The following is a 55,933-nucleotide window of genomic DNA, read 5'->3' as shown; positions in this document are numbered from 1 at the left end:
TCGGCTGCAAGCGCACACCAGCGCCACCTAGCGCGCATCGACTACCGTGAAGCCCTGCCGACGATGAACGCCGCAAAACGTCTTGAAATCTTCCGCCGCCTGCACGAAGACAACCCCGAGCCCAAGACCGAGCTGGCCTACAGCACGCCGTTCGAACTGCTGATCGCGGTGATTCTGTCCGCCCAGGCCACCGACGTCGGGGTCAACAAGGCCACTGCCAGGCTCTACCCGGTCGCCAATACACCGCAAGCCATTCTGGCCCTGGGCGTCGAGGGCTTGAGCGAGTACATCAAGACCATCGGCCTGTACAACAGCAAGGCCAGAAACGTCATCGAGACCTGCCGCCTGCTCGTCGAGCAGCACGGCGGCCAGGTGCCGGACAACCGCGAGGCGCTGGAGGCGCTGCCGGGGGTCGGCCGCAAGACCGCCAACGTGGTGCTCAACACGGCCTTTCGTCAGTTGACCATGGCAGTCGATACGCACATTTTCCGGGTCAGCAACCGCACCGGTATCGCCCCGGGCAAGAACGTCGTGGAGGTGGAAAAGAAACTTCTCAAGTTCGTCCCCAGGGACTTTCTGCTCGATGCCCATCACTGGCTGATCCTGCATGGCCGGTATGTATGCCAGGCGCGCAAGCCACGCTGCGGCAGCTGCCGAATCGAAGACCTTTGCGAATACAAGGCCAAGACCTCGGACGATTGAGCGTTCATATACCGACTGTATCGACCGATTGAAAAAATCTTTTTTACTCGCTCCGCGTTTGCCCTTATAAGGTCGGCAAATGGCCCCTGTAGCCGGGAGTGAAGCGCATGAGCAACGGCAAAGAAGACCTGGTACTGGAAGACGACTTCGTCAGTGACGAAACGGACAACAGCGAAGCACCCGTGGAAGTGGCGAAGACCAACCTGACCAAGCGACGCATCATCGACAATTTTCTCGAGGAACGGCGCCTGCACAAACAACTGGCCGAATACGACTTCGACCTGTAAACCGCCCGTTCTGGCAGCACTTGATAAACGGATGCCCGTATCAATGGATACGGGCATCGTCGTTAGGGCACTGGCAACTGCTCAGCAGCAGGTCGCCGCTCACAGGCCATCCAGATAGCGCTCCACGTCGAGCGCTGCCATACAGCCCGCACCAGCGGAAGTGATGGCTTGACGATAAACGCTGTCCGCCACATCGCCTGCCGCGAAAACGCCAGGAACGCTGGTCGCCGTGACGTTGCCGTCACGCCCGCCGTTGACCAGCAGGTAACCGTCCCTGAGCGCCAACTGCCCCTCGAACAAGGCGGTGTTGGGCGTGTGCCCGATGGCCACGAACAGGCCGTCAACCTGCAGGTCACGGATGCCGCCCTGGTTCTCGCGCAACCGCACGCCGGTAACGCCCGAGTCATCGCCCAGGACCTCATCGACTTGCGCGTTCAAAGCCAGCACGATGCGGCCCTCGGCAACCCGAGCCTGCAGCTTGTCCTGGAGAATCTTTTCCGCGCGAAAGCTGTTGCGCCGATGGATCAGCGTCACCCGACTGGCGATGTTGGCCAGATACAGCGCCTCCTCCACCGCCGTGTTGCCGCCTCCGACCACCGCCACCTCACGGTTGCGGTAGAAGAAGCCATCGCAGGTGGCGCAGGCCGATACGCCCCTGCCCATGAACGCCTGTTCGCTGGGCAGCCCCAGGTAGCGGGCGCTTGCGCCGGTGGCGATGATCAGTGAGTCGCAGGTGTATGAAACGCTGTCACCCACCAGCGTGAACGGCCGCGCGGCGAGATCCACCGCCTGGATATGATCGAACAGGATCTCGGTCTCGAAGCGTTCGGCATGGGCCTGCATGCGCTGCATCAGCGCCGGCCCGGTCAGGTCGTGCGGGTCGCCGGGCCAGTTGTCCACCTCGGTGGTGGTGGTCAGCTGACCGCCGGCCTGCAGGCCGGTGATCAGCAGCGGCTTGAGGTTGGCACGGGCGGCATAGACCGCTGCGCTGTAACCGGCGGGGCCGGAACCGAGGATGATCAGCCGGGCGTGGCGTGGCGTAGACATCGCAAACTCCTCACGGCAGGTTGCCGAAGAAAGCGGAGCCGCCAGAGAACTCAAGGTCCGATAGGCGACGCCAAAAAGGGATGCGGCAAGGCTAGGGCACCCCCCTGCCCCGGTGGAAATGCGCTTTGCCAATTCGCCACATAGCCCGTGCCTATGAGCCGGACGCGTGCGCGGCCCTTTCACCACGGCAGCAAAGTGGGTAAGGTCGCGCGACGTTCACTTTCTGGAGACACCCTGCATGCGCGCCCCCGTGCTGTCCGGCCCGCAGTACCTCAGCCAAGGCCTGAAACTGGTCCTGAGCCCTGGCCTGCGCCTGTTCGTGCTGCTGCCCCTGGCGATCAACCTGATCCTGTTCAGCCTGATAATCGGCTTCGCGATTCAGCAGTTCAGCGGCTGGGTCGATACCTTCATGCCCAGCCTGCCGAGCTGGCTGAGCTTCCTGCAGTACATCCTCTGGCCGCTGTTCGTGGTGCTGGTGGTGCTGATGGTGTTCTTCACCTTCACCATGCTGGCCAATATCGTCGCTGCGCCGTTCAACGGTTTTCTCGCCGAGAAGGTCGAGGTGGTGGTGCGCGGTGAAGACAACTTCCCACCGTTCAGCTGGGCCGAGCTGATCGCCATGGTGCCCCGAACCCTCGGGCGCGAAGCGCGCAAGCTGGGCTATTTCCTGCCACGGGCGCTGGGCCTGCTGGTGCTGTCGTTCATTCCGGTGGTCAATCTGATCGCCGCACCGCTGTGGTTGCTATTCGGCGTGTGGATGATGGCCATCCAGTACATCGACTACCCCGCCGACAACAACAAGGTGAGCTGGCAGGACATGCTCGCCTGGCTGCGCGAGAAACGCTGGCAATCGCTGGGCTTTGGCGGCATCACCTATGCAGTCCTGCTGATTCCCTTCGTCAATATCCTGATGATGCCGGCAGCCGTCGCCGGCGCGACGCTGTTCTGGGTGCGCGAAGGTGGTATCAACGATGGCGCGAAGGCTGTCGCAAAAACGCCACACTGATGTCACAAACGCTACATGACGGCAGCCCAGACTGCTGTCATGAGCACTCCCCCGCTATTCATCGCCCTGGTCAGCGAGACCTTCAGCCCGGAAATCAACGGCGTCGCCAACACCCTCGGGCATCTGGTTAACGGCTTGCGTGCCCGCGGCCATCGCCTGCAACTGGTGCGCCCCCGGCAGGCCGTCGACGCTGGCGCGGCCAAGGACGATGATCTGCTACTCACCCGTGGCTGGCCGTTGCCCGGCTACCGCGGCCTGCAATGGGGCCAGTCGGCACGTCACAAGCTGCTGCGCCTGTGGCGCCGGCAACGCCCGGATGTACTCTATATCGCGACCGAAGGGCCTTTGGGGCTTTCTGCGCTGCGTGCCGCGCGTTGCCTGCGCATCCCGGTGATCAGCGGCTTTCACACCAACTTTCAGCAGTACACCGGCCATTACGGCATCACCCTGCTGACACGCCTGCTGACCAACTACCTGCGCTGGTTCCACAACGCCTCACGCATGACCCTGGTGCCCAGCCTCAGCCAGCGCTGCGAGCTGCAGCGCCGCGGGTTCGAGCGCCTGGAGTTGCTCGCCCGCGGCGTCGATGCGCGCCTGTTCAACCCGGCGCGGCGCAGCGACGACCTGCGCCGCAGCTGGGGCCTGGGCGAACACGACATCGCCGTGCTGCACGTCGGCCGCCTGGCACCGGAAAAGAACCTGGACCTGCTGGTCACCACGTTCAAGGCGCTGGAGCAACAGCGTGGGGAACAACGGCTCAGGCTGATCCTGGTCGGTGACGGCCCGCAGCGCGCAAGCCTGCAGCAGCAACTGCCCGACGCCATCTTCTGCGGTATTCAGCGTGGCGAAGCCCTGGCGGAACACTATGCCAGTGGCGACCTGTTCATCTTTCCAAGTCGCTCGGAGACCTTCGGCAACGTGCTGCTCGAAGCCATGGCCGCGGGGCTCGGTGTGGTCGCCTTCGATCAGGCGGCCGCCGCCCAGCACGTCGAGCACGGACACAGCGGCATGCTCGCCAGCCCGGACGACGAGCATGGCTTCATCGAGGCGGCGCGCTGGTTGCTCGAGGACCGCGAGCACCTACGCTGCGTGCGCCTGAACGCCCGCCAGCATGCTGCGCGGCAAAGCTGGGCGGTGATTGTCGAGCAGTTCGAGCGTCACCTGCACGGCGCCCTGCCTGGCAGTACCAGGCCGCTGGTTGAGCTGGCGCCGCCGCTGACGGTCGAAGCCAAGCAGGCACCTCGCGCGCGGGGATAAGCAGCGCGAGGGCGGCCGCCAGCCAGGCGGCCGTGGCGATCAGGCCAGGGCTTTCTCGATGGCCTGGATCAGCGCAGGATCATCCGGCGCGGTACGTGGCGAAAAACGCGCCAGCACGCGGCCATCCTGGCCGACCAGAAACTTTTCGAAGTTCCAGGTGATGTCGCCCGGAAACTCCGCGCCCTCGCCCGCGAGCAGACGATACAGTGGATGACGGGCGCTGCCGTTGACCTCCAGCTTGCTGCTCAGCGGAAAGCTCACGCCATAATTGAGGCTACAGAACTGGGCGATGGCCGCTTCGCTGTCAGGCTCCTGCCCGGCGAACTGGTTGCAGGGCACCCCAAGCACGCTGAAACCCTGTGCCGCATAAGCCTGCTGCAAGCGCTCCAGCCCTGCATATTGCGGCGTCAACCCGCATTTTGAAGCGACATTGACCACCAGCACGACCTTGCCCTTGAGCGGAGCCAGCGGCAGCTCCTCGCCGTCCAGTGCATGCAGTGTCAAGTCGTGAAAGGCGCTCATGGTGTGCTCCGGGCAACGCAGAAAACGGCTGAAAAGAGACAAGAAAGGCGCCTGAAAAGGCGCCCTTTCTGGTGACTGCAGCTTAGCAGCCAGGGGTGACCAGCGGCCAGCAGCGCAGGATCGGCTGCCGACATACGGATCAGTGGTGATGACCACCTTCGCCATGCACGTGACCGTGGGCAACTTCTTCGGCGCTGGCATCGCGCACGTCGACAACCTTGACCGCGAACGTCAGGCGCTGGCCGGCCAACGGGTGGTTGCCATCGACGATCACGTCGTCGCCTTCCAGCTCGCGGATGGTGACGATCTGCATGCCGCCGTCCGGACCGGAGGCATGAAACTGCATGCCGACTTCCAGCTCGTCGACGCCTTCGAACATCGAGCGGTTCAGGGTAGCGACCAGTTCGGCGCTGTATTCGCCGTAAGCTTCTTCCGGCTCGACCGATACGTTGACTTCGTCACCGGCCTGCTTGCCGACCAGCGCCTTCTCCAGACCGACGATGATATTGCCAGCGCCGTGCAGGTAAACCAGCGGCGCGCCGCCAGCGGAACTATCGATCACCTCACCGGCATCGTTGGTCAGGGTATAGTCGATGGAAACGGCCTTGTTGGCGGCGATCTGCATGGGGCGAACCTTTTGCTCGAGGAAAATGAACGTGAGAGTGTAACCAAGGGAGCCTGCGAAAGCGACCCAAGCCCTGACGGGCGGGCCGTACCGGGCGCTACGCTGGTCGCTTTTGAGCAAGATCATGACGGCCACTGGGTGGCTGTCTTATCTTGTGGTCATACTCAACACCTGCGCCACCAACCGCCCTGGCAGAATCGCGCCTGGGTGCTCGATGCCAGGCAGCGACACGCCCATATCGGCACCCGTTTCGCCTGCGGCTGGTGCACCGCCGCTCAATCCGAACAGCCTACCGACGCAAAGGACCTTTGAATGCCCGCACGCAATATTCTGGTGATCAACTGCGGCAGCTCATCCATCAAGTTCGCTCTGGTCGACCCTGACCAGAGCGAGTTCGCCATCAGCGGGCTGGCCGAGCGACTTGGCAGCGCAGACGCGGCCTTGATCTGGCAGCGAGACGGCATCAAGCACACCCAGGCGATCCCCGGGGATGGCCACCGCGCAGCGCTCGTTCACCTGCTGCAGCGGGTGCAGGAAACCACCGGTGGCCAGTTGCATGGCATCGGCCATCGGGTGGTGCATGGCGGCGAGCATTTCACCAGCGCTCAGCGCCTGGATGAGCTGGTGATCGCCGCGATTCGTGATGTTGCGCCCCTGGCGCCGCTGCACAACCCGGCGGGCCTGCTGGGCATCGAGGCAGCCCTGGCCTTGTACCCGCAGTTGCCCCAGGTGGCGGTCTTCGACACCGCCTTTCACCAGAGCCTGCCGGAACACGCCTTTCGCTATGCGGTGCCGGAAGCGCTATACCGCGATCACGGTGTGCGCCGCTATGGCTTCCATGGCACCAGCCACCGCTTCGTCAGTGCCCGTGCCGCGGCGCTTACCGACCTGCCGGTCGAGGCCAGCGCCTGGTTGATCGCCCACCTGGGCAACGGTTGCTCGACCTGCGCGGTGGTCGATGGCCAGAGCCGCGACACCAGCATGGGGCTGACGCCGCTGGAGGGCCTGGTGATGGGCACACGCAGTGGCGATGTCGACCCCAACCTGCACAGCCATCTGTCACGCACGTTGGGCTGGAGCCTGGAACAGATCGACCGCATGCTCAACCACGACAGCGGCCTACTCGGTCTCTCCGGCCTGTCCAACGACATGCGCAGCCTGGAGCAGGCGCGCAGCGAAGGCCATGCCGGCGCGACCCTGGCCATCGAGGTATTCTGCTACCGCCTGGCCAAATCCCTGGCGGCCATGAGCTGCGCCCTGCCACGCCTGGACGGGCTGATCTTCACGGGCGGCATCGGCGAAAACTCCCCGCTGATCCGCAGCAAGACGGTCGCTCACCTGGGCCTGCTCGGCCTCAAGCTCGACGAGACGGCCAACGCGCGCTGCCTGCGTGGCGTCAGCGGCCCGATCCACGCACAGCAGCATACGCGGGTGCTGGTGGTACCCACCAACGAGGAACGGCAGATCGCCCTCGACACCCTGGCGCTGCTCGACTGACACGGAGAACCCCATGCACACCTTCTTCATCTCGCCGACCGGCTTTGGCGTCGGCCTCACCTCTATAAGCCTGGGCCTGGTTGGCGCACTGGAGCGGGCAGGCCTCAAGGTCGGTTTCTTCAAGCCCATCGCGCAACCGCATCAGGGCGACGCGGGCCCCGAGCGCTCCAGCGAACTGGTCGCGCGCACCCATGGCCTGCACTCGCCCAAGCCACTGGCGCTCGCTCACGTCGAACGCCGCCTCGGCGACGGCGACCTGGACGAACTGCTCGAGGAAATCATCAGCCTCTACCAGGAGGCTGCCAAGGACAAGGACGTGGTGATCGTCGAAGGCATGGTGCCCACGCGCCAGGCCAGCTACGCCGCGCGGGTCAACTTTCACCTGGCCAAGAGCCTGGATGCCGACGTGATCCTGGTCTCCGCGCCAGAGCAGGAAAGCCTCGGCGAACTGTGCGACCGCGTGGAAATCCAGGCCCAGCAGTTCGGCGGCCCGAAGGACCCCAAGGTACTCGGGGTGATCCTCAACAAGATCCGCAACGACGACGGCCTCGACGCCTTCACCACCCGCCTGCGCGAACAGTCCTCGCTGCTGCGCCACCCGGAGTTCCGCCTGCTCGGCTGTATTCCCTGGCTCGATGAGCTGAACGCACCACGTACCCGCGACATTGCCGAACTGCTTGGCGCCCGCGTGCTCAACGCCGGCGATTACGAACAGCGGCGCATGCTCAAGATCGTGCTCTGTGCCCGCGCGGTGGCCAATACTGTGCAGCTGCTCAAACCCGGCACCCTGGTGGTGACGCCGGGCGACCGCGACGACATCATCCTTGCCGCCAGCCTGGCCGCCATGAACGGCATGCCGCTGGCCGGGCTGCTGCTGTGCAGCGACTTTGCGCCCGATCCGCGGATCATGGAACTGTGCCGGGGCGCGCTGCAAAGCGGCCTGCCGGTGATGACGGTCAGCACCGGCTCCTACGATACCGCCACCAACCTGAATCGCCTCAACAAGGAAATTCCGGTCGACGACAAGGAGCGCGCCGAGAAGGTCGCCGACTTCGTCGCCAGCCACCTCGACCACGACTGGCTTGCCGCACGTTGCGGCAGCCCGCGCGAGCTACGCCTGTCGCCGCCGGCGTTCCGCTATCAACTGGTGCAACAGGCCAAGGCCGCCAACAAGCGCATCGTGCTGCCCGAAGGCGCCGAGCCGCGCACCGTACAGGCGGCGGCGATCTGCCAGGCGCGCGGTATTGCGCGCTGCGTGTTGCTCGCCAAGCCCGACGAAGTGCGCGCCGTGGCTCAGGCCCAGGGCATCGAGCTACCGCCGGGCCTGGAGATTCTCGACCCGGACCTGATCCGTGAGCGCTATGTCGAACCGATGGTCGAGCTGCGCAAGGGCAAGGGTCTGAACGCCCCGATGGCCAGCGCCCAGCTCGAAGACACCGTGGTGCTGGGTACCATGATGCTGGCCCTGGACGAGGTCGACGGCCTGGTGTCCGGCGCCGTGCACACCACCGCCAATACCATCCGCCCGGCGCTGCAGCTAATCAAGACCGCACCTGGCTACAACCTGGTGTCTTCGGTGTTCTTCATGCTGCTGCCGGACCAGGTGCTGGTCTATGGCGACTGTGCGGTGAACCCGGACCCCAACGCCGAGCAATTGGCCGAGATTGCATTGCAGAGCGCCAGCTCGGCCCAGGCGTTCGGCATCCCGCCACGGGTGGCGATGCTGAGTTATTCGACCGGCGATTCCGGCAGCGGCGAAGAAGTGGAAAAGGTGCGTGAAGCCACGCGCCTGGCACGCCTGGCCAACCCGGAGTTGCTGCTCGACGGCCCGCTGCAGTACGACGCCGCCGCCATCGAAAGCGTTGGCCGGCAGAAGGCGCCGAACAGCCCGGTGGCGGGTCGTGCCACGGTGTTCATCTTCCCCGACCTGAACACCGGCAACACCACCTACAAGGCGGTACAACGCAGCGCCGACTGCATCAGCGTCGGCCCGATGCTGCAGGGCCTGCGTAAACCGGTGAACGATCTGTCGCGCGGGGCGCTGGTCGACGACATCGTCTTCACCATCGCCCTCACCGCCATCCAGGCCGCCAACATGAGCCACTGACGGCAAGCCGGCTCGTTCACGCAAGCCGGCTTGCAGTTCCATCGCCAATCGTTAACCTGTGCGCCATCTGCCCGGGTCCCCCAAGACTTCACACCTTGCATGAGGTTCGCACGTCCATGCTGCACTTTCTGCCTGCCCCACTGCTCGGCCTGCTGGGCAGCGCCCTGCTGGCCCTCAACACGCTGTTCTGGTGCTGGCCGCTGTTCGCGGTAACCCTGCTGCGCATCATCCTGCCGTTGCCACTGGTGCGCCGCTGCTGTGACCGGCTGATGACCTTCATCCACGAAGGCTGGATCAGTTGCAACAAAGTATGGATGCAACTGCTCGGCAACACTCGCTGGCACCTCGAAGGTGACCAGGGCTTCGACTATCAGCACTCCTACCTGGTGACCAGCAACCACCAGAGCTGGGTGGACATCCTGGTGCTGCAGTACCTGTTCAACCGACGCATTCGCCCGCTCAAGTTCTTCCTCAAGCAGGAACTGATCTGGGTGCCGGTGATCGGCCTGTGCTGGTGGGCGCTGGGTTTCCCATTCATGAAGCGTTACTCCAGGGAATACCTGGCCCGTCACCCGGAAAAGAAGGGCAAGGACCTGCACACTACCCGGCGTACCTGTGCCAAGTTCCGCGACAACCCGGTGGGTATCTTCAACTTCGTCGAAGGCACGCGCTTCACCCGCGCGAAACACCAGGAGCAGCAATCGCCCTATCGCTACCTGCTCAAGCCTAAAGCCGGCGGCCTGGCCTTCGTGCTCGATGCCATGGGCGAGCAGCTACACGGCATCATCAACGTCACGCTGCATTACCCTCAGGGCAGCCCCGGGTTCTGGGCGCTGCTCAGCGGCCAGCTGGAAGAGGTCGTGGTGGTCATCGAGCAGTTGCCGGTCCCCCCGGCGTTCATCGGCCGCGCTTACGATCAGGACGACAGCTATCGGCTGGCCTTCCAGCAGTGGATCAACGAATGCTGGCAAGCCAAGGACGAGCAACTGGCTCGTTTGCACGAGCAGCATCACTGATCAATTGAGTGGCTGCGTCTCGGCATCATAGAAGCGAAACTGTCGTCGCCCGCCCCGCTTGGCCGCGTACATCGCGGTGTCGGCGGCGCGCAGGACATCCTCGATCGTGCTGCCGTGGGCCGGCAGGCAGGCGATGCCGATGCTTACGCCCAACGTGAAGCGCATGCCCTCGGACTGCTGCTCGCCGGAAACCTGCTCGATCAACTTGTGCGCCACGGAGGCGGCGTCCGCAGTATCGGCAAGGCTGTCGAGAATCACCGTGAATTCGTCGCCGCCAATGCGCGCCAGGCGATCGTAGGGCCGCAGACAGGCCTTGAGCTGCAGGCTGACCCAGCGCAGCACCTGGTCGCCTGCATCGTGGCCCTGGCTATCGTTGATGTGTTTGAAGCCGTCCAGATCGAGAAACAGCAAGGCGGCCTGCTGGCCGGTGCGCTCGTGCCGCGAGAGGGCGGCCTGCAGCTCCTGCAGGAAGCCGCGCCGGTTGAGCAGCCCGGTCAGGGCGTCGGTGATCGCCAGCGACTCCAGTTGCCGGTGAAGATCGCGAACCACCGACATGTCCAGCGCCAGGAGGATCATCGCGTGCTGGTCAGCGGGCAGCGGCGAGCAGGACAACGCCACCGGCACGCTGCGCCCGTCCCGGGTACGCAAATTGGCATCGTGCAGCCGCAGCGTCTCGCCGCGCTGCCAGTGCTGGTGAAAGCTCGACGCCTGCCAGTGCTCTTCGCACGGGGTCTCGACCCAACCGAGCAATTCGCTGCAGGCGAGTTCGTCGCTGGTGCAGCCGAGCATGCGCGCGATCGCCGGGTTGGCGAAGCGGATGCAGCCGTCGGCGCCCACCACCATGATGCCTTCTGCTGTGTTGTCCAGGATCGAGGCGTTGAACGCGCGCTCACGCTCCAATTGCTGACTGAGGCGTAGCAGACTGCTGCGGTACTGCTCGTGCTCGAGCAGCGCGCGTACCTTGTGCAGCAGAATCGCGGGCTGCACCGGCTTGGCGATGAAATCCACCGCGCCGGCGCCGTAGCCCTGGCTCAGCACGTCATCGGTCTGGATCATCCCGGAAATGAAGATGATCGGCGTGAACCGCGTGCGGGGGTCGTCGCGCATGCGCCGCGCCACTTCGAAACCGTCCATACGCGGCATCTGCACGTCGAGCAACACCAGGCCCACCTGCGTTTGCGCGAGGAATTCGAGGGCCTTGGCACCGGAGTCGACACAGTGCACGGGGCGCTCGATCTCCTCCAGCAACTCCTGCATGTCTTCCAGGTTTTCCAGACGGTCATCGACCACCAGAATGCCCAGCGCCTGCTCCTGCTGTTGTCCCACACCTACCTCCTTGTTCATGACTGCGAGCGGGCAAGTATCGGTACGCCAGGGCCGATGGCGCCGCACTGGCTTGATCGCTTTCCATCCAGTCTAGCCACGCCAGGCGACATAGCCATGTCGCGCCGACGCAATCGAAGGCAAGAAAAACCCCGCCGAAGCGGGGTTGTGGACACGTGGCAGAATTACAGCGGGCGCAGATTGATTTCCACGCGGCGGTTCTGGGCGCGACCCGCTTCATTGGCATTGCTGGCGATTGGCTGATTGGGACCGGCGCCATAGGCGGAAATGCGTGACGCCGCGACGCCATTGGCCGACAGGTACGAGGCGACGCTCTGTGCCCGGCGAGTGGACAGGCTCTGGTTGAGATCGGCAGAGCCGGTGCTGTCGGTGTGCCCGACGATGTTCACGCCGTTCTTGTTGAATTCCTTGAAGGTCAGCACCAGGGAATTCAGCGTCGGGTAGAAGTTGCCGGCGATGTCCGCCGAGTTGCTGGCGAAGGTGATGTTGCCCGGCATGATCAGCGTCAGATCATTGCCGTTGCGCTGCACCTGAACGCCAGTACCCTGCAATTGCTGACGCAGCTTGGCTTCCTGGGTATCGACATAATAGCCATAGCCACCACCGGCCGCACCGCCGACGGCGGCACCGATCAATGCGCCCTTGGTGCGGTCCTTCTTGCTGGATGTTGCAGCACCGACTGCGGCGCCAGCAAGGGCCCCGACACCGCCATAGATGCCGGCCTTTCCCGCCTGGCTTTCACCGGTGTAGGGGTTGACCGTGCAACCGGACAGAATGGCGATCAGGCCGGTCGCGGCGACCAGGAAGCGGCACTTTTTCATGAAGAATTCCTTTGAGTTGTTGCGTGCGGTGACAGGCATTTGCCCGCGGCTTCGAGCCGCCAAACAGCGCCGAGTTCCCGGGCAAGCCTAACAACCATGCCAGGAAAAATCTGCAAGCGGTTGTTTTTCAAGCCCGAACGAACGGGTTGTCGCGCATCTCGTCCCCCAGCCGGGTGTCCGCGCCGTGGCCGGTTACCACGGTGGCATCCTCGTCCAGGCAATACAGCCGCTGCTTGATGGAGCGCTCGATGGTCGGGTAATCCCCGCCCCACAAATCGGTACGGCCGATGCCGCGGCGAAACAAGGTATCGCCTGCGATCAGCAGCTTCGCGTCAGGGAACCAGAAGCTCATCGAGCCCGGCGTATGGCCGGGCGTGTGCAGCGCCACCCCGCAACCGCAGGCCAGCGCCTCGTCGTCGGCCAGCCATTGATCCGGTGCCGGAACAGGCGTGTACGGCACCCCGAACATCTGGCACTGCATCTCCAGGTTGTCCCAGAGGAACTGGTCGTCCTTGTGCAGGTGCAGCGTCGCGCCGGTGAGCTCCTTCATCTGCCCGGAGGCAAGAAAATGATCGAGATGCGCGTGGGTGTGGATGATGCTCACCACCTTCAGCCCCAGCGCCTGCAAACGCGCCATGATCACATCCGGATTGCCACCCGGATCGACCACAATGGCCTTGCCGGTCAGCGAATCGCCAATGATTGTGCAGTTGCACTGCAAAGGCCCGACGGGGAAGGTTTCGCGGATCAGGGTGACGGGGGCGCGGGACATGCTGTGCTCCTGTAAACGGACGGCAGGGCACGGATCCTAGCCGCAAAACGGGCACCTCCGCAGCGTCAGGCCCACTCGGCGCTGCAGCCACTGAGCAATTCCAGTTGCGGCATGCGGTAGCCTGGCACCCTGAGCGCGCCATTGCGCTGCCGCACGCAGGTCTCGTGCGGCGCAGGCAGGTGTACGTGCATTCGCTGGGGTTGCGCGCGGCCCGCAAAGCTGATGCGACTGAACGCGCTGCATGAGCCAGCCGCGCGTTCGGCAGCCGCCAGACATCTGGGTAACTGCGCCTCTGGATCACTTGCAAAAAGGCATGAAAAAGCCGGCCCCGGGGCCGGCTTCGGTCATGCAACCGCTGTCAGCGAACGCCGGACTGGCGCAGCGCAGCTGGGGTGTAATCGCTTTCCTTGGCTGGATAGTCGAACTCGTAGGCCCGCTTTTCCTCGTTCTTCAGGCCCAGGGCCAGGTAACGACCGGAGAGCAGATCATGAATGACTTCCACGGCGTACCACGGCACCTGCTTGTCGTAGTAGTACTGGGCGTGGGCTTCGGCAACACGCCACAGGGTACCGCGACCGTCGTAATGGTCGATGGCAGAAGCCTGCCAGGTATCCTCGTCGAGGTAGAAGTCACGCTTGGCGTAGATGTGGCGCTCACCCTGCTTGAGGGTGGCGGTCACGTGCCACACACGGTGCAGCTCATAACGTGTCAGGTCCGGGTTCAAATGCCCGGCCTTGACGATGTCGGAGTACTTCAGCTTTGGCGAATCGATGCGGTAGCTGTTGTAGGGGATGTAGATTTCCTTCTTGCCCAGTAATTGCCAGTCGTACCGATCCGGTGAACCGTTGTACATGTCCAGGTTATCGGAGGTGCGCAGGCCATCGGCAGCGGTACCCGGGCCGTCATAGGACACTTGCGGAGCACGGCGCACGCGACGTTGCCCGGCGTTGTACAGCCACGCCATGCGCGGCTCCGCCACCTGGTCGATGGTTTCATGCACCAGCAGCACGTTGCCGGCCAGCCGCGACGGCGCCGTTACTCGTTGTTTGAAGTAGAACAGGATGTTGCTCGGCTTGCTGGTATCGACATCCTTCATCATCCCGCGGAAGGCGAACTCCTCTTCCAGGCTGACCGGGCTGAAGGAGCCGTTGGCCTGTGGCGTCACCTGTACGACATGACGCCGCACGCTGGCACCACGGTAGCGGGTGATATGGTTCCAGATCGCTTCCAGGCCGTCCTTGGGAATCGGGAACGGGTTGGCCAGCTGGAAATTCTCCAACCCTTCACCGCCCTGGATCAGTTTGGTATTGCTCGCGTTGTGCTTGGCCGCCGCAATGATGTTATCGGGCAGGTTGGCGGTACGGTGGGTCGGGAACACCGGCATCCGGTAGGTTTCCGGGTAGCGCTTGAACATCGCGTACTGCCCGGGAGTCAGCTTGTCCTTGTACTGCTCGACGTTCTGCGCGGTGATGGTGAACAGCGGCTTCTCGTTGGGGAACGGGTCCGCCAGGAAGCCGCCACCGTCGACGGCGCCGGCGTTGACCGGCAGCCCGCCGGTCCAAGCCGGGATGGTGCCATCGGCGTTGCCGGCCTTCTCCGCACCAATCGGCGTCAAGGTAGCACCCAGCTTGGCCGCCTCATCGGCGGACACCGCTGCCATCACGCTGCAGGCCAGCAGTGACAACGTCAGCGCGCCGGTCTGCAACAGTCTTTTCGTTGTTTTCATAAATGCGTTTTCCTATGAATACGGGCGCTTAGAAACTCATGCCAAAGCTGAGAGCCAGGAAGTCACGATCGACCAGCGTGTTGTAGCGGCCATCGAAGAAGTTGGTGTAGGCGAGGCTGGCGTTGTAGGTGTTCTGGTATTCGGCGTCGACGCCCAGGCTGGCAGCCTTGGCACCTTCGTTGAACAGGCCGTTGGGGCCGTAACCATCGACATCGTGGGAGAAGGCGACGTTGGGGCGCAGGTTCACACCGGCGAACACATCGCTGTAGTCCAGGATGCCGCGCATGCGATAACCCCAGGAGTTGGCGGTGGTGAAACCATGGTCGCCATAGCGGGCAATGGACGTTTCGTTAGGATCCACCGCGCTGCCGGTGATGCCGTAGACGGGGTCACGGCCATAGCGGTTCTGATCCTTGCCCTCCAGGCCACCCACGTGCGCGAAGCCGACCTCGCCCACCAGAGTCAGGCGGTCAGCGCCCAGCACCTGATCGAAAAAGTGCGTGAAGGTGGTCTGGATCTGGGTGACTTCCTTGCGGTCGTAGCCCTTCTGCACCGCTCCCGGAGCGGAGGTGCCAGCCGCCGCCCCAGCCAGGGCGAGGGTCAGCTGCTGAGTATTGATCTGTACCGGTGCATTCGGGCGATAGCTGACCTCGCCCTGCCAGGCCGTGCCGGTAGGCAGCGTGGTGGAGAAGCTCAGGCCATAAAGGCGGATGTCCTCGGGGTAGTCCATGAAGTAACTGCCGTTACCCACGGCCACCGCAGCTCCGGCAAGCGTGCGCGCCTGAGCGCCCAGAGGCCCTGCGAAACCGGCTGGTGGCGCGGCGCCGGTCCACGCATTGCCGGATCCCACCCACGCTGCAGGGCTGCCAGCTGCGCCAACCCCCAGGGTGTTGTAAATGCTGCGGGCCGCGGCCCCAATTCTCGCCAAGGCGGCGGCATCGGCGTTCTGCACGCTCAGGAACGGCGTGCGGCTGTGGTAATTCATGAAGTACGCGCCGTACTCGGTGTTATCACCCTGCCAACGCAGTGCCAACCCCCACTGCCCGTCATCGCGTGCAGTGTTGTCCTTGCCGCGCCGCACCACCATGCCTTCCTGGGTGTAATTCACACCGGCGCCCGATGCGCTGATCGGGGCCAGGCCCGGGGCTCCGGCTGCCAGGGCATCCACCCCACGCAACAACCCGACCAGGCTGCTGTTGAGGATGTTGTAGTTGTCGTTACAGCCGTTGGCCGCCACATCGGCGGTGGAGAAGAAGGTCCCGCAGTTATCGACGACCGTCTGTTTCCAGCTCAGCTGGTAGAAGCTTTCCATCGACAACCGATCAGTGATGCTCTGGGACACATAGAACATGTTGACCGGGATCAGACCTTCCTTGACCTCGCTGCCCGGGCGCCGGAAGGCGGAGACGTCAACCGGGTTGATCGAGTTGATGCTGTTCTGGATGAAGGTACTTTCACCCCAGCTCACCACCTGTTTGCCCAGGCGCACGGAGCCGGGCTGATCGCCGATGCTGTAGTTGTGATACACGAAGGTATCGAGCCATTCCGCACCGGCGGACTTGGCACCCGGCTTGCGGCCGTCGTCATCGATGTCCTTGAAGGGGCGCGACTCATCTTTGAGCTCGAAGTCGTACCAGTATTTGCCCCGCACGAACACACCGGTATCGCCGTACTTCAGCTCCAGGTCATGAATACCCTTGAAGATCTTGGAGAAGGTTTCGCCCCGCTTGAAGTTGAGACGACCGTCGTCGCCTGTCTGGGTGTAGCCAGTGCCGCCATTGGCTTCGCCGATGAAACGCTCGTCACGCTTGGCCGTAGACCAGCTCGCCCCCACGGACAAGGACGAATCGAATTGCCCTTCGATCTCCCCGATATTGAAATTCACGGCGAACGCCGGGCTGGCTAGAGTTGATGCGAGGCTGACGGCCAGCGGCAGTTTTGCCAGACGCCAGAACGGCCTTGTTGTGTTGGTCATCGACGCTACTCCGTTTATTTTTGTTATGGCTGATTGACTATCGCCGGCGAGCTTGTCGCTGCCCTCGTGCAGGAGGGATTGGCAGTGCCCGAGACACTCTGGCTCGCTGGTTTCGACGGATCAGTCCCATCCGTGACAAGCCAAGAATGGCTTGAAATTAGCAATTAGCAAGCCAAACGATTGTTTGACTGATCAGTCACATTTTTGCCATTGAAATTCGTGCCCTACAGCGTCGTCAAAAACTCACGACCGGTCTTTTGCCATTGCACCGCATCGGCACGAATGCGCTTTTTGTCCAGCTTGCCCACACTGGTCTTGGGAATTTCGGTAACAAGCGCGACCTGAGTGGGAATCGCCCACTTGTTGATGTGGCCCTGTTTAACGAATGGTTCAAGATGGTCTCTGATCCCCTCGGCGTCTGGCGCCTGCTGCCCTTCTCGTGCCACCACGAGCGCAAATGGCCGCTCACCCCATTGCGCATCCGCCAAGCCGACTACCGCCACCTCGCCAACGGCAGGGTGGCGACTGATCAGGTCTTCGAGCGCCAGCGAGGAAATCCACTCGCCGCCAGTCTTGATGACATCCTTGATACGGTCACGAATATCGATGAAGCCCATGCTGTCGAGCGTGGCCACATCACCCGTATGCATCCACCCCTGGCTCCAGAGTTCCTCGCCCTTGTCCGGTTCGCGGAAATACCCCTGGGTCAGCCAGGGCGCGCGCAGCACCAGTTCGCCCTGGCTCTCGCCATCGGCCGGCAAGCGGTTGCCGTCGGCATCCATGATCGCCGCCTCCACCAGGGGAACCGGAACCCCGGCCTTGATGCGGTAGGTGACGCGCTGGTCTTCGCTGCCGGCCAGTAACTCATCGTTGAGGTAGGCACAGGCGATCAGCGGACAGGTTTCCGACATGCCGTAAGCCGCGGTCAGTTGTATGCCACGCGCCTTGGCTGCGTCATACACGGCTCGATTGAGAGCGCTGCCGCCGATGATGATCTTCAACCCCTGGAAATCGTGCCCCCGTGCGCCTGGTGCGTTGAGCAACATTTGCAGGATGGTCGGCACGCAATGGGAGAACGTCACCTGCTCGTCCTGGATCAGCCGGCACAGCATGTCCGGCTCGTAGCGACCGGGATAAACCTGCTTGACCCCCAGCAAGGTGGCCACATAGGGCACGCCCCAGGCATGCACGTGGAACATCGGGGTGATGGGCATGTACACGTCGTCACTGCCCATCAGCCGGATGCTGTCGAGGCTGCCAAGGGTACAGGCCATGGACAGGGTATGCAGGACCAACTGCCGGTGGGTGAAATACACACCCTTGGGGTTGCCGGTAGTGCCGGTGGTGTAGAAGGTCGTGGCGACGGAGTTTTCGTCGAAATCCGCGAAGTCATAGGCAGGGCTGGCCGCCGCCAACAGGCTTTCGTACTCGCCCACCGACCCCGGCAGCTCGGCCTGGGCCTCACTGGCGTCGGTCAGCAGCAGCGTGCCGGTCACCGTGTCGAGCTGCCCGGCGATGCCCCGGTAAAGCGCCACGAAGTCACTGTTGACCAGCACGAAGCGGTCCTCGGCGTGGTTCATGGTGTAGAGAATCTGCTCCGGCGACAGGCGGATATTGATGGTGTGCAACACCGCCCCCAACATCGGCACTGCAAACATGCATTCCAGGTAGCGATGGCTGTCCCAGTCCATTACCGCCACCGTATCGCCGGCCTTCACTCCGGCTTGTTCCAGCACATTGGCCAGGCGCGCCACCCGCTCGCTGAAGGTGGCGTAGCTGTAGCGCAGCGTATCGCGGTAGACGATCTCCCGGTTTTTCTCGTAGCGGCTGCCGGATAACAGCAAATGCTTGATCAGCAACGGGAATTGATGGGCATTCGCGGCGGGAGGAATGACACGGGTCTGCAGCATGGGCTCACCTGTTATGGACTATTGTTGTGGGCGTCGCTCTGAAGCGAAATCGACTGCTCCCTGGCACCTTAGCCGACGGTACCGCGAGTGCGCGGCCGCTCAATGCGCCGAAAGGATGATTGAACGATGTGCCGGGACCGCTGCGGCGATTTCGCCCCCATCCAGAAGATTGAGGTAGCAACATGTCAGATATTGTCATCGTCAGCGGCGCGCGCACACCCATGGGTGGATTCCAGGGCAGCCTGTCGGCCGTCAGTGCCGTGGAGCTGGGCGCCACCGCCATTCGTGCAGCGCTGACCAAAGCCGGCGTTGCCCCGGCCGATGTGCAGGAAGTGATCATGGGCTGCGTGCTGCCCGCCGGGCTGAAACAGGGCCCGGCCCGCCAGGCAGCGCTGGCCGCCGGCCTGCCCAGTGCCACCGGTTGCACGACCATCAACAAGCTGTGTGGCTCGGGCATGAAGGCCGTGATGCTGGCCCATGACCTGATCAAGGCCGGCAGCAACGAGGTGATGATCGCCGGCGGCATGGAAAGCATGTCCAACGCGCCCTACCTGCTGCCCAAAGCCCGGGGCGGGCTGCGCATGGGCCACGGTGAACTGAAGGACCACATGTTCTTCGATGGCCTGGAGGATGCCCGCACCGGTCGCCTGATGGGCTCGTTCGCGCAGGAAACGGCTGACCGTTATGGCATCACCCGCGAAGCGATGGACGCCTACTCCATCGAATCGCTGCGCCGCGCGCAACATGCCATGAAAGCCGGCTTGCTGTCTGACGAGATCGTGCCGGTCACCCTCACGACTCGCCAGGGCGAGGTGCAGGTGAGCGAGGATGAACAGCCCCTGAGCGCCCGAATCGACCGTATTCCCGGCCTCAAGCCAGCCTTCAGCAAGGACGGCAGCATCACGGCGGCGAACGCCAGCTCCATTTCGGACGGCGCCAGCGCGCTGCTGCTGATGAGCGCCGAACAGGCGGAGGCCCGTGGCCTGCAACCACTGGCACGTATCGTTGCGCACGCCACCCAGAGCCAGGACCCTAGCGAGTTCACCCTGGCACCAATCGGCGCCATCAGTAACCTGCTGCGCAAGGTTGGCTGGCACAAGGACGAGGTCGACCTGTTCGAAATCAACGAAGCCTTCGCGATGGTCAGCATGCTGGCGATCCAGGAGCACGACCTCGATCACGCCAAGGTCAACATCTACGGCGGCGCCTGTGCTCAGGGACACCCGGTAGGTTCGACCGGGTCGCGGATCATCATCACGTTGATCAACGCACTGCGCCAGACCGGCGGCACGCGGGGTATCGCCTCGCTGTGCATTGGCGGCGGCGAGGCGACTGCCGTCGCCGTGGAGCGGCTGTAACCTTCAGCAGAGGGGCGCCAAGCGCTCCTCTACTTCAGTTCGGTGAAAGCCAGCTTGATACCCAGGCCGACCAGCACGGCGCCCATCAGACGATCGAACCAATGCCCCATGCGGGCGAAGCCATTGCGCACGCGCTGCTGGCTGAACAGCATCGCCACCAGGCAAAACCACAGCGCGGTGGCGAAAGCCAGGTAGACACCGTAACCACCCTGCACCAGCAAAGGTGTGTGCGGGTTGATCACCACGGTGAACAGCGACAGGAAGAACAGCGTGGCCTTGGGATTCAGGCCGTTTGTGACGAACCCGGCGACGAACGCCCCGCGAGCCGTACGCGCTATCGTCGGCACCTGGGTTTGCCGCGCATCAGCCGAAGCGGGCTTGGCACGCAGCGCCTTGAAGCCGATGTACAACAGGTAGGCCGCCGCCAGCCATTTCAAGGCATTGAACAGCACGATGGACTGGGAAACGATCAAGCCGATGCCCAGCAGCGAATACGCCACGTGCAGGAAAATCGCCGTGCCGACGCCCACTGCGCAGAACACGCCGATGCGGCGACCGTGCGCCACGCTTTCGCGCACCACAACGGCGAAATCCGGCCCCGGGCTGGCGACCGCGAGCAGGTGGATCAGGGCGACGGTGAAGAATTCCATCCAGTACATAGGCGCTCCGCATCGAACAAGTGCTTAAGGATACAACCTGAAAGGACCGACGCCGTGGCGTGTAAGCCAAGCTGCCGGTCGAGGGCAAACGGCTTCTGATAGGCTGCACTCTACTTTCCAACAAGACAGCCAGAAAGGTACAGCTGATGAGCAAAACCGGCCGCGCGGTATTTCTCGACTACCGCTCCCTCGATCTGGGCGACCTCGACATGACCCCACTGCGCGATCAGTTCGCGGAACTGGTGCTGCACGACCAGAGTTCGTCGCAACAGATCATCGAACGGCTGCGCGGCGCCAGCGTGGTCATCAGCAACAAGGCGGTGATCGATGCCACAGTGCTGGCCGCCTGCCCGGAACTCGAACTGGTGCTGGTCTCGGCCACCGGCACCAATAACGTCGATCTCGATGCCGCTCGGGCTCATGGCGTTGCCGTCTGTAATTGCCAGGGCTACGGCACGCCGTCGGTGGCGCAGCACACCCTGACGCTGCTGCTCGCCCTTGCCACCAGCCTGCCGGATTACCAGCGTGATATCCGTGCGGGTAAGTGGCAGCAATCGCCGATGTTCTGCCTGCTGGATCACCCGATCATAGAGCTCGAAGGCAAAACCCTGGGCCTGCTCGGCCATGGCGAACTGGGTGGCGCTGTAGCCCGTCTCGCTGAAGCCCTGGGCATGCGCGTGCTGTATGGGCAATTGCCAGGGCGGCCGCCGCGGGCGGATCGCCTGCCACTGGATGAACTGCTGCCGCAGGTCGATGCGCTGACCCTGCATTGCCCGCTGACCGAGCAGACCCGCAACCTGATCAGCACCCGTGAACTGGATCTGCTCAAGCCCGGCGCCTTCGTGATCAACACTGCCCGAGGTGGGCTGATCGACGAACAGGCGCTGGCCGACGCCTTGCGTGCCGGCAAGCTCGGCGGTGCGGCCACCGATGTGCTGACTCAAGAACCGCCCAGAGACGGCAACCCGCTGTTGGCCGAGGGCATTCCGCGGCTGATCATCACGCCCCACAGCGCCTGGGGCAGCCGCGAAGCACGCCAGCGGATCGTCGGACAACTGGCGGAAAATGCGGCGGGCTTTCTCTCTGGCCAACCAACGCGCCAGGTCAACTGACGACTCCCGGCTTCGCTTGTAGGCTTGCAGCCTGACGCTGAGGCCCCTACCCTTCGCGCTTTTGTCGGGGAGGTCTCATGGATCCGCGAAGTGAAGTGCTGCTGCGTCAGGCCGAGCTGTTCGGCGGCCGGGTGCTGCTTGCAGGCCTCCCGGCCGATGATCTGCTCGGGCAACTGCCCGAGGCGCTTGGCTGGAGCTGGCATGCGGGCGACCACGCCCGGCTCGAAGCACGCTTCGCTGAGCGCAACACCTTCGGGGTTACGCCACCGCAGTCTGCCTTTGATACCGCGGTCCTCTTTCTGCCCAAGTCCCGTGACTTGACCAGCTATCTGCTAGACGCCCTCGCCGCTCGCCTGCCTGGCGGCGTGGTCTATCTGGTGGGCGAAAAACGCGCAGGCGTCGAGCGTGCCGCCAAGCAAATGGAGGCCTACGGCGCGCCACGCAAACTCGACAGCGCACGTCACTGCCAGCTGTGGCAAGTACGTGTGGACCAAGCCCCCCATGCACCTGAGCTGTCCACCCTGGCGCAGCGCTACACGTTGCAACTCGCTGACGGCCCGCTGCAGGTGATCACCCTGCCCGGCGTATTCAGCCACGGCCGGCTGGATGTCGGCAGCGCGCTGCTACTGGAGCATCTCGACAAGCTGCCGAGCGGCCACCTGCTGGACTTCGGCTGCGGTGCCGGCGTGCTCGGCGCAGCGCTCAAACGCCGCTACCCGGACAGCCAGGTCACGCTGCTGGATGTCGATGCGTTTGCCGTCGCCAGCAGCACGCTGACGCTCGCCGAGAATGGCTTGGAGGCCAACGTCATCAGTGGCGATGGAATCACAGCGGCGCCCCTGGAGCTGAGCGCGATACTCAGCAACCCGCCCTTTCACCAGGGTGTACACACCCACTACCAGGCCAGCGAAGACCTGCTGCGCCAGGCGGCCAAACACCTGCGCAAGGGTGGGCAGATTCGCCTGGTGGCCAACCGCTTCCTCAAATACCCACCGCTGATAGAGCAGCACATTGGCACCTGCCACACCCTCGCCGACGCCCAAGGTTTTCGCATCTACAACGCCGTCAGCGGCTGAGCCGAGCGCCTGTGGCATAGCGGCGCGAGCCTTGCCCAAAGCGGCGCACTTGGGCAGAATGCGCGCGTCCTAGGGGAGTAGTCTCCCGCGAGCGCCTGCTCGCCCGGCATGCATCAACATACTTGGTCCACCGACCATGGTGCATGCGACCCAGGATCCGCCCAGACGGATCTGCGCCACTCGCCACAGCACGAGTGCCGCACGGGGTTTGACAAGACCTATGACACGAACACCTTACCCGGGGCGGGGAGGCTGTACGTGTCATAGCCGTGTCTACCCGCCCTTTTAGGAAACTTCATGCTGGAATCTTTGTTCATTCCCACCCTGATCGTTGCCCTGGCGGAAATCGGCGACAAGACGCAGCTGCTCGCGTTGCTGCTGGCGGCGCGCTTCCGGCGACCGTGGCCGATCATCTGGGGCATGGTGGTTGCGACCCTGGCCAATCACCTGGTGGCCGGTGCCGTGGGAAACTGGGTGGCCGGCGTGCTTTCACCTGCCGTGCTGAGCTGGATACTGGCTGCCTCGTTCATCGCCGTGGCGCTATGGACGCTGATTCCAGACAAACTCGACGATGACGAAAGCTCCAACCTGAAACGCTACGGGCCGTTCCTGACCACGCTGATCGCTTTCTTCCTAGCTGAAATGGGTGACAAGACCCAGGTGGCCACGGTGATGCTCGCCGCCCAGTACCCACACTTCCTCATGGTGGTGATCGGCACCACGCTGGGCATGCTGATTGCCAATGTCCCGGTGGTGCTGGCCGGCAATTTCGCTGCTGATCGGCTGCCGCTGACCCTGATCCGCCGCCTGGCCGCCACCGCCTTCGCGGCCCTGGCGCTGTATGCCGCCTACCAGGCGATGCTGCTCAGCGGATTGATCAGCGCCTGACCGGCGCCGGCCTGTGCCTGCTCACGCCAGGCGGTGCTGCAGATAGCCGTTGGCGGCGAACCACTGCAGGGTACGCTCCAGCGTGTCGTCCACCGACTGGCGGGCAACGAACCCCAACTCTTCGCGGGCCTTGCGGCCACACAGGAACTGGCTGCCGGACATCAGCGCAATGGCGGTTTCGTCCAGCCACGGCCATGCGCCGGTCAGGCGATGACGCACCCTGCCCCAGGCCGCCAGGCCGTTGGCCTTGTTCAACGACAGCTCGGCCGGCATGCCCACGCCGAGTCGCTCGGCGATGCGCCTGACCAGATCGGCCATCTGAATGTCGTCGCCGCAAATCAGGTAACGCTCGCCGACACGGCCGCGCTCAAGGGTCAGCAACAGCCCGCGGCCGGCCTCGCGGGCATCGATCAGGTTGCGCTCGCCCGCCACGTAGCCGCGCATTTCGCCGCTGTCCATGGCGGTGATCAGCCGCCCACTGCTTGGTTCGGTGTCCAGCTCGCCAAGGCACAGGCCGGGGATGCCGATGATCACCGGCAGGCCGGCGCGCGCCTGCTCCCGAGCCTGTTGATCGAGCGCCCATTTAGACAACAGGTAAGCGTTGCGCGAACGCGGCATCTCGTCATAGAACAGCCCTTCATGGCCGGCAAGCCCCTGCGGATGCCGTGGCAGCGCAATGGCCGACCCGACATACACGATGCGGCTCACCTGCGCCGCCTGGCAGGCGGTATAGAAGCCCTGGGTCTGGCCCAACGCGCTGGTCACCTCATCCTGCCAATGGCGAGGCCTAAGCGGGTAGTAGCCGGCGCAGAACACCACACCGTCGACGCCCTGCAATGCGCGGGTCATGGCGCGCGGGTCGAACAGCTCGGCCGACCGGCATTCGGCACCCAGGTAGGCAAGGCGCTCGATACGTGATGACAACCGGTGGATCAGCACCAGTTGATACCCGGCGGCCTTGACCGCACGAGCCGTATGGTGCCCCAACAGGCCAGTGGCTCCCACCACGGCAATTTTCACCGGAGGCTCCCAGGCAGCCAGGGCATTAGCGCACCCTCATCAGCTGCACGGGAGCGGTCATTTCTTCGCTTGCTGGTACAGCGGCATCACCTTCGGAATGGCCGCCTGCAATGACGAGATACGGCTGGACGACGAGGGGTGCGTGCTCATGAATTCCGGCGGCGCGCCCTCGCTGGCCTTGGCCATCTTTTCCCACAGGGAAACCGCGGCATTGGGGTTGAAGCCACCACGCGCAGCGAGCTCCAGGCCGATCAGGTCGGCCTCGTTCTCGTTGCTGCGGCTGTTGGGTAGCGTCATGCCGTAGTTCACCGCAGCGTCGGCGAGGGCCATCTTGTCCGGGGTCACGCCCAGCAGCGCAGCCGCACCCTGCTTGGCCAGGTTCACGCCATAGGCCTTGGACATCGCCTCGCGACCGTGCTCGCGCAAAGCGTGGGCGATCTCGTGCCCCATCACCGCGGCGATCTCGTCATCGGTGAGTTTCAGTTTATTGATGATGCCGGTATAGAAAATTATCTTGCCGCCGGGGCCGCAGTTGGCGTTCAGCTCGGGGCTGTCGATCAGGTTGACCTCCCACTGCCATTGGGCGGCATCGGGGCGGAACAGCGGTGCCTGCTTGATCAGGCGGTCGGCAATACGCTGCAGGCGCTTGGCATCCGCGCTGTTCTTCTCTAGCACGCCCTGAGAAGAGGCTTCGCTGAGCGTTTGCTGGTAGGACTGGGCATACATCTGGTTGACCTCATCGGTCGACAGCGCGCTGAACATGTACTGCTTGCGCTCGACACCTACCGAACCACCGCTGGTGGTATTGACGGCCTGGCATCCCGCCAGCAGCAATGCCGCAGCCAGAGTGGTGATGGTCAACGATTTCATGATGGATCTCCCTGAGAACTGAGCGGCGTATGGTGGTGCTCGCAAGCCAAGCGGTCAAGCGGGTGTCAGGCACTCCGGCCCGTCGAGCCTGGGATCATTGACCAGGTTGCTCAATACTCGTTCGCGCAGCACCGGCGGTGTGCCGACGAGCAGCGCACGCAGCTCTTCCAGTGGCGTGTCCGCGGCCAGCCAGCGCTGCTGGTCCTGCTCGCTCAACGGCAGCGGGCGACGCAGCGTGGCAGCCGCCTGGGTCACCAGGGCGGTGCTGAAATAAACATGCCCCTCGACCGGATAGGCTTCCCACAAGGCCGCGAAATAAAGCAACGGCTCCTGGCCGCTGAGCCAGTAGGGGCGTTTACGGGCAGCACCGCGCCACTCGTAGAACCCGTTGGCTGGTATCAGCCCGCGACGCAGGCGAAACGCTTCACGGAACATCGGCTGTTCGGCCAGGGTTTCGGCGCGGGCGTGGGCGGGTGTCTTCGACAGGTCGGTCAGCCAGGCCGGGGTCAGCCCCCAGCGCGCCCGCACCAGCGAACGCTGCTCGCCATCGGCACGCACCAGGAGCACCTGGGCGCCAGGCGCGAGATTCCAGTGCGGCTGCTGGTCAGCCGGAAAACCGGGCTGCGCGGCGAAGGCCGGTGTCCAGCGAAACAGGGCAAAGCGTCCACTCATGAAAGATCCGGTCAGACGGGGCAGAGGCGTCGCGGCATCAGCACAGCAACACACCCTGGAAATTATCCGGCTCGTCGCCGGGCAGCGGTTGCGCGCCATTGTACGCGGCGATCAACTGCCGGGCGCGCTCGGCGTCACCATCGTCGACCAGCATGCCGAGCAGGCCACAGGCCGGCAGTTCGCCCACCGCGCCCACCAGGTGGCCACCGACCAGATGGGATTCGATACCCTCGCTGGCGAGCACGCTCTTCAGCAACTCGCCCTCCATCAGGTCCTGCGGCTCGTAGACCCGCTTCATCAGTCGTTCTCCGCCTGCACATCCAATTGCCAGTCGCGACCATCGGTGCTGAGCATGAAGGTAATCGGCCGGCAGCAGACCGGGCAGTCCTCGATGTACTGTTGATCGCCGCCGGACAGATCCAGCACCGCCTCGACCGGCTCACCGCAATACGGGCATTGGTAATCCTGGGTTTCCAGCATGGGGCGCCTCCATGTGACTTGCAGGTTATAATCAACGGTCTATTGCTGCCCCCGGGTCAGTTGCCGTCGCGCTGCGATGGCTCGACGCATGGCGACTGTTCACCACGGGGCGCTCAATTCAATCGCAGCGACAATCACAAGAGATCATGATGGGCGAATTCGATAGCATCCGACCCTATGCCGACGCGGAAATTCCAGCGGTTCTGGCGCGTCTGCTGGCCGACGATGCATTTCTCGACATCCTTACCCAATTTCGTTTTCCGCGCCTGGCGGGCTCCTTCGGCTGGCTGCTCAAGCCTGTTATAGCGCATCGGCTGCGCCGGCGCTTCGGGGCCATCAATTCGGTGCGAACCCTGCAGGAAAGCATCGAGCCCTACATCGACCGTACCGTCGAGAACGCCACCGACGGCGTGACCTACTCCGGGGTGGAAACCCTCAAGCCGGGCAATGCCTATCTGTTTCTGGCCAACCACCGTGACATCGTCATGGACCCGGCCTTCGTCAACTATGCGGTGTACCACGCAGGGCTGCAGACCCCACGCATCGCGATTGGCGACAACCTGCTGCAGAAGCCGTTCGTCAGTGACCTGATGCGCCTCAACAAGAGTTTTATCGTGCACCGTTCGATCACCGGTCGCCGTGAAAAACTGGCTGCCTACCAGCTGCTGTCGGCCTACATCAGCCACTCGATCCGCCACGATGGCGAGTCGATCTGGATCGCCCAGGCCGAAGGCCGTGCCAAGGACGGTGACGACCGCACTGATTCGGCGATCCTCAAGATGTTTCACATGTGCCGCAAGGACGAGCCGTTCGCCGAGGTCATCAGCAGCCTCAAGCTGACGCCGGTGTCGATCAGCTATGAATACGACCCCTGCGACCTAGCCAAGGCCCGCGAGCTCTATACACGCGCCACTACCGGCAGCTACACCAAGCAGCCAGGCGAGGACGACAAGAGCATCGCCCTGGGCATCACCGGCTACAAAGGTCGGGTGCACGTGCACTTCGCTGACCCGCTCACCAGCGGCTTCGAGGATGCCAGGCAACTGGCCGCCATCACCGATGCCCAGATCCTCACCGGCTATCGCCTGTTTCCGGTGCACTACCTGGCGTATGCGATGTGGAGCGAACGTGACCCGCAGCTCGAAGTACCCGCCGCCGAATCGCTGTTCGGTGCCGAGGAGCTGGCGGCGGCCAAGGAACAGTGGCACAAGCGCCTGAGCGCCTGCCCGGGCGAGCAGCAACCCTATCTGGTCCTGCAGTACGCCATGCCGGTGCGCAACCAGTACCGCATCAAGGCCGGCCTGGCGCTCTGAGCGCAAGGCTGGCAGGCATGAAAAAGCCCCGACATGTCGTAATGCTGTTCACTTAAGCATTTGAGCCTAAGCCGGGACTTCTAGAAAATCCGATACCAGCTCCCTGGTATCGGATTTTTTTATGCCTATTCAGCAGCAATTGCTCGACCTCGGCGACCTCTTCAATTTCTCAGACCTCAGCACCTTCACCCAGAATATCCCTGTTGAATGGGTTGCCAGTGCGTTGGACCTATCTGCACAAGCCACTATCCGGCGGCGGCGTCTGCCAAGCGACCAAGTGCTTTGGTTGGTGCTGGGCATGGCCTTGTTTCGCGACGAGCCTGTGCACGAAGTGGCCAGACGCCTGAATATCTGCGCCCAAGGCTTGGCCTCCGATCAGCTACTGGCACGTAGCGGCGTAACTGAAGCACGGAAGCGACTGGGAGCCGATCCAGTCGAGTCTTTGTTTCGCCAGACAGGTAAACAATGGGGCTGCGAGCGATACGAGGGGGATGACTGGGGCGGTTTGCAGGTGTTCGCGGTGGATGGTGCGTTGCTGAGAACACCCGATTCACCTGAGTTGCGAGAGCATTTCGGCTCGGGCAACACGGGTACCGAGCGCCAGACACCGTTTCCCATGTTACGCCTGGTTGCGCTGATGAATGTGCGTTCCCACGTGATCCTCGATGCCCAACTCAGCCCGTACCGTGGTAGTGAGATGCGCTTGGCCGAGACCCTCCTTGAGCAGATTCCGGACAACTCGATAACGCTGTTCGATAAAGGCTTTTGGGGCGCGGATCTGTTGTTGAGCGTCGCTGAGGGTGGCGACAATCGTCACTGGTTAACGCCGGCTCGCAAGAAGCTGGTCATGGAGGAAGTCGAGCGTTATGGCGAGCACGATCGTCGTATTCGGATGAAGGTTTCGCCCCAGGCGCGCAAGCGAAACCCGAACTTGCCTACACACTGGGAGGCGCGGGAAGTCAGCTATGAAAGCATGGGGCAGATCAGGTCGCTGCTCACATCGCTACCTGCCGAGAACTACAGCGCAGAAGCTGTAGCCCAGCTGTACCTGGAGCGCTGGGAGATTGAATTGGGGTTTCGAGATATCAAAAGCTCGATGCAGCAGAACGCCGTGACACTGCGCAGCAAGAAGGTCGAGCTGATTTATCAGGAGGTCTGGGGTCTGTTGCTGGCTTACAACGTCATACGACGAGAGGCCAGCCAAGCCGCAGTAGCCTTCGGCCGAACGCCTTCGGACATACGGTTCAAGCCGGCCTGCCAGTACATCGCTGTGCAATTGATCGTCATGGCGGCCGCCAATCCGGTATCGGCAACAGGTAGGCGGTTGGTAGAGTTGCGCGGAGGTATCGGGGGACTGTTTCTGGATCACCGTCCGAGGCCACCAAGACCGCGGACGGTGAAGATTTCCAAAACCCGTTATCCGGTGGATCGTAAGGCTGCTCCGCTTAAGTGAACAGCATTACCGACATGTCGGGGCTTTTTCTTTACTAAGCGCGGCGTAAATCACTGCCCGCTGAGAATCTGCCCCAGGGTCGGATCCTTGAACGCGCGGGTCAACGCATCGCTCAGCACATCGCTGACCAGCTTGGTGTTGGTTTCCTGATTCGGTGCCATGCCGAAACGCTGGTTCAGGGAAGCACCGTAACGGCCACTGTAACGGCGGTTGCTGTTCTGCACATCGGCCCGAAAGGTGGCGGTCATGTCCGCCTCGGTTACGTACAGGCCCTGTTTGGGCGACTGGTACTTCAACTCGGTCAGGGTCAGGGTGAGCTGCGGCGCATTATAGGCATTGGCCGATGGCGTGAAGCCCAGCAGGCGCACGGCGGCTTCGGCCTGGGCCTGCAGCTTGGGCAGAACGTCCTGCCCGGTCACACTGATCGCACTGGTTTCCGGATACAGGCCGCCGCGCGTGCCCAGCACCGGAGAGGGACGTCCATCCGCCACGCGGACCACCACCGGCTGGCCCTGCCCGACCGCGGTCAGCGGCCCGATGAGCTTGGGCTGCGGGCTGAGTTGCTGAGGACTGTGGGCACAGCCCACCAGGGCCAGGCTGATGACGGCAAGCAGACCACACAACAGGCGATGCATATTCGGTTCTCCATGAGGGGGGACGCACAAGGCGCGAAGTATAACCAATCGACCCGCAATGGGTGAAAGCGGTTCCGGTCATCCTGCCGTCATACGCCCGCGGTATAAGACTTTGGTCGCTTTGCACCACGGACCTTTGTTTGATGCGCATCCCCCGGAAACCGCCTGCCCCCTCCCCTCGCCCACGGATATTCGCCTGCCTCGACGAGCAGGGTATCTGCCACGCCTTCCACCAGAGTGCCCATCCGCCGGGGCCTGCACGCTGGTACGAGGTCAACGAGCAGCGCCTCGCCTGGCTGGGTAGCCGCCTCCCGGAAAGCGCCTTCGCCACCCGCTGAGCGATGCAGCCGGCGTATTGGCCGTGAGCGACACCGACAATAAAAGTCATAGGCGAGCGATCAATTCGCTCGCTTTCGCCTTATAATCGCGCCCCGATTATAAGGACGCCTCCTGATCGGCCTCGCCGTACCGCTGATGCCCCTCGCGCCATCGGCAATGCCACAGAGAGTCGCCCACTTCGTGCTGCTCGATATCGACGGACCTTCTTGCTGCGCGCAATGATTTCCAGCGTTTTCGCGGAACATCTGCCGCAGAGATGGCTCAACAGGCACATGAACTTTTGAGGTTCGCGTTCCAAAAGAACGTGAAAAAGACGGTTTCAATAACTTCACAAGAGTGTGGCGAACATATGAATCATCTTGCGGCAGGACAAGGCGACCCTTTCCCGTCAACCGGATCCCCAGGACAGCTCTGCAACCGCTGACAGGCGCAACTGGCGCCCAGGCCAAAGGCCATCGATTGGAAGCTGATTTTTTGGAGATGTGGTAATGGCGCAGAACGATTACGAAGCGGTAGATGTAGTGCTGGTCGGAGCCGGCATCATGAGCGCAACGCTGGCCGTGCTGCTCAAGGAGCTCGATCCGGGCATCAAGCTGGAAGTCGTGGAAGCGATGGAAGCTGGCGCGGTGGAAAGCTCCAATCCCTGGAACAACGCAGGCACCGGTCACGCCGGGTTGTGTGAGCTCAACTACACCCCAGAGTCCGCAGACGGATCCATCGATATCAAGAAAGCGGTGGTCATCAACGCCCAGTTCGAGGAGTCCAAGCAGTTCTGGGCCTACCTGGTCAAGAAAGGCACCTTTGGCTCCCCCCGAACCTTCATCAATTCGGTGCCGCACCTCAGCTTCGTCCGCGGCCAGGAAGGTATCGATTACCTGAAGAAACGCTTCGAAGCGCTGCGTGTGCATCACGCCTTCGAAGACATGGTGTACAGCGAGGATCGCGACACCATGGCCCAGTGGATGCCACTGATGATGCCGGGCCGTGACCCGCACGAGCCGATAGCGGCGACCCGCGTGGCCAATGGCACCGACGTCAACTTCGGCGCCCTGACCAAGAGCCTCCTCGACTACCTGGTGCAGCACGACAACGCCCGCCTCACCTGCAACCAGCGAGTCACCGACCTGACCCGCAATGAACACGGCTGGCGCGTCAGCACCAAAGACCAGAAAAGCGGCAACCACCGCGAGATCCAGGCCCGCTTCGTGTTCCTCGGTGCAGGTGGCGGCGCACTGCCCCTGCTGCAGATGTCCGGCATTCAGGAAGGCAAGGGCTTCGGTGGATTCCCGGTCAGCGGCCAATGGCTGCGCTGCGATAACCCGGAGGTGGTCAACCAGCACCAGGCCAAGGTTTACAGCCAGGCCGAAGTAGGCTCCCCGCCCATGTCGGTACCGCACCTGGACACCCGCATGGTCGACGGCAAGAAATCGCTGCTGTTCGGCCCCTACGCCGGCTTCACCACCAAGTTCCTGAAGAAAGGCTCGTTCCTGGATCTGCCCCTGTCGGTGCGCCTGAACAACCTCGGCCCGATGCTGGCGGTGGCTCGCGACAATTTCGACCTGACCCGCTACCTGGTCAAGGAAGTCATGCAATCGCAAGAGCAGCGCCTCAATACCCTGCGCGGCTTTTACCCGCAGGCCAAGGCGAGCGACTGGCGCCTGGAGATTGCCGGCCAGCGCGTGCAGATCATCAAGAAGGATCCCAAGAAGGGCGGCATCCTGCAGTTCGGTACCGAACTGGTCTCCGCCAAGGACGGCTCCATCGCGGCCTTGCTGGGTGCCTCTCCGGGCGCCTCGGTGACTGTCTCGATCATGCTCGACCTGATCCGTCGCTGCTTCCCCGAACAGGCGGCTTCGGCGCAATGGGGCGACAAGCTGAACGAAATCTTCCCCGCGCCTTCGGCGGTACTTGCCAGCGATGCAAACCAGTATCGCGCCGTGCAATCGCAATCCGATGCCCTGCTGCAGCTGAACCAAACGCTGCCGGCGTAACAGCCCAGGCGTGATCGCAAAAACGGCGCCTGTACAGGCGCCGTTTTTTATGGCCTGACGCTCACTTGATAACCATCAGCGGTTCATCATCGCCCTACCGCCGCCCATAGTCTTGCGGCCAAAAAAACCGACCAGCAACGCTGGTCGGCACGGGGCCTGGCAGGCCGGGCTTACTGGAACAGGGAATCGGCGGAAAGGCCGTTCTTCTCGAGGATTTCTCGCAACCGCTTGAGCGCTTCCACCTGAATCTGCCGTACACGCTCACGGGTCAGACCAATCTCCTGGCCAACTTCCTCTAGCGTGCAGCTTTCATGGCCACGCAAGCCGAAACGCCGCACCACCACTTCGCGCTGCTTGTCGGTCAGGTCCGAGAGCCACTGGTCGATACTCTGGGACAGGTCGTCGTCCTGCAGCAACTCACAGGGGTCGGTAGGCCGGTCATCGGTGAGGGTATCGAGCAGGGTCTTGTCGGAGTCCGGCCCGAGTGATACGTCAACAGACGACACTCGTTCGTTCAAACCAAGCATACGCTTGACCTCGCCCACCGGCTTCTCCAGCAGATTGGCGATTTCCTCCGGGGACGGCTCGTGGTCGAGCTTCTGGGTCAGCTCACGGGCAGCCCGCAGATATACATTGAGTTCCTTGACCACATGAATCGGCAGGCGAATGGTGCGGGTCTGATTCATGATCGCCCGCTCGATGGTCTGCCGAATCCACCAAGTGGCATAGGTAGAAAACCGGAAGCCGCGCTCGGGGTCGAATTTTTCGACGGCGCGAATGAGGCCCAGGTTGCCCTCTTCGATCAGATCCAGCAGCGAGAGCCCGCGATTGACATAGCGCCTGGCGATCTTCACCACCAGCCGCAGGTTGCTCTCGATCATGCGCTTACGGCCGGCAGGATCGCCCTTCTGCGCCAGACGCGCGAAGAACACTTCTTCTTCCGGGGTAAGCAGGGGGAAAAACCGATTTCATTGAGGTAGAGCTGAGTGGCGTCGAGCGCCCGGGTGTAGTCGATGTACTTGTGTTGCTTGCTGCCGCTGGATTGCTTTGCCTTGCTGCGCGCAGGGGTCTTGCTACCCGTCTGCTCACCAGCTCCATCGTCGAGATTGATGCCGGGCTCCATCAGGAGCACTTCATCGTCGATGTCAAACTCCGGCGCTTCTTTGGAAATGAGTGCCATTTATTATCCCGTCCCTTGCTGAGTTCGACCAGCAAGCCCTGATGCGCCTGTCTCCTTGGCAACATCAAAGCCCGTCCATCCCACATGAGGGGCGAACGAGCGACAGATCAGCGACGTGGCAGGTATTGCATTGGATCTACAGGCTTACCCTGGCGGCGAATTTCAAAATGAAGCTTCACCCGGTCAGTCCCTGTGGAACCCATCTCGGCAATTTGCTGCCCGACTTTGACCTGCTGCCCCTCACGTACCAACAGCCTTCGGTTGTGACCGTAGGCACTCACGTAGGTATCGCTGTGTTTGATGATCACCAATTCACCGTAGCCCCGTAACCCACTCCCGGCGTAGACAACGGATCCACCAGACGCAGCAAGGACAGGCTGTCCCAATTCACCGGCTATATCAATGCCTTTATTCAAACTACCGTTTGAGGAAAAACGGCCGATAATCGCACCGCTTGAGGGCCATGCCCACCCTGACGCGGAGCGCTGAACCGGCTCCACTGGCGTGGTTGCAGGGGTGATAACGGCAGGCGTGGCTGGCTGTGTAGCGGTGCGTGCCGGAGGCGCCTGGACAGGCACCGTCGGGCGACCTGGCGTGGTCACCACGGGCGTGCTGATGGTCGGCGACGAGGTTGCCACTGGTCGACTCGAACTGCCGGAACCGAAGCGAATGACCTGGCCAACGCGAATCATGTAAGGGGGGGCGATGGCGTTATGGGCGGCCAGCGCCTTCCAGTCCCAGCCATAGCGGAAGGCGATGGAATAAAGTGTATCTCCACGTTGCACGCGATACTGGCCGGACGTAACCGGCTGCCTCTGCGCTGCTGCGCTGTTGCGATCGACTACCTGCACACCGCCCGAAGACGAACTGGCGCAACCGGACAGCACTGTACCGATCATTGCCAGGGCCAGCAGATTGCGTAGCGTGGCGGACCAATAGCGCCCTTGATTGGCTGTGAAACTCACCCGTATCTCCCTTGCAGACGGCCTCGAGCGACCCATTACGAACGCCGAAACGTCAGACTTCTTGCGGCTGGCGGCGGCGCGCCAGCCACTCCATACCCAGCACCAGCGCGATCGCGCCGCCGCTCAAGACGATGGCCAGCAGCAACTGAGCCTCCTCGCCACTGATCTCGGCAAACTGCCATGGCAATAGATTGACCTGCTCCAGGGGAAACGATTCACCATGACGGTTGGTTTGCCAGGTAATCGTCTGTTTCCAGGGCCATACCTTGACCAGCGAGCCCAGCAGCAGTCCGGCCAAAAAGGCCATGGTCAGGTCACGCATGCGGGCCAGCAGCCAGCTCAGCGCCTTGGAAAACGTCAGCAAGCCAAGCATGCAACCCGCGCTGAACACGGCCAGCACCGGCACGTCGAAATCCTTCACGGCACTTAGCACCACAGGGTACAGGCCGAGTAAAACGAGAATGAAGCTGCCGGATATGCCCGGCAGGATCATCGCGCTGATGGCGATGGCACCCGCGATGAACAGCGTCAGTGGATCAGCGGAAAGCTGCATCGGTGCCGACAGGGTAATCCACAGCGCGAACAGCAACCCCGCGGCGAACCCCGCCACCGTTCTTGCTCGCCAGGCGGCGACCTCGCGGCCGACCAGGTAAACGGATACCAGTACCAGGCCGAAGAAGAACGCCCACAGCAGAACCGGGTGCTCGTCCATCAGGTAGGTGATTACGCGTGCCAGGGTAAAGATACTGCTCAGGATGCCCAGCAGCACGACCAGCAGAAAACCGGCATTGCACGCTTGCCAGGCGTCCCTGATCCGGCCCCGGACAGCGAGCATCAGCGCTTGCGGAATGGCGGCGAACGAGGCGAGAAGCTTGTCGTATATACCGGTGATCAGGGCAACGGTCCCTCCCGAAAACCCGGGGACCACGTCGACGGCGCCCATGGCCATCCCTTTGGTATAGAGCAACAAGGTTTTCTTCATGCATCCTTCCGGTCGATTGAATCAGGCCAGCGGGCCGTTGAGCAGGGGCACGAACCGTACTGCGTCGAGTACGTGCCGAGAGAAACCCTGTTCCTCGCGAATGATCAGTAACAGTTGTTGAACGTCACCGGTACCCACCGGAATCACCAGGCGGCCGCCCGGAGCCAGTTGGTCCAGCAGCGCCTGGGGGACCTCGGATGCCGCGGCAGTGACGATGATGCCGTTGTACGGCGCCAGGGCCGGCCAGCCCTCCCAGCCATCGCCCCAGCGGAACACCACGTTGCGCAGGCTCAGTTTGACCAGGCGTTCCTTGGCCCGTTCCTGCAATCCCTGAATGCGCTCGACGGTGAACACCCGCTCCACCAGTTGAGCCAGGATCGCCGTCTGGTAACCCGAGCCGGTACCAATTTCGAGCACCTTGTCCAACGGCCCGGCGGCCAGCAGCAGCTCGCTCATGCGCGCCACCATATAGGGCTGCGAGATGGTCTGGTTGTGCCCGATCGGCAGGGCGGTGTCCTCGTAAGCGCGATGCGCCAGGGCTTCATCGACGAACAGATGGCGCGGTGTGCGGCGAATGACCTCGAGCACCTGCGCATTCGACAGGCCTTCGTCGTAAAGACGCTGGATCAAGCGCTCGCGGGTACGCTGAGAGGTCATGCCAATCCCGTGGCGGTCATGCTCCCGGTTCATTTCACCAGCCCCTCCAGCCAGGGTTTCAGGCGGTTCAGGCCGTCCTGATAGGTACGATCGAGCTGCAGCGGCGTTACCGACACGTAGCCCTGCATCACCGCGTGGAAATCCGTGCCTTGTGCGCCATCCTCGACATCGCCGGCGGCGGCGATCCAGTAGCCTTCCTTGCCGCGCGGGTTGACCACCCTGACCGGCGCGGCCGCTCGCGCACGATGGCCCAGGCGGGTCAGCTGCACACCACGGATATGCTCGAGCGGCAGGTTGGGCACATTGACGTTCAACACCGTGCGCGGCGGGAGGTCGAGCTGCTCATGGGCCTCCACCAGTTGGCGGGCGAAATAAGCGGCCGTCGCCAGGTTCTCGGCCGAGCGCGACAGCAGCGAAAAGGCAAAGGCCGGGCGGGCCAGAAAGCGGCCTTCCAGCGCAGCGGCCACAGTGCCCGAATACAACACGTCATCGCCCAGGTTGGGCCCCATGTTGATGCCCGACACGACCAGGTCCGGAGTGTCGGGCAGCAGGCCATGGATGCCCAGGTGCACGCAGTCGGTCGGCGTGCCGTTCAGGCTGATGTAACCATTGCCCAGCGTGCACGGATGCAGCGGCCGGTCGAGTGTCAGCGAACTGCTCGCGCCGCTGCGATCGCCATCGGGAGCGATCACCGTGCAGTCGGCATAATCAGCCAGCGCAGCATGCAACGCGGCGAGGCCCGGTGCGGCCACGCCGTCATCGTTAGAAATCAGAATACGCATGGGTTGTCCGTCTGCCCTGCAGGCAAAAGGTCGACTATTTCGCGCACCAGTGCGGTGGCGAAACATCCAGCCGGCAGGACGAATTCCAGTTGCAGAATGTCAGGCTCGGGATAATGCCACGTCAAACCACTAATGGGGAGGCGCAGGATGCGCCGTTCGTGCGCCATGCCCGCTTCTGCCAACCAGGTCGTCAGTTGCGGCTCGCCGGCGCCGACACCTTGCTCGAGAATCTGCGTTTCGCCGCCTGCCGGCGACTCGCCCGCACCCCAGAGGGGGCCGGTCGGATGCAGGTCCAGCAGGGCCAGCCGCGGATCCTGACACTCGGCCTCGCCAGCGGCGAAGAAGCTGCGGCTGTCGGTGAAGGCCAGCAGGTCGCCAGGCATTGCCTGGCTCCAGGTGCCGGCAGCCACACGCCTGGCGAGCACCTGATTGAACAGGAAGCTGCGGGCGGCGGAGAGCACCCGCGAACGTACATTGCGTTTCTCGGGCAGTTCCCGACGCTCGGCAAAATGCCGGGCATGGGCGACGTTGCCGCCCTCGAAGCCGAAACGCTGGGCGCCGTAGTAATTGGGAATGCCCTGGGCGGCAATGCACTGCAGCCGCTCGTCCAGCGTCGCGTGATCCGCCTGCAGTTCGGTCAGCCGCAGGGTGAAGCCATTGGCGGCATGGGCGCCGCGCTGCAACTTGCGCGAATGGCGCACCTGCTCGAGGATGACCAGGGTTTCATCCTGGGCGATGGCCAGATCGGGGTCGCTCTTGCCCGGCAAATGAATGCTGAACCACTGACGGGTCAGCGCCTGGCGATCCTTGAGCCCCGCGTAGCTGATCATCCGCACCGGTACGCCCGCGGCGCGAGCCAGGCGGCGTGCGGCGTCTTCGGTATTGAGCCCGCGCTTCTCGACCCACAGCCACAGGTGCTCGCCCGCGCCGGATAGCGCGATATCCAGCACCTCATCGACCTGGAAGTTCTCGGCCGTGGCTTTGAGCACCGCGACCCCGCAGGGTTCGCCATGAGCACGCGGGCCAAGCAGTTCCAGCTCGGTCATGCGCTGACCAGCAAGGCAACCGCGTGCACGGCGATGCCTTCCTGACGGCCGACGAAACCGAGCTTCTCGGTGGTGGTGGCCTTGACGTTGACCTGGTCCAGTTCCACTTGCAGGTCTTCGGCGATCAGCACGCGCATGGCGTCGATATGCGGTGCCATCTTCGGCGCCTGGGCCTCGATGGTGGCGTCGACATTGCCGACCTTCCAGCCCTTGGCATGCACCAGCCCCAGCACATGACGCAACAGCACACGGCTGTCCGCGCCTTTGAAGTTGGGGTCAGTATCGGGGAAATGCTTGCCGATATCACCGAGCGCCACGGCGCCGAGCAAGGCATCGGCCAGCGCGTGCAGCACCACGTCGCCATCGGAGTGCGCTACCAGGCCAAACCTGTGGGGGATGCGTACACCGCCCAGGGTAATGAAATCCCCGTCGCCGAACCGGTGCACATCGTAACCATGGCCAATCCGCATGAGCCGATGCCCTCGCAAAAAGGCCGATTCTACCCGAAAGGCGCGCGCCGTTGCGGCTCGCGGAGCGCCAATACGTCGCCTCGCACAGACAAGGGCGCCAGCGGGCGCCCTTGTTCTCTCAGCTCAGCGCCCTGGCATGATGGCGCAGGTGATCCTCGATGAAACTGGCGATGAAGTAATAGCTGTGATCATAGCCAGGCTGCAGGCGCAGGGTCAGTGGATGATTCGCCGCCTTGGCTGCCGCTTCCAGTGCATGGGGCTTGAGTTGTCCTTCCAGGAAGTCGTCACGGTCGCCCTGATCGACCAGCAGCGGCAACTGCTCGGTGGCCTCGGCGATCAGCAAACTGGCATCCCACTCGCGCCAGCGCGAGCGGTCGTCACCCAGGTAGTTGGAGAACGCCTTCTCGCCCCACGGGCAGTTGACCGGGTTGGTGATGGGCGAGAATGCCGAGACCGACGCATAGCGGCCCGGATTTTTCAGCGCGCAGATCAACGCGCCGTGACCGCCCATGGAGTGCCCGGCGATGCCGCGCTTGTCCGAAACCGGGAAGTTGGCCTCGATCAACGCGGGCAACTCCTGCACCACATAATCGTACATGCGGTAATGGCGAGCCCAGGGCTCCTGCGTCGCGTTGACGTAGAAACCGGCCCCCAGGCCAAAATCGTAGGCGCCCTTGGCGTCGTCCGGCACGCCATCGCCACGCGGGCTGGTATCGGGCGCGACGATGATCAACCCCAGCTCAGCCGCCATGCGCTGGGCGCCGGCCTTCTGCATGAAGTTTTCGTCGCTGCAGGTCAGCCCGCTCAGCCAGTACAGCACCGGCAGCTTGGCGCCCCGTTCGGCCTGCGGCGGCAGGTAGACGGCGAACACCATGTCGCAGTTGAGGCTGGAAGAACGGTGCCTGTAGCGCTTGTGCCAGCCGCCGAAGCTCTTGTTGCTGGATACGATTTCCAAGGTCATGGCGAATCCTCACGGGCGGCAGGCAGGTCATCGGCTGAAGAGCTGCCTGCCCCACTGATCAGTAGTGGATGACGGTGCGGATGCTCTTGCCTTCGTGCATCAGGTCAAAGGCTTCGTTGATCTGCTCCAGGCCCATGGTGTGGGTGATGAAGGTGTCGAGCGGGATTTCCCCACTCTGCGATTTCTCCACGTAGCTTGGCAGTTCGGTACGACCCTTGACGCCACCGAAGGCCGATCCGCGCCAGACTCGACCGGTCACCAACTGGAAAGGTCGGGTGCTGATCTCCTGGCCAGCGCCCGCCACACCGATGATCACGCTTTCACCCCAGCCCTTGTGTGCGCATTCGAGCGCGGCACGCATCAGTTGCACGTTGCCAACGCATTCGAAGCTGTAATCCACGCCACCGTCGGTCAACTCCACGATCACGTCCTGGATCGGCTTGTCGTAATCCTTCGGGTTGACGAAATCGGTGGCGCCCAGCTCACGGGCCACATCGAACTTGGCTGGATTGATGTCGACGGCAATGATGCGCGAGGCCTTGGCCATCTTCGCACCGATGATCGCGGCCAGGCCGATGCCGCCGAGGCCGAAGATGGCCACGGTGGCGCCCTCTTCCACCTTGGCGGTGTTGAGTACGGCGCCGATCCCGGTGGTCACGCCGCAACCGAGCAGGCAAACCTTTTCCAGCGGCGCTTCTTTGGGGATTACGGCCAGGGAAACTTCCGGCAGAACGGTGTATTCGGAGAAGGTCGAGCAGCCCATGTAGTGGTAGATCGGCTCGCCGTTATAGCTGAAGCGCGAGGTGCCATCGGGCATCAGGCCTTTGCCCTGGGTGGCGCGCACCGAGCTGCACAGGTTGGTCTTGCCGGACAGGCAGAATTTGCACTTGCGGCACTCGGCGGTGTACAGCGGAATCACGTGGTCGCCAACAGCCACGGACGTCACACCTTCGCCGATGGCCTCGACGACACCGCCACCTTCGTGACCGAGAATCGCCGGGAAAACGCCTTCCGAATCAGCGCCGGACAAGGTGTAGGCGTCGGTATGGCAAACCCCTGTGGCGACGATGCGCACCAGCACTTCGCCCGCTTTTGGCGGTTCTACGTCCACTTCAACGATCTTCAGCGGCTCATTGGGCGCGAAGGCGACGGCAGCGCGTGACTTGATCATGTCCTGATTCTCCTGACGGATGGCAATGGTCAACAAGTGTAGTGGACCTCAAGCCAGAAATAATCAGGCAGAATGCAAAACATTATTGCTCTGCAGGGATAATCATCAGGTGCCGACATGAATCGCTGGGAAGGACTGGACGAGTTCGTCGCCGTTGCCGAATGCGGCCAGTTCACGGCTGCCGCGCAGCGCCTGGGCCTGTCGTCATCGCAGGTGAGCCGGCAGGTCGCGCACTTGGAGGAACGCCTGCACACCCGACTGTTCTACCGCACCACGCGCAAGGTCGCGCTGACGGAAGCCGGCCAGACTTTCCTGCAGCACTGCCAGCGCCTGCAGGATGCCCGCGAAGAAGCGCTCAACGCGATAGGCGATCTCGGTAGCGAACCCAAGGGGTTGCTGCGCATGACGTGTGCGGTGGCGTATGGCGAGCGCTTCATCGTGCCACTGGTCACGGCGTTCATGTCTCGCTACCCGCGGCTTTCCGTGGATATCGAACTGAGCAATCGGACCCTGGATCTTGTGCAGGACGGCTTCGACATCGCCATTCGTCTCGGCCGCCTGCCAGACTCGCGCATGCTGGCGACACGCCTGGCTCCGCGGCGCATGTACCTGTGCGCGTCGCCTGACTACCTGCAGCGCTACGGGCGGCCGCACAGCCTCTCGGAGCTGGCGCGGCACAATTGCCTGATCGGCAGCAGCGATGTGTGGACCTTTCAGCTCGACGGCCGTGAGGCCTCCCAGCGCGTCCTCGGCAACTGGCGCTGCAACAGCGGACAGGCGGTGCTCGACGCAGCGCTCGGCGGCCTCGGGCTGTGTCAGTTGCCGGATTACTATGTGCTCGAACACCTGCGCAGCGGTGCATTGATTTCGCTGCTTGGCAATCACCAGCCCCCGAATACCGCGGTGTGGGCGCTCTATCCGCAGCAACGACACCTGTCACCCAAGGTCAGGCAGTTGATCGATGCACTGCGTGATGGGCTGAGCCAGCGCAGCGAATACGCCTGAGCCGTTTCGGTGCAGCGCAGCGCTCACAGAATGTCACAACCGCCAGCGAACCTCTGCGCCCACCAACTCGTCGTAAGTTCTGAGGCCCTGTCCGGGCCGTTGCGAACCCACCGGCACGAGGAAACGGTTATGCAGGTCATGGTCAACAGCGGAAAGCACGTCGACACCTCCATGGAGTTCAAGACAGACATTCGAGGCCGAGTCCACGATAAATTACAGCGCTATGAGGAGCACCTCACCCGCGTGGAAATTCATCTTTCTGACGAAAACGCGCTCAAGAGCGGCGCGCAGGACAAACGCTGCAAGATGGAAGCACGCATGAAAGGCCGCGATCCGGTAACCGTTTCCTCGGACGCCAGCGAGATGCAGCAGGCAATCGACGGCGCCATGAGCAAGCTCACCAGCGTGCTTGACCGCAACCTGGGCAAGAATGCCGACAAGTGGATTCACTGACAGCGGTCCGCTGATCGCAAACCCATCGCCCCTGGCGCGAACTGATAGCGGCCTGCAGCGTTACCGGTGCAGGCCGCACCATTGCCCGCAAGCGACCATCAGCGCCATCAGCTCGGCGTCAACTGCGGCCCCGCCATAAGCGCTCGAGGTAATGCAGATCTTCCGGGCGGGTGACTTTCAGGTTGTCCGCCCGGCCTTCCACCAGGCGCGGCGATTGCCCGGCCCATTCGATGGCAGAAGCCTCATCGGTCACCGCGACATCCGACACCAGCGCTTCGGCCAGTGCGCGGTGCAAGGCACCGAGACGGAACATTTGCGGCGTGTAGGCCTGCCAGATTACCGACCTGTCGATGGTTTCGCGCACCCGCCCATCACTGCCAACGCGCTTGAGCGTGTCACGCGCCGGAACCGCGAGCAGCCCGCCTACAGCATCGTCCGCCAGCTCGGCCAGCAGCAGGTCGAGATCCGACTGTGCCAGGTTGGGCCGCGCAGCGTCATGCACCAGCACCCAATCCTGCTCGCCGGCGCCCAACTCTCCCAGGCGCAACAACCCATTGAGTACCGAATCGGCACGCTGCGCACCGCCGCCGGCAATGTGGATGCGCGAGTCACGGGCGCAACCCAGGTTTGGCCAGAACGGATCGTCCTCGGCCAGACTGACTACCACGCCCAGCAGGCACGGATGGTCGAGAAAACAGTTGAGAGTATGTTCGAGAATGCTCTTGCCGCCCAGTTGCAGGTATTGCTTGGGCTTGTGGGCACGCATGCGGCTGCCGATGCCGGCGGCCGGAATCACCGCCCAGAAGGACGGCAGATCAGGGATATTCATTCAGCCAACTGATAAAGAGTTTCGCCGTCCTTGACCATGCCCAGTTCATGCCGAGCACGTTCTTCGACGGTTTCCATGCCTTTCTTGAGCTCCATCACTTCCGCTTCGAGGATGCGGTTGCGCTCGAGCAGGCGCTCATTCTCGCCTTCCTGATCGGCGATCTGCTGCTGCAGATCGGTAACCTGCGCCAGACTGCCCTCGCCGACCCACAGGCGATACTGCAGCCCTGCAAGTACCAGGACCAGAACGAGAAACAGCCAGTAGGAACTACGCATCACGGGTGAGGCACTCGGATAGGAAAGGGTCGCTGCTGCGGACATCGGACGATTCTCCCTGCGCCACCGCCATCAGACAAGACCGCGAGGTCAACTCGATGGCGCTCGGCAGGGCCCGCGTGGCGAGGTGATTGCCACCTCGCCGTGCCAGCCTACCTTAGCCGCGGAACTCGCCGCGACCACGGTACGGCGCCTTGGCGCCCAGTTGCTCTTCGATACGCAGCAGCTGGTTGTACTTGGAAACGCGGTCGGAGCGGCACAGCGAACCGGTCTTGATCTGACCAGCGGCAGTGCCGACCGCCAGGTCCGCGATGGTGCTGTCTTCGGTTTCGCCACTGCGGTGCGAGATGACCGCGGTGTAGCCGGCAGCCTTGGCCATCTGAATGGCTTCGAGGGTTTCGCTCAGCGAACCGATCTGGTTGAACTTGATCAGGATCGAGTTACCGATGCCCTTGTCGATGCCTTCCTTGAGGATCTTGGTGTTGGTCACGAACAGGTCGTCGCCGACCAGTTGCACCTTGTCGCCAATCTTGTCGGTGAGGATCTTCCAGCCGGCCCAGTCGGACTCGTCAAGGCCGTCCTCGATGGAGATGATCGGGAAACGCTCGGTCAGCCCTTTCAGGTACTCGGCGAAACCCTCGGCGTCGAACGACTTGCCTTCGCCAGACAGGTTGTACTTGCCGTCTTCGTAGAATTCGCTGGCGGCGCAGTCCAGGGCGAGGGTCACGTCGGTGCCCAGGGTGTAACCGGCGTTGGCCACGGCTTCGGCGATGGCCGACAGCGCGTCTTCGTTGGACGCCAGGTTCGGTGCGAAACCACCTTCGTCACCGACAGAGGTGCTCAGGCCACGAGCTTTGAGCACGGCCTTGAGGTGATGGAAGATCTCGGCGCCAATGCGCAGGCCGTCGGCGAAATTCTTCGCGCCCACCGGCTGCACCATGAATTCCTGGATGTCGACGTTATTGTCGGCGTGCTCGCCGCCGTTGATGATGTTCATCATCGGCACCGGCATGGAGTACTGGCCAGGCGTGCCGTTGAGGTTGGCGATGTGCGCGTACAGCGGCAGGTCCTGATCCTGGGCAGCGGCCTTGGCAGCAGCCAGGGAGACGGCGAGGATGGCGTTGGCGCCCAGGGTGGCTTTGTTCTCGGTACCGTCCAGATCGATCATGATCTTGTCCAGCGCCTTCTGGTCGACCGGATCCTTGCCCAGCAGTGCGTCACGGATTGGGCCGTTGATGTTGCCAACGGCCTTGAGAACGCCCTTGCCGAGGTAACGGCTCTTGTCGCCATCACGCAGTTCCAGCGCTTCGCGCGAACCGGTGGAAGCACCGGACGGTGCGCAAGCGCTACCGACGATGCCATTGTCGAGGATCACATCCGCTTCCACGGTGGGGTTGCCACGGGAGTCGAGAACCTCACGACCCTTGATGTCGACGATCATTGCCATTCTTGTAAGCTCTCCAGAAGTTGTCGGAAACGCACTGCTGCATTCGGCTGACAGCACCGGACATGGTCAACGACCGGCCGGGCTGACATGACAAACCCGGCCAAAAGGCCGGGCGGTGAAACGGATAAGCGAACCGCAGAAACGCCAATCAGGCGGTTTCGATCGGATCCTGACTCTTGATCAGATCATCCAGCTGCTTGAGCTGCGCAAGGAACGGCTCGAGCTTGTCCAGACGCAAGGCACAAGGGCCATCGCACTTGGCGTTTTCCGGATCCGGATGCGCCTCCAGGAACAGGCCTGCCAGCCCCTGGCTCATACCGGCCTTGGCCAGTTCGGTGACCTGGGCACGACGCCCGCCCGCAGAATCCGAACGGCCGCCCGGCATCTGCAGGGCATGGGTGACATCGAAGAACACCGGATACTCGAAGGCCTTCATGATGCCGAAGCCCAGCATGTCCACCACCAGGTTGTTGTACCCGAAGGACGAGCCACGCTCGCAGAGAATGAGCTGATCATTCCCGGCTTCGACACACTTGGCGAGAATATGTTTCATTTCCTGCGGGGCCAGGAACTGCGCCTTCTTGATATTGATCACCGCACCGGTCTTGGCCATGGCCACGACCAGGTCGGTCTGCCGAGACAGAAAAGCCGGCAGTTGAATGATGTTGCAGACGTCGGCCACCGGCTGCGCCTGATGGGGCTCGTGCACATCGGTGATCACCGGTACGCCGAAGGTCTTCTTCACTTCCTCGAAGATCTTCATGCCCTCTTCCAGGCCCGGGCCGCGGAAGGAGCTCACCGACGAACGGTTGGCCTTGTCGAAGCTCGCCTTGAACACATAAGGGATGCCCAGCTTCTCGGTAACCCGCACGTATTCTTCACAGGTACGCAGCGCCAGGTCGCGGGACTCCAGCACGTTGATGCCGCCAAACAACACGAACGGCTTGTCGTTGGCGATATCGATCGTGCCAACGCGGATGATCTTCTGCGCCATGGGTCAGGCCTTCTTCGCTTGGTGCGCCAGTGCGGCGTTGACGAAACCACTGAACAGCGGGTGGCCGTCACGCGGTGTGGAGGTGAACTCGGGGTGGAACTGGCAGGCGACGAACCACGGATGGTCCGCGCTCTCGACCACCTCGACCAGCGCGCCATCACCCGAACGACCGGTGACCTTCAGGCCAGCGTCGATCAGTTGCGGCAGCAGGTTGTTGTTGACTTCGTACCGATGGCGGTGGCGCTCGACGATCACATCCTTGCCGTAGCAGTCGTGCACCTTGGAGCCGGCCTGCAGTTGGCAGTCCTGGGCGCCGAGGCGCATGGTGCCGCCCAGATCGGACGCTTCGGTACGCTGTTCGACGCTGCCTGCGGCGTCCTGCCATTCGGTGATCAGGCCGACCACCGGGTGCTGGCTGGCAATGTCGAACTCGGTGGAGTTGGCATCGCTCCAGCCCAGGACGTTACGGGCGAATTCGATGACTGCGACCTGCATGCCCAGGCAGATGCCCAGGTAAGGGATCTTGTTCTCGCGAGCGTACTGCACGGTCTTGATCTTGCCTTCCACGCCACGCAGGCCGAAGCCGCCCGGTACCAGGATGGCGTCAACGCCCTGCAGCAGGTCGGTACCCTGGTTTTCGATGTCTTCGGAATCGATGTAGCGCAGGTTGACCTTGGTGCGGTTGCTGATACCGGCATGGCTCATCGCTTCGATCAGCGACTTGTAGGCATCGAGCAGCTCCATGTACTTGCCGACCATGGCGATGTTGACTTCTTTTTCCGGATTGAGCTTGGCATCGACCACGCGATCCCACTCCGACAGGTCCGCACCGCGGCACTCCAGAGCGAAGCGCTCGACGACAAAATCATCCAGGCCCTGCGAGTGCAGGATGCCCGGGATCTTGTAGATGGTGTCGGCGTCTTCCAACGCGATTACCGCACGCTCTTCGACGTTGGTGAACTGGGCAATCTTGCGGCGCGACGACAGGTCGATCGGGTGGTCGGAACGGCAGACCAGCACATCCGGCTGCAGGCCGATGGAGCGCAGCTCCTTGACCGAGTGCTGGGTCGGCTTGGTCTTGGTCTCGCCAGCGGTGGCGATGTACGGTACCAGGGTCAGGTGCATCAGCATGGCGCGCTTGGCGCCCACTTCGAAACGCAGTTGGCGAATCGCCTCGAGGAACGGCTGCGACTCGATGTCGCCGACCGTGCCGCCGATCTCGACCATGGCCACGTCCGCGTCGCCGGCACCCTTGATGATGCGGCGCTTGATCTCGTCGGTGATATGCGGGATGACCTGGATGGTCGCGCCCAGGTAATCGCCACGGCGCTCTTTGCGCAGCACGTCTTCGTACACGCGGCCGGTGGTGAAGTTGTTGCTCTTGGTCATCGTGGTGCGGATGAACCGCTCGTAGTGCCCCAAGTCGAGATCGGTCTCGGCGCCGTCGTGGGTGACGAACACTTCACCGTGCTGGAACGGGCTCATGGTGCCCGGATCGACGTTGATGTAGGGATCCAGTTTGAGCATCGTGACCTTCAGGCCCCGCGCCTCCAGGATGGCCGCCAAGGATGCCGAGGCGATGCCTTTCCCCAATGAAGAAACAACACCACCCGTGACGAATATGAAGCGCGTCATGAAAAACCCTAAGAAGTCAGCATTGGCGGTCAAGCCGCCGGGGAGCAGAGAAGGCCTTGGTTCACCTTAGCAAACATGGCGAACCATGCTGGCCAATAGCAAACATTCACCGCTTCGTGAGAAGCAGCAAATACCTGAATAGAGACGGGAGGGCAGTCTACCGGAAACGTCCTGACGGGGGAAGAACGCGAAGCCGCAGGCGCGGCAAAAGCTGCTGGAAAAAGCCTCCCGAAAACGCGACGAAAGACCCCGCGCACGCCACGCGGGCACACGCCTGGCTCGCATCCGCGCGTCTGAAAAGCGCCCTCTCAGGCTTCGCGCCGGGCCACAGTGAAGACCGGCGGCTGCCAGCGCAGCATGCCACCAGCGGGGCTGGCGAGCAGGTTGGCCACGGCCACGGGCCGTCCGTCGCACAACAGCAGCGGCAGCCGCCCACGCAGGAACTCCGGCATGCCGGCTTCCTGCAACAGACGCTTGAGATCACGCCGGCCACGACCCGGCACCAGGATCACCTCGCCGCCCTGCCGATAGCCGATACTCAAGCGCCCTGGCGGCGCCGCACCTTCCAGCCAGACCTTGCCGTTACCCGGCAAGGGCAGCGGTTCATCGGCCACTGCCCAGGCTTGCGCCTCGTCCGGCCAGGGCGCGTGCCACTGCGCATCGAGCCACAGCAGACGCTGGCCATGGCGACAAAGCCGACCCGATTCGAGTCGCCACTGCGGGCTGCCGTCACCTGCGGCATCACGCAGGTCGACCCAGCCCTGCCAGTGGCGACTGTCCGGCAGACGGGTAAAGCCTGCCAGCCAGTGGCGCAGCAGATTGCGCTGGCGGGCCTCGGAGAGCGGGCGTATCGCCTGTAGATCGAGACAGGGAATGCTCAGCCAGTCGAGATCCAGCTGGCCCTGCGCGACCTGCAGATCGAGCCCGGCCAGCTCTTCCAGCAACTCCAGTGCTTCGGCCTGATGCTGCGCCGCACGGGCGAGCACCTGCGGCGCCTTCGGCCAATGCGTTTGCAGGCGAGGCAGAATTTCCTGACGCAGAAAGTTGCGGGCGAACCCAGTATCACTGTTCGAGGGATCTTCTACCCAGCGTAACCCGTGAGCGGCGGCATAAGCCTCCAGCTCACGGCGCGGAACATCCAGCAGCGGTCTTACCGCGTGGCCGGCTGCCAGAGCGCGATGACCGTCCATGGCGGCCAACCCGCGCACTCCCGCGCCACGCAACAGACGGTAGAGCATGGTCTCGGCCTGATCATCCTGGTGCTGAGCCAGCAGCAGCACATCGCCCGCCCCCAGCGACGCCGCGAATGCCGCGTAGCGCGCCTCGCGAGCGGCACGCTCCAGGCTGGCACCCGCCGCGACCTGAACAGACCGAATACGCAACGGCACACCCAACTCATCACACACGCGCTGGCAATGCGCGGGCCACTCGGCAGCCGCAGCCTGCAGGCCGTGATCGACATAAATGGCCGAGATCGGCGGCAGTACCGTATGCCGAGAGGCCTGCACCAGCGCATGCAGCAGCACGGTCGAATCGAGCCCGCCGGAGAAAGCGAGCTGCCACGCGGGCGCCTCACGCCACGTAGCGAGGCGCGCAAGCAGGATCGCTTGAAGAGACATCTAGCGGATTAGCAGAGCAGCCGCGCAGGCAAGCGCACTACCCGAAGGGCAATCCGCATGCCTGCGCGGCAAGCCGGCATCAGGCGATACCGTAGCTCATCAGGCGCTCGTAACGACGGGCCAGCAGCGCGTCGGTGTCGAGCTTGCGCAGGTCGTCGAGCTGGGCGCTGAGGGTCTGGCGAATCGATTCGGCAGCAGCGGCCGGATCACGGTGTGCGCCGCCCAACGGCTCGCCGATCACCTTGTCGACGATGCCCAGCCCCTTCAAACGCTCGGCCGTGATACCCATGGCCTCCGCGGCATCCGGCGCCTTCTCGGCAGTCTTCCAGAGGATCGAGGCACAGCCTTCCGGCGAGATCACCGCGTAGGTGGAGTACTGCAGCATGTTCAGGCTGTCGCACACGCCGATGGCCAGTGCACCGCCCGAGCCGCCCTCGCCGATCACCGTGGCGATGATCGGGGTCTTCAGGCGCGCCATGACGCGCAGGTTCCATGCGATCGCTTCGCTCTGACCACGCTCCTCGGCATCGATACCCGGGTAGGCGCCCGGCGTATCGATGAAGGTCAGGATCGGCATCTTGAAGCGCTCGGCCATCTCCATCAGGCGGCAGGCCTTGCGGTAGCCTTCCGGGCGCGGCATGCCGAAGTTGCGGCGCACCTTCTCGCGCACCTCACGGCCCTTCTGGTGACCGATGACCATGGTCGGCTCGCCGTTCAGGCGGGCAACGCCACCGACGATGGCGGCGTCGTCGGAGAAGTGACGATCGCCATGCAGCTCATCGAACTCGGTGAAGATGTGCTGCAGATAGTCCAGGGTATACGGACGCTGCGGGTGACGGGCAAGCCGGGCGATCTGCCAACTGGTCAGATTACCGAAGATGCTCTCGGTGAGCGTGCTGCTCTTGTCCTGCAGGCGGGCGATTTCGTCGCCGATGTTCAGGGAGTTGTCGTTACCAACCAGGCGCAGCTCTTCAATCTTGGCTTGCAGGTCGGCAATCGGCTGTTCGAAATCGAGATAATTCGGGTTCATAGGCATCCGTCATGCGTCGACGGCCACAGGGCCGGGGAGCGTGTATCCATTTGGCGCCTACCTTATAGGAACAGGCGCATTCAGGTCGACACCTGCACGGCACTTCCGGCAGCGAATTTACCGGCAAGTGCCCCCTGGCACTCGCTCGGCAGCCCAACCCCGGGGGTTCGGTCGCGCCAGCGGCGGTCATGCGGTGTCACGGGCTTGGTGCAGGGCCGTGGCCCCGCATTTCAGCGCCGCAATTCTAGCGGTATTGCAGGAAGACGTTTTCTCGTCCGAACTGGTCACGCAAAGCTTGAATCAAGCTGTCGGCCGGATCGATTCGCCAGTCCTCGCCAAACTGCAACAAGGCCTTGGCATCGGCACCGGTGTAATCCACGGTGATCGGGCAGGCGCCACGATGGCGACGGCACAGCTCACCCAGCCAGCGTAGACGATCGCCCTTCAGGGCGGTGGCCTGTACACGCACCCGCAGGCTCTCGGCCAGGCCGGTACGCGCCTCCTCCAGGCTCATCACCCGCTTGGCGCGCAGGCGCATGCCCCCGGAGAAATCGTCGTTGCTGACCTCCCCTTCCACCACCACCAGGGCATCGCTCTGCAGCAGCGCCTGGTTGCTGGAGAACGCTTCGGCGAACAGCGAGGCCTCGATGCGCCCAGAGCGGTCGTCGAGGGTGATGAAGCCCATCTTGTCGCCCTTCTTGTTCTTCATCACCCGCAGGTTGACGATCAAGCCGGCGACTGTTTGCGTGTCACGCGCCGGCTTGAGGTCAACGATGCGCTGACGAGCAAAGCGCCGCACCTCGCTTTCGTATTCGTCGATCGGGTGGCCGGTCAAATAAAGGCCAAGGGTGTCCTTCTCGCCCTTGAGGCGCTCCTTGAGCGACAGCTCACGGGCGCGGTGATGGTTGGCATAAACATCTGCTTCGGGGCTGGCGAACACGCCACCGAACAGGTCCATATGGCCGCTGTCATGACTGCGCGCAGTCTGCTCGGCCGCCTGCACGGCCTCTTCCATCGCCGACAGCAGCACGGCGCGGTTGCGGTCGATATTGGCCTGGTAGGCCTTGAGCTCGTCGTGAAAATGCGGGCCGAGGCGGTCCAGCGCGCCACTGCGGATCAAGGCATCCATGGTGCGCTTGTTGATGCGCTTCAGGTCGACACGCGAGCAGAAGTCGAACAGGTCCTTGAACGGGCCGTCCTGGCGGGCCTCGACAATCGCCTCGACCGGGCCTTCGCCGACGCCCTTGACCGCGCCCAGACCATAAAGAATGCGCGGCACGTTGTTCGCGTCATGGCTGACGGTGAACTTGAACTCCGACGCATTCACGTCCGGCGGATCGATGCGCAACTTCATGTTGCGGCATTCCTCGATGAGGATCACCACCTTGTCGGTGTTGTGCATGTCCGCCGACAGCACCGCAGCCATGAACGGCGCCGGGTAGTGAGCCTTCAGCCAGGCAGTCTGGTAGGACACCAGGCCGTAGGCCGCAGAGTGGGATTTATTGAAACCGTAACCAGCGAACTTCTCCACCAGATCGAAGATGTTTCCCGCCAGTTCGGCATCGATGCCGTTATTGGCGCAACCTTCGATGAAGCCGCCGCGCTGCTTGGCCATTTCCTCGGGTTTCTTCTTGCCCATGGCGCGGCGCAGCATGTCCGCCTGGCCGAGGGTATACCCGCCCATGACCTGGGCGATCTGCATCACCTGTTCCTGGTAGAGGATGATCCCGTAGGTCGGCTTGAGCACCGGCTCCAGGCCCGCGTACTGATAATCGGGGTGCGGGTACGACAGCTCCGCGCGGCCGTGCTTGCGGTTGATGAAGTCATCCACCATGCCGGACTGCAGCGGGCCGGGGCGGAACAGCGCCACGAGGGCGATCATGTCTTCGAGGCAGTCGGGCTTGAGCTTCTTGATCAGCTCCTTCATGCCGCGTGATTCGAGCTGGAAGACCGCGGTGGTCTCGGCCTTCTGCAGCATCTGGTAGGTCGGCTTGTCATCCAACGGGATAAAGTCGATGTTGACCAGATTTTCTTCCGGCTCGCCGGCTGCACGTTGGTCGCGGTGGATGGTTTCCAGCGCCCATTTGATGATGGTCAGCGTACGCAGGCCCAGGAAGTCGAACTTCACCAGCCCGGCCTGCTCGACGTCGTCCTTGTCGAACTGGGTCACCAGACCGGCGCCCTCCTCGTCGCAGGCGATCGGCGAGAAGTCGGTGAGCTTGGTCGGCGCGATCACCACGCCACCGGCATGCTTGCCGGTGCCGCGCACGATGCCCTCGAGCTTGAGGGACATGTCCCAGATCTCGGCGGCCTCTTCGTCGTTCTTCAGGAAGTCGCGCAGCGGCTCTTCCATCTCGAAGGCTTTTTCCAGGGTCATGCCGACTTCGAAGGGAATCATCTTCGACAGGCGATCGGCCAGGCCGTAGGACTTGCCCTGCACCCGCGCGACGTCGCGCACTACCGCCTTGGCCGCCATCGAGCCGAAGGTGATGATCTGGCTCACCGCGTTACGGCCGTACTTCTCGGCCACGTAATCGATGACCCGGTCACGGCCATCCATGCAGAAGTCGACGTCGAAGTCGGGCATGGATACCCGCTCCGGATTGAGGAACCGTTCGAACAGCAGGTCATAGGCCAGCGGGTCGAGATCGGTGATCTTCTGCACATAGGCGACCAGCGAGCCGGCGCCTGAACCGCGCCCCGGGCCCACCGGCACGCCGTTGCTCTTGGCCCACTGGATGAAGTCCATCACGATCAGGAAGTAACCGGGGAAGCCCATCTGGATGATGATATCCAGCTCGAAATTCAGCCGGTCGATGTACACCTGCTTCTTGGCGTCGTAGTCCGGCGTGCCCTTGGGCAGCAGGACTTCCAGGCGTTCGTCCAGGCCGTCGAAGGAGACCTTGCGGAAATACTCGTCGATGGTCATGCCTTCCGGCACAGGGAAGTCGGGCAGGAAGTACTTGCCCAGCAACACTTCGATGTTGCAGCGTTTGGCGATCTCGACGGTGTTTTGCAGCGCGTCGGGCAGGTCGCTGAACAGCTCGGCCATTTCCTGCGGCGACTTCAGGTACTGCTGGTCGGAGTAGATGCGTGGCCGGCGTGGGTCGTCGAGGATGCGGCTTTCGCCGATGCAGACGCGGGTTTCGTGGGCTTCGAAGTCGCCCTGCTTCAAGAAACGCACATCGTTGGTGGCGACCAGCGGCGCGCCCAGCCTGTCGGCCAGGGCCACGGCGGCATGCACGTGTTCTTCATCGTTGACGCGACTGGTGCGCTGCACTTCCAGATAGAAACGGTCCGCGAACACCGCCTGCCATTCCTGCAGCAGCGCTTCGGCCTTGGCCTGCTCGCCATCGAGCAGCGCATGCCCGATCTCACCTTCCTTGGCGCCGGACAGCGCGATCAGTCCCTCGCTGGCAGCCTTCACCCAGTCGCGCTGGATGATCACCAGGTCATTGCTCTGACCTTCACTCCAGCCGCGCGACACCAGTTCGGTGAGGTTGCGATAGCCCTTTGGGTTCATCGCCAGCAGCGTCATGCGCGTCAGCGGGCCATCTTCGTTGGCGCTTGCAAGCCAGATATCAGCGCCGCAGATCGGCTTGATACCGGCGCCCATGGCGGCCTTGTAGAACTTCACCAGCGAGCACATGTTGCTCATGTCGGTGACCGCCACGGCAGGCATGCCCGCCCCGGCCACCGCCTTGACCAACGGCTTGACGCGAACCAGGCCATCGACCAGCGAATACTCGGTGTGCAGGCGAAGATGAACGAACGAAACAGCCATGAAGAAGCCCTGCAGGAAAAGCGACAAAACGCCGATTGTACCGTAACTGGAGCGACGTACAGCGGGCTGAATGGCTCAGTACGCGGTCACGCCGTCCAGAAGGCGACGCACCGGCGCGTAGGAGCGCCGGTGGATAGGTGTCGGGCCCAGACGCACCAGGGCCTCGAGGTGAACGGGCGTGGGGTACCCCTTGTGCAGGGCCATGCCATACCCCGGATAGAGCAGGTCGAGCTCGCGCATCTCGCGATCGCGGCTGACCTTGGCAAGGATCGACGCCGCGGCAATCGCCGGCACCTGGGCATCGCCACCGATCACTGGCGCGCTGGGCACGGACAACTTCGGGCAGCGATTGCCGTCGATCAACGCCAGCTTTGGTGTCACGCTGAGGCCTTCGACAGCGCGCTGCATGGCCAGCATGGTGGCATGCAGGATGTTCAGGCGGTCGATTTCCTCGACATCGGCGCGGGCAATGCACCAGGCCAAAGCCTTTTCTTTAATCTCGTCGAACAGTTTTTCGCGGCGTGCTTCGCTGAGCTTCTTGGAATCATTGAGGCCCAGGATCGGCCGCGCCGGATCGAGGATCACCGCCGCCGTCACCACCGCGCCGCACAGCGGGCCACGGCCCACTTCATCGACACCGGCAACCAGCTCTTCGACCGTGGCAAAATCCAGTCCCAGTTGCATCAGCCGCGCCCCAGCAGGTCGAGCACCGCCGCGGCAGCGCGCTCGGAAGCGCCGCGGCGCAAGGTGCGGTGGATCGCATCGAAACCTTCGGTCTGCACCTCGCCATCGACCAGCAGCGGCGCCACCGTGCGGGCCAGCGCATCGGCCGTGGCGGCATCCTGGATCAGCTCGGGCACGAGCAAGCGCTGCGCCAGCAGGTTGGGCAGCGAGATGTACGGGCTCTTCACCAGGCGCTTGAGGATGCGAAAGGTCATTGGCGCCACACGGTACGCCACCACCATCGGTCGCTTGTAGAGCAGCGCTTCCAGGGTCGCGGTGCCGGAGGCGATCAGCACCGCATCACAGGCGGCCAGGGCATCGTGGGAACGGCCATCGAGCAGTTGCAGCGGCAGGTCACGACCGCCGAGCATCTGCTCGACTTGCAGGCGACGCTCCGGGCTGGCACAGGGCAATACGAAGCGCACACCGGGACGCAGGCCGCGCAACCGCTCCGCCGCATCGAGAAACAGGCTGCCGAGGCGCGCCACCTCCCCGCCACGGCTGCCCGGCAACAGTGCCACCACCGGCGCGTCGACAGGTATGCCCAGCCCTTCCCGGGCAGCGGCGCGATCCGCCTGCAGAGGGATGGCGTCTGCCAACGGATGCCCGACGAAACACACAGGCACCTGGTGCGCTTCGTAGAACTGCGCCTCGAACGGAAACAGCGTGAGCATCAGGTCGCAGGCATCGCGGATCTTCAGCACGCGTTTCTGCCGCCAGGCCCACACGGAGGGACTGACGTAGTGCACGGTACGGATGCCGGCCTGGCGCAACTTGAGCTCGACTCCGAGGGTGAAGTCCGGTGCATCGATGCCGATGAACACATCGGGCTCGCGCTCGATCAGGCTGGCGATCAGGCGGCGGCGGCGCGATAGCAGTTCCGGCAGCCGACCCAGCACCTCGACCAGGCCCATGACCGCCAGGCGCTCCATGGGAAAGTCGCTGACCAGGCCCTCGGCCTGCATGCGCGGGCCGCCGACACCGATGAACTCGACATTGGGGTGGCGGGCCTTCAGAGCCTGCATCAGGCCGGAACCGAGAATATCGCCGGATGCCTCGCCAGCGACCAGCGCGACACGCAATACCTCAGCCATGGTTCAGCGCGTGATGCCGCGGCTGGAGGTCAGGATCGAGTCGCGAAACACCGCCACTTCGGAGAATTGCGTGGCCACGTCTTCAAGCTCGACCAGTGCCTCTTCGATGGTGAACCCCTGACGGTAGACGATCTTGTAGGCACGGCGCAGCGCCTGCATCGCCTCGGAGCTGAAACCACGCCGGCGCAGGCCCTCGAAGTTCATGCTGCGCGCTTCGGCAGGGTTGCCGGAGACCGTGACGTAAGCCGGAACGTCCTTGCCGATCGCCGCGCCCATGCCGGCAAAGGCATGCGCACCGATGTGGCAGAACTGATGGACCAGGGTGTAGCCGGACAGAATCGCCCAGTCGCC

General features: G+C 63.2%; 53 protein-coding genes, 2 pseudogenes and 1 riboswitch (2 of these 56 running past the window's edge). Of the genes and pseudogenes, 19 read left to right on the top strand and 36 right to left on the bottom strand.

Annotated features, from left to right (window positions below; translation table 11 throughout):
• The 3 genes and pseudogenes from ACZ0AV_RS19675 to ACZ0AV_RS19665 form a co-directional block, all read left to right on the top strand.
• Positions 1-31 (top strand): annotated as a pseudogene (locus tag ACZ0AV_RS19675) (RnfABCDGE type electron transport complex subunit B) (its annotated part extends 1,082 nt beyond the left edge of the window); the annotation flags it as partial.
• A gap of 32 nt (positions 32-63) precedes the next feature.
• On the top strand, positions 64-702 hold the full coding sequence (gene nth / locus ACZ0AV_RS19670; RefSeq protein ID WP_499152586.1) for an endonuclease III: 639 nt from the start codon (positions 64-66) through the stop codon (positions 700-702).
• 107 nt (positions 703-809) lie between these two features.
• Complete coding sequence (locus tag ACZ0AV_RS19665) at positions 810-989, top strand: PA3496 family putative envelope integrity protein (RefSeq protein ID WP_499152585.1); 180 nt, start codon at positions 810-812, stop codon at positions 987-989.
• A 99-nt stretch (positions 990-1,088) separates the two neighbouring features.
• On the opposite strand, the gene trxB is transcribed toward ACZ0AV_RS19665, so the two are convergent.
• Complete coding sequence (gene trxB, locus ACZ0AV_RS19660) at positions 1,089-2,036, bottom strand: thioredoxin-disulfide reductase (RefSeq protein ID WP_499152584.1); 948 nt, start codon at positions 2,034-2,036, stop codon at positions 1,089-1,091.
• A 238-nt stretch (positions 2,037-2,274) separates the two neighbouring features.
• Between trxB and cysZ the strand changes: the two genes are divergently transcribed.
• On the top strand, positions 2,275-3,042 hold the full coding sequence (gene cysZ, locus ACZ0AV_RS19655) for a sulfate transporter CysZ (RefSeq protein WP_499152583.1): 768 nt from the start codon (positions 2,275-2,277) through the stop codon (positions 3,040-3,042).
• A 39-nt stretch (positions 3,043-3,081) separates the two neighbouring features.
• The gene (locus tag ACZ0AV_RS19650; protein ID WP_499152582.1) at positions 3,082-4,299 is read left to right on the top strand and encodes a glycosyltransferase family 4 protein; all 1,218 of its coding nucleotides are present in this window, start codon (positions 3,082-3,084) and stop codon (positions 4,297-4,299) included.
• Positions 4,300-4,338: 39 nt separating this feature from the next.
• Here the strand turns inward: ACZ0AV_RS19650 and ACZ0AV_RS19645 are convergent, their stop codons facing one another.
• Both ACZ0AV_RS19645 and ACZ0AV_RS19640 read right to left on the bottom strand, forming a co-directional pair.
• Positions 4,339-4,821 (bottom strand): glutathione peroxidase, encoded by a 483-nt coding sequence (locus tag ACZ0AV_RS19645; protein ID WP_499152581.1) that lies wholly within the window; start codon positions 4,819-4,821, stop codon positions 4,339-4,341.
• Between the two features lie 139 nt (positions 4,822-4,960).
• On the bottom strand, positions 4,961-5,446 hold the full coding sequence (locus ACZ0AV_RS19640; protein ID WP_499152580.1) for an FKBP-type peptidyl-prolyl cis-trans isomerase: 486 nt from the start codon (positions 5,444-5,446) through the stop codon (positions 4,961-4,963).
• Here ACZ0AV_RS19640 and ACZ0AV_RS19635 point away from each other — a divergent pair.
• From ACZ0AV_RS19635 to yihG, 4 genes are all read left to right on the top strand, one after another.
• Positions 5,339-5,758 carry a DUF3565 domain-containing protein gene (locus tag ACZ0AV_RS19635; protein WP_499152579.1) on the top strand — a complete coding sequence of 140 codons (420 nt, stop codon included), beginning with the start codon at positions 5,339-5,341 and terminating at the stop codon, positions 5,756-5,758. The genes ACZ0AV_RS19640 and ACZ0AV_RS19635 overlap by 108 nt on opposite strands.
• Complete coding sequence (locus tag ACZ0AV_RS19630) at positions 5,759-6,943, top strand: acetate kinase (protein ID WP_499152578.1); 1,185 nt, start codon at positions 5,759-5,761, stop codon at positions 6,941-6,943.
• Between the two features lie 13 nt (positions 6,944-6,956).
• On the top strand, positions 6,957-9,050 hold the full coding sequence (gene pta / locus ACZ0AV_RS19625) for a phosphate acetyltransferase (protein ID WP_499152577.1): 2,094 nt from the start codon (positions 6,957-6,959) through the stop codon (positions 9,048-9,050).
• 116 nt (positions 9,051-9,166) lie between these two features.
• The gene (yihG, locus tag ACZ0AV_RS19620) at positions 9,167-10,066 is read left to right on the top strand and encodes a 1-acylglycerol-3-phosphate O-acyltransferase, YihG family (protein WP_499152576.1); all 900 of its coding nucleotides are present in this window, start codon (positions 9,167-9,169) and stop codon (positions 10,064-10,066) included.
• On the opposite strand, the gene ACZ0AV_RS19615 is transcribed toward yihG, so the two are convergent.
• From ACZ0AV_RS19615 to ACZ0AV_RS19590, 6 genes are all read right to left on the bottom strand, one after another.
• Positions 10,067-11,392, bottom strand: coding sequence for a diguanylate cyclase domain-containing protein (locus ACZ0AV_RS19615; protein WP_499152575.1), 1,326 nt, complete (start codon positions 11,390-11,392; stop codon positions 10,067-10,069).
• Between the two features lie 182 nt (positions 11,393-11,574).
• On the bottom strand, positions 11,575-12,231 hold the full coding sequence (locus ACZ0AV_RS19610; protein ID WP_499152574.1) for a YiaD family glycine zipper/OmpA-like lipoprotein: 657 nt from the start codon (positions 12,229-12,231) through the stop codon (positions 11,575-11,577).
• Positions 12,232-12,358: 127 nt separating this feature from the next.
• Positions 12,359-13,003 (bottom strand): MBL fold metallo-hydrolase, encoded by a 645-nt coding sequence (locus tag ACZ0AV_RS19605; protein ID WP_499152573.1) that lies wholly within the window; start codon positions 13,001-13,003, stop codon positions 12,359-12,361.
• A 358-nt stretch (positions 13,004-13,361) separates the two neighbouring features.
• The gene (locus ACZ0AV_RS19600) at positions 13,362-14,729 is read right to left on the bottom strand and encodes a DUF1329 domain-containing protein (RefSeq protein ID WP_499152572.1); all 1,368 of its coding nucleotides are present in this window, start codon (positions 14,727-14,729) and stop codon (positions 13,362-13,364) included.
• 28 nt (positions 14,730-14,757) lie between these two features.
• Positions 14,758-16,704: a DUF1302 domain-containing protein gene (locus ACZ0AV_RS19595; RefSeq protein WP_499152571.1), complete on the bottom strand. Its 1,947-nt coding sequence runs from the start codon at positions 16,702-16,704 to the stop codon at positions 14,758-14,760.
• Between the two features lie 224 nt (positions 16,705-16,928).
• Positions 16,929-18,614 carry a fatty acid--CoA ligase gene (locus tag ACZ0AV_RS19590; RefSeq protein ID WP_499152570.1) on the bottom strand — a complete coding sequence of 562 codons (1,686 nt, stop codon included), beginning with the start codon at positions 18,612-18,614 and terminating at the stop codon, positions 16,929-16,931.
• 182 nt (positions 18,615-18,796) lie between these two features.
• On the opposite strand from ACZ0AV_RS19590, the gene ACZ0AV_RS19585 reads away from it, so the two are divergent.
• Positions 18,797-19,972 (top strand): thiolase family protein, encoded by a 1,176-nt coding sequence (locus ACZ0AV_RS19585; protein WP_499152569.1) that lies wholly within the window; start codon positions 18,797-18,799, stop codon positions 19,970-19,972.
• A gap of 29 nt (positions 19,973-20,001) precedes the next feature.
• Here ACZ0AV_RS19585 and ACZ0AV_RS19580 read toward each other — a convergent pair whose 3' ends face one another.
• The gene (locus ACZ0AV_RS19580) at positions 20,002-20,631 is read right to left on the bottom strand and encodes a LysE family translocator (protein WP_499152568.1); all 630 of its coding nucleotides are present in this window, start codon (positions 20,629-20,631) and stop codon (positions 20,002-20,004) included.
• Positions 20,632-20,777: 146 nt separating this feature from the next.
• On the opposite strand from ACZ0AV_RS19580, the gene ACZ0AV_RS19575 reads away from it, so the two are divergent.
• From ACZ0AV_RS19575 to ACZ0AV_RS19565, 3 genes are all read left to right on the top strand, one after another.
• A complete protein-coding gene (locus ACZ0AV_RS19575) occupies positions 20,778-21,743 on the top strand; it encodes a 2-hydroxyacid dehydrogenase (protein WP_499152567.1) in 966 nt (321 codons plus the stop codon).
• A gap of 77 nt (positions 21,744-21,820) precedes the next feature.
• Complete coding sequence (locus ACZ0AV_RS19570) at positions 21,821-22,819, top strand: methyltransferase (protein WP_499152566.1); 999 nt, start codon at positions 21,821-21,823, stop codon at positions 22,817-22,819.
• Positions 22,820-22,879: 60 nt separating this feature from the next.
• Positions 22,880-23,029, top strand: a riboswitch (yybP-ykoY riboswitch).
• Positions 23,030-23,119: 90 nt separating this feature from the next.
• Positions 23,120-23,707, top strand: a complete 588-nt coding sequence (locus ACZ0AV_RS19565) for a TMEM165/GDT1 family protein (protein WP_499153407.1) — start codon at positions 23,120-23,122, stop codon at positions 23,705-23,707.
• A 21-nt stretch (positions 23,708-23,728) separates the two neighbouring features.
• Here the strand turns inward: ACZ0AV_RS19565 and ACZ0AV_RS19560 are convergent, their stop codons facing one another.
• From ACZ0AV_RS19560 to ACZ0AV_RS19540, 5 genes are read right to left on the bottom strand one after another with little or no spacing between them, the layout of a single operon-like run.
• Positions 23,729-24,727 carry an NAD-dependent epimerase/dehydratase family protein gene (locus ACZ0AV_RS19560; protein ID WP_499152565.1) on the bottom strand — a complete coding sequence of 333 codons (999 nt, stop codon included), beginning with the start codon at positions 24,725-24,727 and terminating at the stop codon, positions 23,729-23,731.
• A 57-nt stretch (positions 24,728-24,784) separates the two neighbouring features.
• Entirely contained in the window at positions 24,785-25,597 is an 813-nt protein-coding gene (locus ACZ0AV_RS19555; RefSeq protein WP_499152564.1) for a M48 family metallopeptidase, read from the bottom strand.
• Positions 25,598-25,651: 54 nt separating this feature from the next.
• Positions 25,652-26,269 (bottom strand): SOS response-associated peptidase, encoded by a 618-nt coding sequence (locus ACZ0AV_RS19550; protein ID WP_499152563.1) that lies wholly within the window; start codon positions 26,267-26,269, stop codon positions 25,652-25,654.
• Between the two features lie 37 nt (positions 26,270-26,306).
• Positions 26,307-26,567 (bottom strand): putative signal transducing protein, encoded by a 261-nt coding sequence (locus ACZ0AV_RS19545; protein WP_499152562.1) that lies wholly within the window; start codon positions 26,565-26,567, stop codon positions 26,307-26,309.
• Complete coding sequence (locus tag ACZ0AV_RS19540; RefSeq protein WP_499152561.1) at positions 26,567-26,749, bottom strand: CPXCG motif-containing cysteine-rich protein; 183 nt, start codon at positions 26,747-26,749, stop codon at positions 26,567-26,569. Before ACZ0AV_RS19540 ends, ACZ0AV_RS19545 begins: the two co-directional genes overlap by 1 nt.
• Positions 26,750-26,895: 146 nt before the next feature.
• On the opposite strand from ACZ0AV_RS19540, the gene ACZ0AV_RS19535 reads away from it, so the two are divergent.
• Positions 26,896-28,062, top strand: coding sequence for a 1-acyl-sn-glycerol-3-phosphate acyltransferase (locus ACZ0AV_RS19535; protein ID WP_499152560.1), 1,167 nt, complete (start codon positions 26,896-26,898; stop codon positions 28,060-28,062).
• 121 nt (positions 28,063-28,183) lie between these two features.
• Complete coding sequence (locus tag ACZ0AV_RS19530; RefSeq protein WP_499149135.1) at positions 28,184-29,515, top strand: IS4 family transposase; 1,332 nt, start codon at positions 28,184-28,186, stop codon at positions 29,513-29,515.
• Between the two features lie 50 nt (positions 29,516-29,565).
• On the opposite strand, the gene ACZ0AV_RS19525 is transcribed toward ACZ0AV_RS19530, so the two are convergent.
• The gene (locus ACZ0AV_RS19525) at positions 29,566-30,150 is read right to left on the bottom strand and encodes a YajG family lipoprotein (protein WP_499152559.1); all 585 of its coding nucleotides are present in this window, start codon (positions 30,148-30,150) and stop codon (positions 29,566-29,568) included.
• A 143-nt stretch (positions 30,151-30,293) separates the two neighbouring features.
• Between ACZ0AV_RS19525 and ACZ0AV_RS19520 the strand changes: the two genes are divergently transcribed.
• Positions 30,294-30,488 (top strand): hypothetical protein, encoded by a 195-nt coding sequence (locus tag ACZ0AV_RS19520; protein ID WP_499152558.1) that lies wholly within the window; start codon positions 30,294-30,296, stop codon positions 30,486-30,488.
• A gap of 489 nt (positions 30,489-30,977) precedes the next feature.
• On the top strand, positions 30,978-32,480 hold the full coding sequence (gene mqo / locus ACZ0AV_RS19515) for a malate dehydrogenase (quinone) (protein WP_499152557.1): 1,503 nt from the start codon (positions 30,978-30,980) through the stop codon (positions 32,478-32,480).
• Positions 32,481-32,650: 170 nt separating this feature from the next.
• Here mqo and rpoS read toward each other — a convergent pair.
• The 9 genes and pseudogenes from rpoS to ACZ0AV_RS19470 form a co-directional block, all read right to left on the bottom strand.
• Positions 32,651-33,660: pseudogene (gene rpoS / locus ACZ0AV_RS19510) on the bottom strand (RNA polymerase sigma factor RpoS).
• 107 nt (positions 33,661-33,767) lie between these two features.
• On the bottom strand, positions 33,768-34,559 hold the full coding sequence (locus ACZ0AV_RS19505; RefSeq protein WP_499153406.1) for a peptidoglycan DD-metalloendopeptidase family protein: 792 nt from the start codon (positions 34,557-34,559) through the stop codon (positions 33,768-33,770).
• A gap of 118 nt (positions 34,560-34,677) precedes the next feature.
• The gene (locus ACZ0AV_RS19500; protein WP_499152556.1) at positions 34,678-35,607 is read right to left on the bottom strand and encodes a polyprenyl-phosphate transporter; all 930 of its coding nucleotides are present in this window, start codon (positions 35,605-35,607) and stop codon (positions 34,678-34,680) included.
• Between the two features lie 21 nt (positions 35,608-35,628).
• Positions 35,629-36,264, bottom strand: a complete 636-nt coding sequence (locus ACZ0AV_RS19495; RefSeq protein ID WP_225839846.1) for a protein-L-isoaspartate(D-aspartate) O-methyltransferase — start codon at positions 36,262-36,264, stop codon at positions 35,629-35,631.
• Positions 36,265-36,293: 29 nt separating this feature from the next.
• Complete coding sequence (gene surE / locus ACZ0AV_RS19490) at positions 36,294-37,046, bottom strand: 5'/3'-nucleotidase SurE (RefSeq protein WP_499152555.1); 753 nt, start codon at positions 37,044-37,046, stop codon at positions 36,294-36,296.
• On the bottom strand, positions 37,034-38,092 hold the full coding sequence (gene truD / locus ACZ0AV_RS19485) for a tRNA pseudouridine(13) synthase TruD (protein WP_499152554.1): 1,059 nt from the start codon (positions 38,090-38,092) through the stop codon (positions 37,034-37,036). The genes surE and truD overlap by 13 nt, the downstream gene beginning before the upstream one ends.
• Positions 38,089-38,562, bottom strand: coding sequence for a 2-C-methyl-D-erythritol 2,4-cyclodiphosphate synthase (ispF, locus tag ACZ0AV_RS19480; protein WP_499152553.1), 474 nt, complete (start codon positions 38,560-38,562; stop codon positions 38,089-38,091). The genes truD and ispF overlap by 4 nt, the downstream gene beginning before the upstream one ends.
• A gap of 118 nt (positions 38,563-38,680) precedes the next feature.
• Positions 38,681-39,523, bottom strand: coding sequence for an S-formylglutathione hydrolase (gene fghA, locus ACZ0AV_RS19475; RefSeq protein ID WP_499152552.1), 843 nt, complete (start codon positions 39,521-39,523; stop codon positions 38,681-38,683).
• A 58-nt stretch (positions 39,524-39,581) separates the two neighbouring features.
• Positions 39,582-40,694 carry an S-(hydroxymethyl)glutathione dehydrogenase/class III alcohol dehydrogenase gene (locus ACZ0AV_RS19470; protein WP_499152551.1) on the bottom strand — a complete coding sequence of 371 codons (1,113 nt, stop codon included), beginning with the start codon at positions 40,692-40,694 and terminating at the stop codon, positions 39,582-39,584.
• 117 nt (positions 40,695-40,811) lie between these two features.
• On the opposite strand from ACZ0AV_RS19470, the gene ACZ0AV_RS19465 reads away from it, so the two are divergent.
• The gene (locus ACZ0AV_RS19465; RefSeq protein ID WP_499152550.1) at positions 40,812-41,699 is read left to right on the top strand and encodes a LysR substrate-binding domain-containing protein; all 888 of its coding nucleotides are present in this window, start codon (positions 40,812-40,814) and stop codon (positions 41,697-41,699) included.
• A 129-nt stretch (positions 41,700-41,828) separates the two neighbouring features.
• Positions 41,829-42,152 carry an HPF/RaiA family ribosome-associated protein gene (locus ACZ0AV_RS19460; protein ID WP_499152549.1) on the top strand — a complete coding sequence of 108 codons (324 nt, stop codon included), beginning with the start codon at positions 41,829-41,831 and terminating at the stop codon, positions 42,150-42,152.
• A 118-nt stretch (positions 42,153-42,270) separates the two neighbouring features.
• On the opposite strand, the gene ispD is transcribed toward ACZ0AV_RS19460, so the two are convergent.
• From ispD to lpxA, 11 genes are all read right to left on the bottom strand, one after another.
• A complete protein-coding gene (gene ispD, locus ACZ0AV_RS19455) occupies positions 42,271-42,981 on the bottom strand; it encodes a 2-C-methyl-D-erythritol 4-phosphate cytidylyltransferase (RefSeq protein WP_499152548.1) in 711 nt (236 codons plus the stop codon).
• Complete coding sequence (gene ftsB, locus ACZ0AV_RS19450) at positions 42,978-43,256, bottom strand: cell division protein FtsB (protein WP_042555190.1); 279 nt, start codon at positions 43,254-43,256, stop codon at positions 42,978-42,980. The genes ispD and ftsB overlap by 4 nt, the downstream gene beginning before the upstream one ends.
• A gap of 157 nt (positions 43,257-43,413) precedes the next feature.
• Positions 43,414-44,703 carry a phosphopyruvate hydratase gene (eno, locus tag ACZ0AV_RS19445; RefSeq protein WP_499152547.1) on the bottom strand — a complete coding sequence of 430 codons (1,290 nt, stop codon included), beginning with the start codon at positions 44,701-44,703 and terminating at the stop codon, positions 43,414-43,416.
• 148 nt (positions 44,704-44,851) lie between these two features.
• Entirely contained in the window at positions 44,852-45,697 is an 846-nt protein-coding gene (kdsA, locus tag ACZ0AV_RS19440) for a 3-deoxy-8-phosphooctulonate synthase (RefSeq protein WP_499152546.1), read from the bottom strand.
• A gap of 3 nt (positions 45,698-45,700) precedes the next feature.
• On the bottom strand, positions 45,701-47,332 hold the full coding sequence (pyrG, locus tag ACZ0AV_RS19435; protein ID WP_499152545.1) for a CTP synthase: 1,632 nt from the start codon (positions 47,330-47,332) through the stop codon (positions 45,701-45,703).
• A 308-nt stretch (positions 47,333-47,640) separates the two neighbouring features.
• On the bottom strand, positions 47,641-48,951 hold the full coding sequence (tilS, locus tag ACZ0AV_RS19430) for a tRNA lysidine(34) synthetase TilS (protein WP_499152544.1): 1,311 nt from the start codon (positions 48,949-48,951) through the stop codon (positions 47,641-47,643).
• A 79-nt stretch (positions 48,952-49,030) separates the two neighbouring features.
• Complete coding sequence (locus ACZ0AV_RS19425; protein WP_499152543.1) at positions 49,031-49,981, bottom strand: acetyl-CoA carboxylase carboxyltransferase subunit alpha; 951 nt, start codon at positions 49,979-49,981, stop codon at positions 49,031-49,033.
• A 244-nt stretch (positions 49,982-50,225) separates the two neighbouring features.
• Positions 50,226-53,765, bottom strand: a complete 3,540-nt coding sequence (gene dnaE, locus ACZ0AV_RS19420) for a DNA polymerase III subunit alpha (protein ID WP_499152542.1) — start codon at positions 53,763-53,765, stop codon at positions 50,226-50,228.
• Positions 53,766-53,840: 75 nt separating this feature from the next.
• Positions 53,841-54,449 (bottom strand): ribonuclease HII, encoded by a 609-nt coding sequence (gene rnhB, locus ACZ0AV_RS19415; protein WP_499152541.1) that lies wholly within the window; start codon positions 54,447-54,449, stop codon positions 53,841-53,843.
• Positions 54,449-55,582: a lipid-A-disaccharide synthase gene (gene lpxB, locus ACZ0AV_RS19410; protein WP_499152540.1), complete on the bottom strand. Its 1,134-nt coding sequence runs from the start codon at positions 55,580-55,582 to the stop codon at positions 54,449-54,451. Before lpxB ends, rnhB begins: the two co-directional genes overlap by 1 nt.
• Before the next feature lie 3 nt (positions 55,583-55,585).
• Positions 55,586-55,933: the 3' end of an acyl-ACP--UDP-N-acetylglucosamine O-acyltransferase gene (gene lpxA, locus ACZ0AV_RS19405; RefSeq protein WP_070882237.1), read on the bottom strand. 429 nt of this gene lie beyond the right edge of the window; 348 of the gene's 777 nt are visible here — the last part of the coding sequence; the start codon falls outside the window, past its right edge; it ends in the stop codon at positions 55,586-55,588.

Source organism: Pseudomonas sp. AC532 (genome assembly GCF_979258965.1).
The sequence above is the reverse complement of the archived record's forward strand: the minus strand, read 5'-3'. Positions and strand labels throughout refer to the sequence as shown.

What these genes read in the sequence shown, in the direction of transcription:
- nth (WP_499152586.1), top strand. Translation starts at nt 64, where the DNA reads ATGAACGCCGCAAAACGTCTTGAAATCTTCCGCCGCCTGCACGAAGAC.
- ACZ0AV_RS19665 (WP_499152585.1), top strand. Translation starts at nt 810, where the DNA reads ATGAGCAACGGCAAAGAAGACCTGGTACTGGAAGACGACTTCGTCAGT.
- trxB (WP_499152584.1), bottom strand. Translation starts at nt 2,036, where the DNA reads ATGTCTACGCCACGCCACGCCCGGCTGATCATCCTCGGTTCCGGCCCC.
- cysZ (WP_499152583.1), top strand. Translation starts at nt 2,275, where the DNA reads ATGCGCGCCCCCGTGCTGTCCGGCCCGCAGTACCTCAGCCAAGGCCTG.
- ACZ0AV_RS19650 (WP_499152582.1), top strand. Translation starts at nt 3,082, where the DNA reads ATGAGCACTCCCCCGCTATTCATCGCCCTGGTCAGCGAGACCTTCAGC.
- ACZ0AV_RS19645 (WP_499152581.1), bottom strand. Translation starts at nt 4,821, where the DNA reads ATGAGCGCCTTTCACGACTTGACACTGCATGCACTGGACGGCGAGGAG.
- ACZ0AV_RS19640 (WP_499152580.1), bottom strand. Translation starts at nt 5,446, where the DNA reads ATGCAGATCGCCGCCAACAAGGCCGTTTCCATCGACTATACCCTGACC.
- ACZ0AV_RS19630 (WP_499152578.1), top strand. Translation starts at nt 5,759, where the DNA reads ATGCCCGCACGCAATATTCTGGTGATCAACTGCGGCAGCTCATCCATC.
- pta (WP_499152577.1), top strand. Translation starts at nt 6,957, where the DNA reads ATGCACACCTTCTTCATCTCGCCGACCGGCTTTGGCGTCGGCCTCACC.
- yihG (WP_499152576.1), top strand. Translation starts at nt 9,167, where the DNA reads ATGCTGCACTTTCTGCCTGCCCCACTGCTCGGCCTGCTGGGCAGCGCC.
- ACZ0AV_RS19610 (WP_499152574.1), bottom strand. Translation starts at nt 12,231, where the DNA reads ATGAAAAAGTGCCGCTTCCTGGTCGCCGCGACCGGCCTGATCGCCATT.
- ACZ0AV_RS19605 (WP_499152573.1), bottom strand. Translation starts at nt 13,003, where the DNA reads ATGTCCCGCGCCCCCGTCACCCTGATCCGCGAAACCTTCCCCGTCGGG.
- ACZ0AV_RS19600 (WP_499152572.1), bottom strand. Translation starts at nt 14,729, where the DNA reads ATGAAAACAACGAAAAGACTGTTGCAGACCGGCGCGCTGACGTTGTCA.
- ACZ0AV_RS19595 (WP_499152571.1), bottom strand. Translation starts at nt 16,704, where the DNA reads ATGACCAACACAACAAGGCCGTTCTGGCGTCTGGCAAAACTGCCGCTG.
- ACZ0AV_RS19590 (WP_499152570.1), bottom strand. Translation starts at nt 18,614, where the DNA reads ATGCTGCAGACCCGTGTCATTCCTCCCGCCGCGAATGCCCATCAATTC.
- ACZ0AV_RS19585 (WP_499152569.1), top strand. Translation starts at nt 18,797, where the DNA reads ATGTCAGATATTGTCATCGTCAGCGGCGCGCGCACACCCATGGGTGGA.
- ACZ0AV_RS19580 (WP_499152568.1), bottom strand. Translation starts at nt 20,631, where the DNA reads ATGTACTGGATGGAATTCTTCACCGTCGCCCTGATCCACCTGCTCGCG.
- ACZ0AV_RS19575 (WP_499152567.1), top strand. Translation starts at nt 20,778, where the DNA reads ATGAGCAAAACCGGCCGCGCGGTATTTCTCGACTACCGCTCCCTCGAT.
- ACZ0AV_RS19570 (WP_499152566.1), top strand. Translation starts at nt 21,821, where the DNA reads ATGGATCCGCGAAGTGAAGTGCTGCTGCGTCAGGCCGAGCTGTTCGGC.
- ACZ0AV_RS19555 (WP_499152564.1), bottom strand. Translation starts at nt 25,597, where the DNA reads ATGAAATCGTTGACCATCACCACTCTGGCTGCGGCATTGCTGCTGGCG.
- ACZ0AV_RS19550 (WP_499152563.1), bottom strand. Translation starts at nt 26,269, where the DNA reads ATGAGTGGACGCTTTGCCCTGTTTCGCTGGACACCGGCCTTCGCCGCG.
- ACZ0AV_RS19545 (WP_499152562.1), bottom strand. Translation starts at nt 26,567, where the DNA reads ATGAAGCGGGTCTACGAGCCGCAGGACCTGATGGAGGGCGAGTTGCTG.
- ACZ0AV_RS19540 (WP_499152561.1), bottom strand. Translation starts at nt 26,749, where the DNA reads ATGCTGGAAACCCAGGATTACCAATGCCCGTATTGCGGTGAGCCGGTC.
- ACZ0AV_RS19535 (WP_499152560.1), top strand. Translation starts at nt 26,896, where the DNA reads ATGATGGGCGAATTCGATAGCATCCGACCCTATGCCGACGCGGAAATT.
- ACZ0AV_RS19530 (WP_499149135.1), top strand. Translation starts at nt 28,184, where the DNA reads ATGCCTATTCAGCAGCAATTGCTCGACCTCGGCGACCTCTTCAATTTC.
- ACZ0AV_RS19525 (WP_499152559.1), bottom strand. Translation starts at nt 30,150, where the DNA reads ATGCATCGCCTGTTGTGTGGTCTGCTTGCCGTCATCAGCCTGGCCCTG.
- ACZ0AV_RS19520 (WP_499152558.1), top strand. Translation starts at nt 30,294, where the DNA reads ATGCGCATCCCCCGGAAACCGCCTGCCCCCTCCCCTCGCCCACGGATA.
- mqo (WP_499152557.1), top strand. Translation starts at nt 30,978, where the DNA reads ATGGCGCAGAACGATTACGAAGCGGTAGATGTAGTGCTGGTCGGAGCC.
- ACZ0AV_RS19505 (WP_499153406.1), bottom strand. Translation starts at nt 34,559, where the DNA reads ATGATCGGTACAGTGCTGTCCGGTTGCGCCAGTTCGTCTTCGGGCGGT.
- ACZ0AV_RS19500 (WP_499152556.1), bottom strand. Translation starts at nt 35,607, where the DNA reads ATGAAGAAAACCTTGTTGCTCTATACCAAAGGGATGGCCATGGGCGCC.
- ACZ0AV_RS19495 (WP_225839846.1), bottom strand. Translation starts at nt 36,264, where the DNA reads ATGACCTCTCAGCGTACCCGCGAGCGCTTGATCCAGCGTCTTTACGAC.
- surE (WP_499152555.1), bottom strand. Translation starts at nt 37,046, where the DNA reads ATGCGTATTCTGATTTCTAACGATGACGGCGTGGCCGCACCGGGCCTC.
- truD (WP_499152554.1), bottom strand. Translation starts at nt 38,092, where the DNA reads ATGACCGAGCTGGAACTGCTTGGCCCGCGTGCTCATGGCGAACCCTGC.
- ispF (WP_499152553.1), bottom strand. Translation starts at nt 38,562, where the DNA reads ATGCGGATTGGCCATGGTTACGATGTGCACCGGTTCGGCGACGGGGAT.
- fghA (WP_499152552.1), bottom strand. Translation starts at nt 39,523, where the DNA reads ATGACCTTGGAAATCGTATCCAGCAACAAGAGCTTCGGCGGCTGGCAC.
- ACZ0AV_RS19470 (WP_499152551.1), bottom strand. Translation starts at nt 40,694, where the DNA reads ATGATCAAGTCACGCGCTGCCGTCGCCTTCGCGCCCAATGAGCCGCTG.
- ACZ0AV_RS19465 (WP_499152550.1), top strand. Translation starts at nt 40,812, where the DNA reads ATGAATCGCTGGGAAGGACTGGACGAGTTCGTCGCCGTTGCCGAATGC.
- ACZ0AV_RS19460 (WP_499152549.1), top strand. Translation starts at nt 41,829, where the DNA reads ATGCAGGTCATGGTCAACAGCGGAAAGCACGTCGACACCTCCATGGAG.
- ispD (WP_499152548.1), bottom strand. Translation starts at nt 42,981, where the DNA reads ATGAATATCCCTGATCTGCCGTCCTTCTGGGCGGTGATTCCGGCCGCC.
- ftsB (WP_042555190.1), bottom strand. Translation starts at nt 43,256, where the DNA reads ATGCGTAGTTCCTACTGGCTGTTTCTCGTTCTGGTCCTGGTACTTGCA.
- eno (WP_499152547.1), bottom strand. Translation starts at nt 44,703, where the DNA reads ATGGCAATGATCGTCGACATCAAGGGTCGTGAGGTTCTCGACTCCCGT.
- kdsA (WP_499152546.1), bottom strand. Translation starts at nt 45,697, where the DNA reads ATGGCGCAGAAGATCATCCGCGTTGGCACGATCGATATCGCCAACGAC.
- pyrG (WP_499152545.1), bottom strand. Translation starts at nt 47,332, where the DNA reads ATGACGCGCTTCATATTCGTCACGGGTGGTGTTGTTTCTTCATTGGGG.
- tilS (WP_499152544.1), bottom strand. Translation starts at nt 48,951, where the DNA reads ATGTCTCTTCAAGCGATCCTGCTTGCGCGCCTCGCTACGTGGCGTGAG.
- ACZ0AV_RS19425 (WP_499152543.1), bottom strand. Translation starts at nt 49,981, where the DNA reads ATGAACCCGAATTATCTCGATTTCGAACAGCCGATTGCCGACCTGCAA.
- dnaE (WP_499152542.1), bottom strand. Translation starts at nt 53,765, where the DNA reads ATGGCTGTTTCGTTCGTTCATCTTCGCCTGCACACCGAGTATTCGCTG.
- rnhB (WP_499152541.1), bottom strand. Translation starts at nt 54,449, where the DNA reads ATGCAACTGGGACTGGATTTTGCCACGGTCGAAGAGCTGGTTGCCGGT.
- lpxB (WP_499152540.1), bottom strand. Translation starts at nt 55,582, where the DNA reads ATGGCTGAGGTATTGCGTGTCGCGCTGGTCGCTGGCGAGGCATCCGGC.